Below are 56,174 nucleotides of genomic sequence, written 5' to 3'. Positions count from 1 at the left end.
CGCGTCTCGATCGAGCCACTGCTCGCGAATCTTGTGATCGAATTTGTGAGCCCGAGCCTCGCTCGTGCCCCGCATTTCGTGATCTTTCGACACTTCATCCCTCCAAGCTGCAGCTGCAACCTGCAATGGCGCTGCAGTCATCCGTGCCAAATTATCGCTCAGAAGAGCGGGCCAGCCAAGGTCAGCAAATTGTCGAACGCCATGCGCAATTTTGGCCGCTTGCGGACTCGGCCAAGCTCGACGGCAGTCGAGCGGGCAAGATAGGTCTCCTGCCGCTGGCGCACAGAGGCGGATATTTCGGGCGAATACAGCAGGATATTGTTCTCGAAATTCAGGTTGAGGCTCCTGTAGTCCATGTTGGCCGACCCGATCAGCGTGACCTCACGGTCGACGACGAGGGTCTTGGCATGCAACAGCCCGCCAGCAAACTCCCATACCGCGACACCAGCAGCCAAAAGCTCACCGTAGTGAGCCTGGCTGATCGCGGCGACGACAGCGGAGTCGTTTCGCGCGGGAAGGATCAAGGTGGTTCTGACACCACGCCGGGCGCAGGAGAGCACAGCCTCGAGCAGGGGCAGGTCCGGGACAAAATACGGCGTCGAAATCACCGCCTGCTGCTCGGCGGAATTGAGCAAGGCGACGAATGCGCTCGACATGGCCCCCTTGGGCGAGGTCGGACCGGTGCCGAAGGCAACTGCCGGAAACCCATCGCCAACAGCCGCTCGCAGAGGAGCGTCAATGAGGTCGGACAGATCCTCGCCGAACTCGACCATCCAGTCGCCGGCGAAGATGAGCTGGTTCTGCCGGACGATCGGCCCGTCCAGACGAAGCATGATATCGACCCAGGGCGCGAATTTGGGTTTGAGCCGAAATTGCGGGTCGGCGCAGTTCTGACTGCCGCAATAGGTGACCTCGTCGTCGATGACGACGATCTTTCGATGGTTGCGCAGATCCGGCCGGCTGATCGAGGCGATGGACCAGCCCAGCTTGGGCGCGAGCGAAACGCAAAGCTTCACACCCGCCGCGGCCATTGCCGTCCACTGTGCGGACTCGATCAGCCCGCGCGATCCGACGCCATCGACGACGACCCGGCAGGTGACGCCGCGCAGCGCCGCCCGGCATAGCGCGTCGACGACCTTGGTGCCGTTGTTGTCGGTCAGCCAGATATAGAACGAGATGTGGATCGTTCCACGTGCGCGGTCGAAATCCGAGACCATCGAGGCAATGGCGCTGTCGGAATCCGGTGCGAGCTCGGCGTGGTTGCCGGCCACGACGCTGGTTCCCCCGATGCGCCCGCAGGTTGCGAATACGGGCCGGTATCGGTCGGGGACGGAGTCGATGCCGTACGACCCGCCGAGGCCGGCCGGCAGGGTCAGGAGACCTCGGGTGTTCGCGACCCGCCGGCGGAACCGGCGGGCAAGCCATCGCTCGCCGAACAGCAGATAGAGCACCGCCCCGACCGCCGGAAGAAACAATGTGAGCACCAGCCAGGCAAGCCGCGCGTCGGCGCCCATGTCCGCATTGAGGAGCAGGCGGACGACGATCAGCAGTTGGATCGCCGCCAGCGCCAACGACAAAGCAAGCGCCACCGGATGCCCTCCTCGCGTGTCGCGACCACCCATCCGCACGCAGGGGCCGCAGTGATGCAAGGCGAATGACGGGGAAATCCCCGCGAATCCGCGAAAATGTCGAGGGCGCCGAGGTAGCCGGTCGACCTGGGTCGACGACGACGATAAAGAAAGATTACGCTGTTCGGACCCGCCATGGCGCGTCCGCGCAGGCTGGACGCGCAGCTTTCGGAGCGAGCCTTGAAGTCCCCATACGAAGTTCTCGGCGTGCCGCCAACGGCCTCGGTGTCGGCGATCCAGAGCGCCTACAGGACGCTCGCCAAGAAGCTCCATCCCGATCTCAACCCCGGCGACAAAACGGCCGAGGAGCGGTTCAAAGAAGTCGCCGCGGCCTACGATCTGCTCAGCGACGCAGAGAAAAGGAAGCGCTTCGACAACGGGGAGATCGATGCGTCCGGCGCCGAAAAGCCGCAGCAGCGCTACTATCGCGACTATGCATCCGCCGACCAGAACCATCCCTACGCCGACACCAGCGGGTTTGGAGATTTTGCAGAGGGCGACGATCCCTTCGCCGAGCTGTTCAGACGCAGTCAGCGGAGCCGCGCCAATCGGCGCGGGGACGATCTGCATTATCGCCTGGCGATAGATTTCAGCGACTCCATCGCCGGCGCCAGCAAGCGGCTGACGCTTCCCGACGGGGGCACGCTGGAGGTAAAAATACCGGCCGGCCTCGTCGACGGGCAGACCATCCGCCTGCGGGGCAAGGGGGCGCCGGGCATCGGCGAGGGCGGACCGGGCGATGCCCTGATCCAGATCGACGTCCTGCCCGATCCACGGTTCACCCGAGACGGCGACGACATCCTGCTCGAGCTGCCGGTGTCCCTGTCCGAAGCAGTGCTCGGCGGCAAGGTTCGGGTGCCCACGCCGACCGGGGATGTCACCATGTCGGTGCCCAAGGGGTCCAACACCGGAACGACGCTGCGACTGAAGGGCAAAGGCGCGCCACGCCGGGGCGGCGGGCACGGCGACGAGCTGGTGCGGCTGAAGATCGTCCTGCCGCGCGGCGAAGATCCCGAACTCACCGCCTTCGTGTCCGGCTGGCCGAAAGGCAAGCAGTTCAACCCCAGAGAGGAGAATGCCTCGTGAAGCTCACCAAACGCGAGTTCCTCCTGTCGTCCGGCATCGAAGGCGAGACGCTGGAGCTCTGGCTGGAGCACAGCTGGCTCATCCCGGAGCAGACGGCCGCGGGCCCGGCATTTTCCGAGCTGGATGCCGCCCGGGCGCGCCTCATCATCGAACTCAGGGACAACATCGGGGCGAACGAAGCCGGCATCGACGTCATCCTGCACCTGGTCGATCAGCTCAACGGCATGCGCTGGGCGCTCCGGCAGGTGGGCCAGACCATGGCCGGCCAGCCTGTCCGCGACGTCGACCAGCGCGACCTGCCGTAGGAGACCACGAGGCCGCGGCAGGCGGGCGGGCAATGTCGCTCACGATGTCGTTGCCGCGTCCCTCTCGTCGCGGAGGGCGATAGGGTCTAGGCTCACGCGAACTACAATCTCGCAGTGCCCGGTTATCCAAACGAAGGAGAACTTTCATGAGCGACGAGATCAAAAAGGACATGGACGTCATCGGCGCGGACGGCGTGCACGTCGGCACGGTCGACAGCGTCGACGCGAAGCGCATCCGGCTCAAGAAGAGCGACAGCTTCGGCGAGCATCGCGGGCATTCCCACTATGTCGAGCTCGGTTTCGTTGCCGGCGTCGAGGGCAACACGGTCCGCCTGTCGGCGAACGGCGACGTCGCCGTCACCCTCGAAGAGGAATATTCGGGCAAGCCGATTCCTCTCTGAGGCCGGCCGCGCGAGGTCCGGCGGCCGAATGCCGGCCGCCGGCCGCATGCCTCAAGGCGTGAGGTCGAGTGCCTCGACAACGCGGTAGTAGGGAAGCCTGGCCTCATTGTTGAGCCGGGTGACGTCGGCGACGTCGCTCGCGTCGAACAGGCACATGCAGCTTCCGTCGGCGGGCGTGAAGGTCGAGCGGATGTAGCGGATCGGCGTGCCCTCCGCCGTCATCTTCCGGCCCTGCGCGATCGCCGCCTGCTGCGCGGCGGCCAGCGCCTCCATCGAAATGCCCTTGAGATTGCGCTCTACCATGAATACGCCCATGACCTGATCTCCCTTCAGCGGCGAGTGATGTCGTGGCCGGCACCGCCGGCACTCAGTAGCTCAGGACCACGTCGGCCGCCGCGGCCAGTTCCACCAGCTTGTCCGGCGTTGCGAACTCGGCAGGCTTTCCCACCAGGTCGGCGTCGGTGATATTGCGCGTCTTGGCCGAGTTGCCGGAGATGTAGATGCGCGCGCCGCCCTTGCTCAGCGCATCGAAGCTGTCCCGCAGCTTGCCGGTGCCCTTGCCCACGACGCTCGACAGCGCGGCGTCGGTGATGAGTGACGCCCCGTCGCCGGCCAGGAACATGGTGACGGTGTTGCCGTCCTTCTGCGCGGTCATGGCGACCAGGAAGCCCAGGGCGGCCTCGGTGGGATTGTCCGGTCCGGTGTGAATGTGGACCAGGAAACTGGCCGCCGTGGCCGGGCCGGCCGCGAGCGAGAACAACGCGGCCGCCATGACGATGTATCGATGCTGCATTTCGAGCCCCTCGGTAATCGCGGTTCCTCGTACCGCTTCCGGCCGTAGAAGAAGCGCCAGCGTCACTCGAAGGGAAACAAGCGTTTGGTGATTGATTGAAAACCGCCAGTTATGGTCGGACGTGCTAGTGTCGTTGCCTTGGCGAACACGGGGGAATGTTCGATGGAAATGTTCCAGATCAGATATGTTCTGGCAGCGGTACGCGAGCTCAACTTCACGCGGGCGGCGGCCGCCTGCAATGTCTCGCAGCCGGCCCTGACCAAGGCGATCAAGGCGATCGAAAGCGAGCTGGGGGCGCCCATCTTCCATCGCGAAGGCAAACGCATCCTGCTCAGCGATTTCGGCCGCTCGCTGCTGCCGCACCTGCAGCACATCGCCCACGAAGCCGAGGCGACGCGGCTGATGGCCGACAATTTCAGGCTGCTCAACAACGTGCCCGTCCGGGTGGGCGTGATGTCGACGATCGGCCCGGTGCGGCTGTCGCGGTTCCTTGCGAGCTTTCAGGGAGAGTACGAAGGGATCGAGGTGGCCGTCACCGAAGCGAGCGCCGCCGAGCTCAAGCTCAAGCTGGAACGCGGCGAGCTCGACCTGGCGATCCTGAACGCGATGGACGGCTTCGGCGCCGCCTTCAATGTCCATGCCCTCTATCGGGAGCGCTATGTGGTGATCCTGCCGCCGGAGCATCGCCTCGCGGCGCGGGACGCCATCCGTCTCGGCGACCTGTCGGACGAGCCCTATGTCGACCGGCTGTCATGCGAGATGCGCGAGATGGTGATGGAGGTCTGCCGCGACCGCGGCATCAGCCTTTATGCGCGGTTCCGCTCGGAGCGCGAGGACTGGATCCAGGCGATGGTCCTGGCTCGCCTGGGGTTTGCCTTCATGCCCGAATGCGCAGTGACCTCGCTCGACCTGCTGCAGCGGCCGCTGGTCGAGCCGGAAGTCGCACGGACCATTTCGCTGGTCAGCGCCCCGGGCCGCCCCTTCAGCCCGGCAACCAAGGCGTTCGTCGGCGCGGTGAAGACGTTCCACTGGCCGGGGTGATCGGCCCGTCGGGCCGCGCAGTCGGCCCAGACTATCGATCGCCAGTCGGAAAGGTCACCGACACCACGGTCCCCTGACCGGCCGAGCCGTAGTCGAGGTGTCCGCCGATGGTCTGCACCATGGCCTTGACGATCCGGCTGCCGAGGCCTGTCCCCAAAGGCGGCCCGGACCCGTCGTAGCCGACCCCGTCGTCCTCCACCCGCAGCACCGCCTGGGCTCCGTCGCTCTGAAGCACAACGCGTATCTCGCCGGGCGGCCGGTCGCGGTAGGCATATTTGAGCGCGTTGGTGACGAGTTCGGTGAGGATGACGCCAAGCGAGACGGCGGTCTTGGTCGAGATCGATATCGGCGCTGCATGCACCACGATGCTTGCCGTCGCCCCGTCGGCGACGGCCGATCCGTTCATCTCGCCGAGCAGGCTCGAAACGTAGTCGTCCATCCGGACGGATTGGGCATCCCCGCGGGTGTAGAGGTGGCGGTGCACCCCGGCGATCGCCTGGATGCGGGCCTGGGTCTCGGCGAGGGCGGCCCGCGTCTCCTCGGTCTTCGACGCGCCCGCCTGCAGCCTCGCGAGGGAGGCCACCAGCGCAAGACTGTTGGCGACGCGATGGTTCATCTCGCCCAGCAGCGTTTCCGCGCGCTCTCGCGCGATACGCATCTCCTGCTCGGCGAGAGACTTCGCGCGGCTGAGCCGGATGATGCTCACCGCGTTCTCGACGGCCGAGCCCAGCAGCTCGAAGAAATCGTCGTCCACCGATTTCAGCAGATAGTCGGTGGCGCCCGCCTTGAGCGCGGCGACGGCGACGGCGGTGTCGGCCGTTGCCGTCAGGTAGACCACCGCCGGACGGTCCGCGATATCCTGCATGGCGTTCAGCACGTCGAGGCCGGTCTCGGCCGCAAGATGGTGATCGAGGATCAGGACATCCACACCGCCCGCGCGGATGCGCTCCAGCCCGTCTCGACCCGTCAGGCAGTGTTCGAACGCAAAGTCGTGGCGGCGGACCACTTTCCCGACGAGGCGCGCAATCCCGGGATCGTCGTCGATGTACAAAACGAGCGGAACGTGGTTCGGCATGACTCAGTCGGTCTCGGGAACCTGCATCACGGAGAAGAAGAGCCCAAGCTGGCGGATGGCATTGGCGAAGCCATCATAGTCCACCGGCTTGGTGATGTAGACGTTGGCGCCCAGGTCGTAGCAGCGCTGGATCTCCCGCTGGTCGTCGGTGGTGGTGAGGACCACCACCGGAGAGCGGCGCGTGTGCTCGTTGGCCTTCACCTTTTCGAGGATATCGACGCCCGTCATGTCCGGCAGGTTGAGATCGAGCAGAACGAGAAGCTGTCGTCCCTTGCTCGCCAATCCGGACCCGTCCGGGCCGAGCAGGTAGGTCAGCGCGTCGGCGCCATTGCTGAACGGAACGATCTCGTTGGCCACCCCGGCCCGGCGGATGTTCTTTTCGATCAGTCTGGCGTGTCCCTCGTCGTCTTCCACCATGATAATGGTGACCGGCTTTCCGTCGCTCATGTGCTTTTCGCCTCCAGATGCCGGCGCAGGTCGCGCGGCAGCGTGATTGTGAATGTCGATCCCTTGCCCAGTTCCGAGCGCAGCGTCACGTCACCGCCCAGACTGCGCGCGATGGTTCGGACATAGGCCAGTCCAATACCTTCCCCCGGCTGATTGAGCGACCCCGCCCGCCGAAAAAGCTCGAATACGCGTTCGTGATCCGCGGGGGAGATGCCCCTGCCATTGTCTTCCACGTCGATGGCGACGCGGTTGCCGGGAACTGCCGCGGCACGCAACGCGATCTGCAGCGGCCGGTTGGGGTCGCGGTATTTGATGGCGTTGTCGAGCAAATTCCCCAGCGCCTGTTCCAGGGACAGCCGATCCGAGACGACCGTGCGCACCGTGGCATCGATGACGGCGGCACCGCCGCCTTCGACGATCTGATGCTGGACGCTCGCGACGGCGGCCTCCGCGATCGCCTTTACGTCCAGCGTGTCCGGCTTCAACTGCCGCCTGCCCTCGCGCGAGATCCTGAGGATGGCGTTGATCAATCCATCCATCTTGCGCGTTGCGGCGCGGATGAATCCGATAGCTTCCGGCAGGTCCTCGGTCGCCGCCACGCGTGCCGCGCGCAGCTCGGGATCGTCGTCGTCGCTGCCTCTCGCGGCGATATATCGCTCGAGCTCGCCGACGCTGGTCTCGAGCTCGCTGGTGAAGCCCATGATGTTCACCAGCGGCGCGCGCAGGTCGTGCGTCACAATGTACGCAAAGCGCTGTATCTCGTCGTTTGCCCGGCCGAGATCGGCGGTACGTTCGCGGACGCGCTCCTCGAGACCGGCATTGGCCAGCACGACCTCCTGCCGCGCAGCGGAAAGTTCGCGCGTATAGGTCATCGCCATCCAGATGGCGCCGGCGGCGACGGCAACGATGACGAACGCTCCGACGATCGTGACCCAGCGCAGAGCATCGGCGGCGTTGGCCTGGTTGACCACGCCGTCGTCAATCCGCTGGTCGGCGACATCGATGAGCTGGTCGAAAAGCGCGCGGGCCTCGTCCATCGCCACCTTGCCCTCGTCGGTGAGGACGATCGCGACGGCCTCGTCCCGGTGTCCGTCGCGCACGAGCTCGATCGTGCGGGACAATTCCTCGAGCTTTCCGGCGACGGCGGTGCGCATCTTGGCGATGGCCCGCGCCTGCTCCGGAAACGGCGCAAAGACCGTCGCCAGGCGATCGATCAGGGCGGGAATCTGACCCACGCTGCGTTCGTAGGGTTCGAGATAGCGCTGCTCGCCGGTGAGGAGATAGCCGCGCTGGCCGGTCTCGGCATCCTGCAGGGCACTTCTGAGGGCGATGGCCGCCGAGCGGATTTCGCGGCTGTCGGTCGTCTGCTCGAACCAGGCCCGGTTCTGCTCGACGAGCCACAAGGTTGTTCCGACGATCCCAGCCAGCGCCAGAAAGCCCAGGACGAGCATGACGATTGTAGATCGAACGACGACCGAGACGGAAAGCGACATGAAACCTCCGGGCGACGTTCATGCCTTTAACGGAGGCGGTTCGCAACAAAATCGGCGCGGGTGCATCGCCGGCGTCGCCCGGCCTTGCCGGAATGTGGGCCCGGCCAAGCCTCAGGCGTCGTTCGCGGCGATGCAACCGGCTCTGAGCTCGAGCACCCGGCCGAACGCCGGAGGAAGCTCGGCGTGGGTGATCACGATCATCGTCCGGCCGGCAACTGCACTCGGCACATCCTCCAGAAACGCGCGCTCGGCGTCGACGTCCAATCCGGCGGTGGGCTCGTCGAGGACGATAATCGATGCCGGCGACAGCAGCGTGCGGGCAAGGCAGATGCGCCGGGCCTGCCCGGCCGACAGCGTACGCCCGCCTTCGCCGAGCACGGTGTCGAGCCCGGCCGCGAGATGCGACACAACGTCCTTCATCCCGACGAGATCGAGCACGACCCACAGGGCCTCGTCGGCGGCGTCGGGGCGTCCGATCAGCAGATTGTTCCGAACGGTGGCGTTGAAGACCGGTGCATCCTGCGTCATCAGCGCGACGCGCTGCCGCAGCGCGGCGCTGCCAACTTCGCGCACGTCACGGCCATTGATCATCACCCGGCCCGCCGCCGGATCGATCAGCCGCACCAGCAGCTGCGCGATGGTCGACTTGCCTACCCCGCTCGGCCCCTTGATGGCCACGCATTCACCCTCCGCGACATGAAAGCTCACGCCGTCGAGCACGGCCGCACCATCACGGTAGGAGAATCGGACATCCTCGAAACCGACGGTGCCGCCCGGAGGAAGCGCCTTCGGATCGGCCGGCTCGACGATCGAGGACGGCATCCCGGCAAGCGCCGACAGGCGATCGGCGGCGGCTGCCGCCGCCGCGATCCCGCGCGCGCTCCGCACCACCACGGCCGACGCCTCGAAACTCGCGACCACGGCGAGCACGAGTCCCACCATCAGAGGCCCATCGATCGCCCGGCCATTTACTGCACTCAGGCCACAGGCGAGCGTGGCGACCAGAACCATCCCCGAAAGGGCTTGAACCGCAGCCGATGCCCACGCCGTCATCCGACCCAATCGCGCCTTGGCTGCCGACAGCCGGCCGGCGCAGCGCTCGGCGCTCTCCCGCGCCCGGCCGACCGCATCGAACAGGACGAGGTCCTGGTGTCCCTCGATACCGTCGAGGATCGCGCTTCTGAGCGCGGCTGACGACGCGACGATCTCGGCTCCTGCGCGCCGCGACGCGACGACCAGCAGGACCGGCACGCCCACGGTCGCGACGGCAAACCCGACAGCGTAGACCGCAGCCGCGGCTGGCAGGGTGAACGCAAGCAGCACCGTCATTCCGGTTCCGGCCATGACCGCCGTCGCAAGCGGACCAAGTCCGACCAGGAAGATGCTGTCGAGCGCATCGAGATCGGCGACCAGCCGGCTGACCAGATCGCCGCGGCCGAACAGGCGGCTGACGGGAACGAGCCGGAACAGGCCGGCGAAGGTCGATCGCCTGAGGCTCGACAGCAGCCGCAGGGTCGCGTCGTGTCCCGTCACCTTTTCGCCGTAGCGCGACAGGATGCGCACAAAGGACAGGCCACGCACGCCCGCCGATGGCGCAAACAGATTGAAGGCCACCCCCGCCGTGGTGATGGCGGCAGCGGTCAGGAACCAGCCGGAGATGCCGAGCAGCGCCACGCCCGCCGCCAGGGTGACGAGGGACAGCCCCAGCGTCAGCAGCAACGGACCGCGCAGCCGTCCGACGAGCGGCAACACATAGGCGAGCGCCTTCATGCGGCACCTCGCTGCGCCGGCCATTCGGCCGCCGGCCGCGGCGTCGCCAGCAGGTGTCCCTGCGCGAGCCGGTAGCAGCGATCCATGCGCGCCGCCACGGCAAGCGAGTGGGTGAAGACGATCATCGTGCGGCCACGTGCGAAATCGCAGAGGCCATCGAGCACGCGCGCCTCGGTGAGAACGTCGAGATGCGACGTCGGCTCGTCGAGCAGCAGCAGACCGCGCTCGAGCAGGTAGATCCGCGCCAGGGCGACCCGCTGCAGTTCGCCTCCCGACAGTCCGATGCCACCGTCGCCCAGCAGCGTATCGAGACCTTGCGGCAACCCGCCGGCAAACTCCGTTACTCGCGCTCGATCGGCCGCCCTCAGCACCGAGGTCGGGCATGCCTGCGGTCGTCCCAGCCGGATATTCTCCGCCATCGAGGCCGCAAAGATCGTTGGCCGCTGGCCCAAGGCGCCGATACTGCGCCGCAGCACCTGCGGCTCGATTTCGCGCAGTTCACGTCCGTCGAGCCGGATCGATCCCTCGTAGGGCGCGAGCCCCGCGATCACCGAGAGCAAGGTGGACTTTCCCGAGCCGCTCGGCCCCAGGATGGCCACGTGCTCGCCCGGCTTCACGACCAGATCGAGATCCTCGATGACCGTCGCGCCGGTCGGCGACGCAACGCGCACCGCCGACAGGGTGACGGCAGCCGGGACGACCTCGAAATTCGGGTCGGGCGCTCGGTGCGGGGCAGTCTGCGATTGGAGGGCCGGCACCTCGCCGAACAGCTTCTGCAGCTCCGCCAGCGCCGCCTTCGCCGCAGCCTGGTCATGGTAGTGGGCAGCAAGGGTGCGCAACGGCGCGAACACCTCCGGCGCCATCAGCAGGCAGAACAACCCGGCCTCGAGCGACAGCGGCGCACTCCGCAAGTTGACGAGATGCAGGAACGTCAGGCCGACATAGAGCGCCACCCCCGCAACGCCCAGCGCGGCAAAAAACTCCAGCACGGCCGAGCTCAGGAAGGCAATGCGCATCACGCGCATGGTGCGGATTCGAAGCGCCTCGCTCGCACGTTCCACGCCGTCGGTCTCGGCCGCTTCGCGGCCAAAGAGCTTGAGCGTCGTGATGCCGCGCAGGCGGTCGGCGAAGTAGCCGCTGAGCCGGCTCAATGCGGTGGCCTGGCGCTCGCTCGCGGCCTGCGCGCCCCAGCCGGCCAGAGCCATGAACACCGGGATCAGCGGAGCCGCGACCAGCAGCAGCAGCGCCGCCATCCAGTCGATCGGCAGAATCACCACGGCAAAAGCCAGAGGCAACAGCGCCGCCTGCGCCATCGCCGGCAGATAGCGCGTCAGGTAGCCGTCCATCGCCTCGACGTGTTCGATGACGGCGGTCGCGAGGGCGCCGCTCGCGCGCTCTGCGGTCCAGCTCGGCGACCGGCCGAGCATATCGCCGATGAGCGTCTCGCGCAGTCGGGCCTTGCCCGCCTCGCCAGCCTTGATCCCCGCCACGTCGCCGACAAGCGCGAGCGCGATGCGAAGGGCCAGCAGCGATGCGATGACGGCAAGCGGCACGAACAGCAGCTGCGGCCCCTCCCCTGCCACGACCGCACGATCGATGACGTGGGCCAGCAGCCATGCCTGCGGCAACAGCAGCGCGCCGGCGAGCAGCGGCATGGTCATGGAGAGCGTCTGGCTGACCCCGCCGCTCCGGCCCAGTTGACCAAGCAATTTGCGGGGGCGCAGCGCATGGGCTGAGGCGGGGGGCGGGGTCATTCCGACACCCTACCGGCCCTCCCATCCGTCCCCTTTGACTCACATCAAGGTGGATCGGCCGCCGCGCGCCTATCGACGTCCTGGCCGGCCCGAGGCCGGTCCAAGCATAAGGATTCTTCGACATGGTCGATCCCCTCGTCGTCGAACTATCGCGGCTGCAGTTCGCCGCGACGGCGATGTATCACTTCATCTTCGTTCCCCTCACCCTCGGCCTCTCCTTCCTGATGGCCGTGATGGAGAGCGTCTATGTCATGACCGGCCGCCCGGTCTGGCGCAAGGCGACGTTGTTCTGGGGAACCCTGTTCGGCATCAATTTCGCCATGGGCGTCGCCACCGGCGTCGTAATGGAGTTCCAGTTCGGCATGAACTGGAGCTATTACAGCCACTATGTCGGCGACATCTTCGGCGCGCCGCTCGCCATCGAGGGCCTGATGGCCTTCTTCCTCGAGGCGACGTTCATCGGCCTCTTCTTCTTCGGCTGGGATCGGCTGAAGCCGGTGGGGCATCTGGCGGTGACATGGCTCGTCGCGATCGGCGCCAATTTCTCGGCGCTCTGGATTCTCATCGCCAATGGCTGGATGCAGAACCCCGTCGGCGCAAAATTCAATCCCGACACGATGCGCATGGAGGTCACGAACTTCATCGACGTGATCTTCAATCCGGTCGCGCAGGCCAAGTTCGTGCATACCGTCAGCGCCGGCTATGTCAGCGGCGCGGTGTTCGTGCTCGCCGTCAGTGCGCTGTTCCTGCTGCAGAAGCGTCACCGCGATGTCGCGATCCGCTCGATGGTGGTGGCGGCGAGCTTTGGCCTGGCCGCGGCGCTGTCGGTGGTCGTGCTCGGCGACGAGTCCGGCTACGAGACCACCGCGCACCAGAAGATGAAGCTGGCCGCGATGGAGGACATGTACGAGACGCAGCAGGCGCCCGCCTCCTTCACCTTGTTCGCCGTCCCGACCGGCGATGGCCAGCAGTTCGCGATCCGTATTCCGTGGGTGTTCGGCCTGATTGCCACCCGGTCTTTCGACCAGCCGGTCATCGGGATCGACGATCTGGTGAAGGCTGCCGAGGGCCGCATCACCAACGGCATCGTCGCTTACAAGGCGCTGCAGCAGATCCACGCCAACCCCACCGACCAGGCAGCGCGAGCCACCTTCCAGCAGACGCAGCAGGATCTGGGCTACGCGCTGCTGCTCAAGCAGTTCCCCAACGGCGTCGAGAACGCCACCAGCGAGGACATCGCCAAGGCCGCGCAGAGCACGGTGCCGGACGTCTGGGTGCTGTTCTGGACCTTCCGGCTCATGGTGGCCGTAGGCTTCTTCTTCATCGCGTTCTTCGCCTTCTGGTTCTGGAAGGCCTCGACCCATCGGCTCGAGACGAGCCGGGCCTGGCTCTGGGTCGCGGTGTGGGCCCTGCCGCTGCCCTGGCTCGCGATCGAAAGCGGCTGGCTCATCGCCGAGCTCGGCCGGCAGCCTTGGGTGGTGGAGGGCATCCTGCCCACCTTCTACGCCGCTTCGGGCCTCAGCGTGTGGGACCTCGCGATCTCGCTGAGCTTCTACGTGCTCGTCTACACCGTGCTGCTCGCCATCATGGTCTGGCTGATGGTTCGCGCCATCAAGCATGGCCCATCCGAGCAATCCGTCCTCGACCTCGATGAAGACATGCCGGCCCCGGCTACGGGTGCCGCCAAGCTGGAGCCCGCCAAATGAGCAGCATTCCACTCGACTACGAAACCCTTCGCCTGATCTGGTGGGCCCTGCTCGGCATATTGCTCATCGGCTTTGCCGTCATGGGCGGCATGGACCTCGGCATGGGAACCCTCCTTCCCTTCGTTGCCCGCACCGACGAGGAGCGCCGCGTGGTGCTCAATCTTTCGGGGCCCACCTGGGAAGGCAACCAGGTCTGGCTGGTGCTCGGCGGCGGCGCCATCTTCGCGGCCTGGCCGGCGATCTACGCGGCGAGCTTTTCGGGGTTCTACCTCGCGATGATCGCCATCCTGCTGGCGCTGATCCTGAGGCCGGTCGGCTTCAAGTTCCGCGGCAAGATCGCCGATCCGCGCTGGCGCACGGCGTGGGACTGGGCCCTGTTCGTGGGCGGCTTCGTGCCGTCGCTGATCTTCGGCGTCGCCGTCGGCAACCTGTTTCTCGGGGTCCCCTACCAGCTCGACGACACGCTCCGGGCCAGCTACCAGGGCAATTTCTTCGGCCTGCTCACGCCCTTTGCGCTGCTCACCGGCCTGTTGAGCCTGTCGATGCTCACCACGCAGGGCGCGACCGTCATCGCCGCCCGGACCAGCGGCGACATCGCCGAACGCGCCCGCACCTATGGCAGGTGGGCCGCCGCGGCGACGCTGGTGATCTTCCTGCTCGGGGGCATCGTGACGCTGTTCCTGCTCAACGGCTACCAGGTCACCAGCGTCCAGAACATGGCCGGACCATCGAACCCCCTCGGCAAGACCGTGACGATTGCGCAGGGCGCCTGGCGCAACAACTACGCCGCGATGCCGTGGACCATCGTCGCTCCGGTCCTCGCCGTCCTGGGCAGCGTCATCGCCTATCTGGCGCTGGAGCTTCGCGCCAGGATGCTGGGGCTGTTCGGCTCCAGCCTTGCCATCTTCGGCATCATCTCGACGGCGGGCCTGTCCCTCTTTCCGTTCCTGATGCCCTCGTCGGTCGATCCCACGGCGAGCTTCACGGTGTGGGACGCCTCGTCGAGCCAGATGACGCTCTTCATCATGCTCTGCGCCACCGTGGTCTTCCTGCCGATCATTTTGGCCTACACCGCCTGGGTCTACCGGGTGATGCGGGGCACGGTGACCACCGCCAGCCTCAACCGCAACCCCAACGCTTACTGAAGGAACCGAACGATGTGGTATTTCTCCTGGATTCTCGGCGTCAGCCTCGCCTGCAGCTTCGGCATCCTCAACGCCATGTGGTACGAGCTGCGCGACCCCGAGCCGGCGCCGGCAAAGGTGCGCAAGGACTGAGCCAAGAGGCCGGGCCGCGCCGGCGGCCCGGCTTCGCACCAAGTCCGGGTTCCGACTGGAGCTGCAGAGACCGTTGCCAGGCGCGAAGCAGAGGCTTCCGCAAGGAGATCACGCCGACCTTCGCATAGGCGCATTTGACCTCCGCCGAACAGATATTTGGCCGTTTACCGTCATCGAGATCGACATCCGGCCCGGTCCGGTCCGCGGGCCCGATATAGCCGTGGATGGCCCGTGGCACGCCGGCCATTGTTTTCGAACACCTAGCGCGGGTTGAAGCCAGCGGGGCATTGCGATGCACAATGCATACGAATGCAGAAACAGTTTGCATTCGTATGCAAAACCAGTCTAGGTTTTGATGGTGCAGGGCGAGGAAACTCCCGCGGGAGGGGTGTTTCGGGGATCGTCATCGGTCTCTTGCGCTGCGCAAAGCAACATTTGCGCGGACCGGGAACAGGGGATCCGCCATAGAGGAGAACGACATGAAACACCTTTTGGGGGCGAGCGTCTCTCTCGCTGTCCTGACCCTTCTGGGAGGCACTGCGCTGGCGGCCGATTGCGGCATCGCGTCGGGTTCGGTGCGCATCCTGTCCAACGATTTCGACGTGCTGAAGGTCGTGGCCGACGGCGCCAAGGAATGCGCCGGCGACAAGGTGACCGTCACCGCCAACCTCACCACGCAGCACAAGGATCTGCAGGTTCCGGCGCTGACCATCAATCCGGCGGAGTACACCGTCGCCATGGTCGCCAACAATTCGATCGCGCCGCTGCTGAACGGCGACCTCATCCGGCCGCTCGACGATCTGATCGCCAAATACGGTCAGGATCTGCAGCCCAACCAGTTGATCAAGGTCGACGGCAAGACCGTTGCCATCGCCTTCGACGCCAATTCGCAGCATCTGTTCTACCGCAAGGACATCCTCGACAAGGCCGGCGTACAGCCGCCGAAATCGTACGAGGACGTGCTCGCCGCCGCCAAGACGATCAAGGACAAAGGCATCCTCGACTATCCGTTGGCCGCAGCCGACAAGCCGGGCTGGGATCTCGGCGCCGAGTTCGTCAACCTCTATCTCGGCACCGGTGCCGACTTCTTCGAGCCAGGCTCGGCCAAGCTCGCGATCAACAACGAAAACGGCCTCAAGACGCTGCAGATGATGAAGGATCTGACGCAGTACATGCCGCCAGACTACCTCACCTACGACGCCAATGAGATGAAGGCGACCTATCTCGCAGGCAAGGTCGCGATGATGGATGGCTGGGGGTCGTATGCCGGGTCGGTAATCGGGCCGGACAGCCCGTCCAAGGACATCGCCGCCGAGACCGTGCTGGCCGCCGCGCCGACCTTCAACGGCGGCTCGATCGCTGCGGCCTCGCTGTGGTGGGACGGCTTCTCCATCGCCAAGAATATCTCCGACGAGGACGCCACGGCCTCCTTCCAGGCGATGATGCACGCCATCCGCCCGGAAGTCGCCACCCAGCATCCCGACGTCGCGCCCTGGCTCATCAAGGGCTTCAAGCCTGGCCCGGCCGCGGTCGGCGTGATCGCGACGGCGAACGGCAACGCCAAGCCGTATCCGATGCTGCCCTATATGGGCCTGCTGCACACCGCGCTCAGCAACGAGATCGGCGACTTCCTCAAGGGCTCCAAGGATGCCCAGAAGACGCTCGACGACATCGGCGCGGCCTATGCGGCGGCAGCCAAGGAAGGCGGCTTCCTGAACTAAGGTCTCGACATCGCAGGGGGCCGGCGGAAGCTGGCCCCTTTCGTTCGACTTCTCCCGAGGGCGTCGCATGAAGCACAGAACTTTCTTCTGGTTCATCCTGCCTTCGGCGCTGGCGATGCTGCTGTTCATCGCGCTGCCCATCGTGTCGGTCGCCATCCAGTCGCTCTATATCGAGCACGAGAAGGTGATGGTCACGGTCGAGAGCTGCGGACCGTTCGGGTGCAGCAAAGACACGCATGTCGATGCCGAAAAGACGCTGGCGCTGCAGCGAGCCGAGCCGCTAGGCCGCTTCAACGGCCTCGGCACCTATCTGAACCGCTCGCATCTGGCGGTCGGCGAGATCGGTGCGATCCTCGCCAGCAACAGCGGGCCGGCCGACATCGTCGCCCGCATCTATGCACTGCCGCTCTATCGGGCGCTGGCCTTCACGCTGGCCTATTGCATCCTGGTCACGCCGCTGGCGATGATCCTCGGCTTCTTCATCGCTTTGGGCATCAACGGGCTACCGCACCTGGTCAAAGGGCCGGCGATCTTCCTGTCGCTGCTGCCCATGATCATCACGCCGCTCGTCGGCGCGCTGATCATCTATTGGATGATCGATTCCAACGGCATCATCGGCGCCAATCTGCAGGCGCTGTTCCACGACCCCAACCTTTACCTCAAAGCCTCGCCGGTCCTGACCTGGGTGGTGCTGATCGTCTACGGGATCTGGACCAACGCCCCGTTCTCCTTCGTCGTGTTCTATGCCGGCCTGCAGATGGTGCCGCACGACACGCTCGAAAGCGCCATGGTCGACGGCGCATCGCGCTGGGAGCGCATCCACTTCGTCGTCATCCCCTCGCTCGCGCCGCTCGCGACCTTCGTCGCGCTGGTGCAGCTGATGGACAATTTCCGCGTGTTCGAGCCGATCGTCGGCTTCAATGCATCGGCCAACGCCTCCTCGCTCAGCTCGGCGATCTTCGACGATCTGCACGGCCAGAACGCACAGCTCTTCGGCTCGGCGGCCGCCACCTCGATGCTGACGATCATCGGCGTCGTCATCCTGCTGACGCCAGTGCTGATCCGCACCTGGCGCGAATTCTCGAGGAAGGGGGCGTGAGATGAGCGCTGCAATGCAGAAGCGGCCACTGCCACTGTCGATCCTCGCGAGCGTCTTCATCATCGTCTGGCTGATCGCGGCCGCCTTCCCGTTCCTATGGACGGTGTGGGGCTCGTTCAAGGTCGAGGCCGATTTCTTCTCGCGGCTGAGCTGGTGGAACGCCATCACCGGCCCCGCGACGCAGCAGCAGACCGGCGCCAGCTTCACCGGCGCCGGCTATTACGGCGCGTGGGTCACCAACAACTTCTGGCGCTCGGTCATCAATACCGTGCTGGTCACGGTGTTCGTCACCATCATCTCGCTGACCTTCGGCACGCTGGGCGGCTACGCCCTCGCCCGCTCCGGGCAGCGCTATTCGTTCTGGATCCTCATCATCGCGCTGATCTTCCGCGCCATGCCGCACATCACGCTGGTGTCGGGCTATCTGCTGCCGTTCTTCCAGCTCAACATCTGGGGCTATCTGCCGACGGCCATCATCGTGCTCGTCGCCATCAACCAGCCCTTCACGCTGTGGATGCTGCATTCGTTCTTCCTCAGCATCCCCAAGGACCTCGACGAGAGCGCCATGGTCGATGGCTGCACGCGCTTCGAAGCCTTCCGCCGGGTGGTCATCCCGGTCATGTGGCCGGGCGTGATCACCACCGGCCTGTTCAGCTTTCTGCTCGGCTACAACGATTTCGCCGTGACGGCGATGCTGCTCAGCCAGGACAACCAGACCATGATTCCGAAAATCCAGAGCTTCATGAGCTCGATCTATCAGTCCGGCAACGTCATGTACGCGGTGGCCGCAGTGGTTTCGGCCACGGTGCCGCTGTTCATCCTCGTGCTGTTCTTCCAGCGGCAGATCGTCAGCGGCCTCACCGCCGGCGCGGTAAAGGGATAGGCTCATGGCCCGCATTCAGCTCAAGAACGTGTCGCGCCGCTGGGGCAAGTTCGTCGCGGTCGACCAGATCAACCTCGACGTCGCCGACCAGGAATTCCTCGTGCTGCTCGGCCCCTCAGGCTGCGGCAAGACCACGACCATGCGCATGATCGCGGGCCTCGAGGAGGTGAGCGGCGGCGAGATCTGGCTGGGCGAGCGCATGGTCAACAAGCTCGAGCCCAAGGACCGCGACATCTCGATGGTGTTCCAGAGCTACGGACTCTATCCCAACCTCACGGTGTACGAGAACATCCGCTTCCCGCTGCGCGTGCGCAAGGTGCCCAAGGAGTTGCACCATGACAAGGTGATGAAGGCGGCGAACATGGTCGAGCTCAGCGACTTCCTGGAGCGACGCCCGGCGGCGCTGTCCGGCGGCCAGCGGCAGCGCGTGGCGCTGGCGCGCGCCATCGTGCGCGAGCCCAATGCCTTTCTGATGGACGAGCCACTTTCGAACCTCGACGCCAAATTGCGCGTGTCGACGCGGGCGCAGATCAAGAATCTGCACCATACGCTCAAGACCACCACCATCTATGTGACGCACGACCAGATCGAGGCGATGACGCTGGCCGACCGCGTGGTGGTGATGAACAAGGGCGTGGTGCAGCAGATTGGTGCGCCGAAGGAGATCTACGACAGGCCGGCCAACACGTTCGTGGCCGGCTTCATCGGCTCGCCGGCCATGAACCTGGTGCCGGGTGTGCTGCAGGGGGGCGTGTTCACCGGCGAGAACATCCGCATCGAGGGCGTCGGCGGCGGGACTGATGGTCCGGTGATCCTGGGCTTCCGTGCCGAGGACGCCGAGATCGTGCCGAGCGGCGGGCAACTCACCGCCCCGATCTATTCCCTGGAGCTGCTTGGCGAAGCCTCGATGGTATCGATGCGGGTCGGCGGCGAGCTGGTGTCGATCAAGACCAGCAAGGATTTTGCCGCCGAGATCGGTTCGCCCATTTCGGCGCAGGTGCCGGCGCGCGCCTGCCACGTCTTCGACCGGCAGTCGGGCCAGCGCCTCGGTGGCGCGGCAACGTGATGGCGACGCCAATTGCCGACACCAGAGCCGATGGCGACGGCCTCGACCGGGCGACGTTCGATACGGCGCTCGCGGCGCGCGGGATCAAGCTCAACAGGGACGAAGCCGACAGCGTCTTCGCTCTCGCGCGCTGGCTGAGCGAAGGTGTCGCGGCGCTGGACGATACCGCCGCAGTCGACGAAACGCGCGCGGCGGCTGACCTGCCGATCGGCGAAGCCGGCAAGCGCCTCCGCAGCGGCCAATTGACCTCGGTCGATCTGGTGCGTGCCGCGCTGGCTCGCATCGCCGAGCGTGACCGGGACTATCGGAGCTTTTATGTCGTCGACGCCGAGCGGGCGCTGGCGGCTGCGCTCCGCGCCGACGCCGAGCTCGCCGCCGGCCACGATCGCGGGCCACTGCACGGTATCCCGGTCGGCATAAAGGACATGATCGATGTCGAGAGCCTCGCGACCACTGCCGGATCACGTGGTCGCGCCGGCCGGGTCGCGGCGCAGGACGCCGCGGTCGTCACCCGCTTGATCGACGGCGGGGCGGTGATCCTGGGCAAGCTCGCGACCTATGAATGGGGCACGGTCGGACCGGCCTTCGACACGCTCTATCCGCCCGCCCGCAATCCGTGGAGCCTCGAGCACATCACCGGCGGCTCGTCGTCGGGCTGCGCGGCGGCAGTTGCCGGCGGCCTGCTGCGCACCAGCATCGGCACCGATACCGGCGGCTCGGTGCGCGGCCCGGCCGCCTATTGCGGCGTGGTCGGCCTCAAGCCAACCCATGGCCTGGTGCCGACCGCGGGCGTGCTGGCGATGTCCCCGTCGATGGATCATGTGGGGCCGATGAGCGCGACGACCGCCGAGGCGGCGCTGACGCTCGACGTCATCAGCGGGCGGAGCGGCGCCGAGGCGGCGTCGGCCCTGCTCGGCCAGCCGATTGCCGGGCTGCGCATCGCCTATGCTCGCGACTGGTTCGCGCGCGACCCGCAAGCGACCGCCGAGGTGGTCGCGGCGATGGACGCCGCCGTGTCGACGCTCTCGCAACTGGGCACCAGCATCGAGCAGGTGACGCTGCCCGAATACAGCGCGATCGAGGTCGCGGCAGCGGCGGTGCTGCACAAGGAAAGCTTCGACGCCCATGCCGGCGACCTCGCCGCGCGACCCGAGGGGTACGGCCGCAAGACCTATCAGAGCCTCGTCGCCGGCGCCGTTGTCACCGCGGCCGAATATGCCAAGGCGAAGCGCGTTGGCGAGGCGTTTCGCCGGCGGCTCGACACCGACATCTTCGCGCGTTTCGATGCCCTCGTGACGGTCGGCACACTGACGCCCGCTCTGCCCGTGGCGCTGTTCGGCAAGGGCTCGGTGTGGACGCCGATGCGCACAATCGGCTTCAACCTTTCCGGACATCCGGCGCTGGTGCTGCCGATGGGATTTGCCGACGGGCTGCCGCTCGGTATGCAACTCGTCGGCCGGCATTTCGGCGAGGCGCGCCTATGCCAGATCGGCGATGCATTCGAACGTGCCACCGACTTTGCCTTGCAGCGGCCGCCGCAGCCGCCGCGCTAAATTCGCGCAGTTGCAGGGAAACCACCGGGAGGTCTCTTGCAATCTTTGCATACGTATGCAAGATCGAGCCAAACGGAAGGCGGTCGGAATGGCGAAGTGGCTGAAGCGCAGCAAGGACGTGGCGGCGCGGGCGGAGGCGGACCGGCAGGTGCGCGTCACGGTCGAGGGCATCCTTGCCGATATCGAAAAGCGCGGCGACGAGGCCGTGCGCGAGCTGTCGCGCAAATTCGACAATTGGGACCGTGACGATTTCCGCCTGACGCCAGCCGAGATCGATGCCTGCATGGCGCAACTGTCCGAACAGGATCTCTCCGATATCGCCTTCGCGCAGCAGCAGGTACGCAATTTCGCCGAGCAGCAGAAGGCGACGCTGAGCGAGCTGTCGGTCGAGACGATGCCAGGGGTGACGCTCGGCCACCGCCTCGTGCCGATCGCCTCGGTCGGCTGCTACGTGCCCGGCGGCAAATATCCGCTGCTCGCCTCGGCGCATATGTCGGTGCTGACCGCCAAGGTCGCCGGCTGCGGCCGCGTCATTACCGCCGCCCCGCCCTTCCATGGCAAGCCGGCGCCGGCCATCGTCGCGGCCCAGCACATGGCGGGCGCCGACGAGATCCTCGTCCTCGGCGGCATCCAGGCGGTGGCCGCGATGGCGATCGGGACGCAGTCGATCACGCCGGTCGACATGCTGGTCGGCCCCGGCAACGCCTTCGTCGCCGAAGCCAAGCGCCAGCTCTATGGCCGGGTCGGCATCGACCTCTTCGCCGGTCCCACCGAAACGCTGCTGATCGCCGACGAGACGGTAGACGGCGAGCTCTGCGCCACGGACCTGCTCGGTCAAGCCGAGCACGGCCCGACCTCGCCCGCCATCCTTGTCACCAATTCCGAAAAGCTCGCTCGCGAGACGATGGCGCAGATCGAGCGCCTGCTCGACATATTGCCCACCGGCGAGACGGCCCGCCGGTCATGGACCGATTTCGGCGAGATCATAGTCTGCGACAGCTATGAGGAGATGCTGGCCGAAGCCGACCGCATCGCCAGCGAGCATGTGCAGGTGATGACCGATCGCGACCTGTGGTTCCGCGACCATCTCACCAATTTTGGCGCATTGTTCCTCGGGCCACGCACGAATGTGGCGTTCGGCGACAAGGTGATCGGCACCAACCACACACTGCCGACGCAGAAGGCGGCGCGCTACACCGGCGGCCTGTGGGTGGGGAAATTCATCAAGACCTGCACCTGGCAGATGGTCGAGACCGACGAAGCGTCGGCGATGGTGGGCGAATACTGCTCGCGGCTGTGCATGCTCGAAGGCTTCGTCGGACACGCCGAGCAGGCCAATATTCGCGTCCGCCGCTATGGCGGCCGCAACATCCCCTATGCCACCGCGGCTGGCCCGCGGGCAGCCGCCGAATGAACGATGGACCTGCCGCGCACACCTAGCCTCAGGGTCGACGGCAAGCGTGCCCTGGTCACGGGCGGCTCGCGCGGCATCGGCCTTGCGGCGGCGACCGCCCTGGCGGCGGCCGGCGCGGTCGTTACGATTGTCGCGCGCAGCAGCTCGGATGTGGGCGCGGTAGTTGCGGCACTCCGGGCGGCCGGCTACGCAGCAGACGGCGAGGCGCTCGATGTCACCGATTTCGACGCCGTGGGGGCACTGGTCGATCGCGGCGAGCCGTTCGACGTCCTGGTCAACAGCGCGGGCGCGGCGCGCCACGCTCCGATCCTCGCAGTGACACCTCGCGACTATCATGCGGTGATGGACGTCAATGTCGGCGCCACGCTGTTTGCGAGCCAAGCGGTCGCCACGCGGCTCGTGGCGCAGGGCCGGCCTGGCTCGATCATCAACATCTCGTCGCAGATGGGCCAGGTCGGCGGCCCCGACCGAGCGGTCTATTCGGCCAGCAAGTTTGCTGTTGAAGGCCTCACCAAAGCGATGGCGATCGACCTCGCGGTCCACAATATTCGTGTCAACAGTATCTGTCCCACGTTCATCGACACCGAACTCGCGAGCAGAAGCCTCGCGGACCCGGGGTTCAAATCGTGGGTGCTGTCGAAGATCAAGCTTGGGCGGATCGGCCGGCTCGAAGACATCATGGGGCCGGTGGTGTTCCTGGCGTCGGATGCGGCCAGCTTGATGACCGGCTCAGCTCTGGTGGTGGATGGCGGATGGACGGCGGAATAATCACCAAGAAGCCTTCCGTGACCTCGTCGCAGGTTGCCGAGCATGCTGGCGTGTCGCAGTCGGCGGTGTCGCGCACCTTCACGCCCGGCGCCTCTATTTCACCGAAGACGCGCGCCAAGGTGCTGGCTGCCGCCAAGGAGCTGGGCTACCGCCCCAATGCCATCGCTCGCTCGCTGATCACCTCGCGCTCGCGCATCATCGCGGTGGTGATGGCGTATCTCGAAAATCTGTTCTACCCGGACGTGCTGGAGGAACTCGGCCGCCGCCTCGCCGCCGAGAACTACCATGTGCTGCTGTTCACCGGCTTCATGGACCGCGATTCCGATCCGGTGTTCGACCAACTGATGCAGTACCGGGTCGATGGCATCATCCTTGCCTCGACCTCGCTGAGTTCGCAGCTGTCGGAAGAATGCACCGTCGCGGGCATTCCAGTGGTGCTGTTCAATCGCACAACAGAGAAGGCCGCGGCTTCGTCGGTCACGACACGCAACCGCGAAGGCGGGCGGCTGCTTGCCGAATTTCTCATCGCCGGCGGGCACAAGAGCTTCGGCTACATTTCGGGGCTGGAGAACTCGTCGACCAATCGCGATCGGCTCATCGGCTTCCGCGAGGGCCTGAAGGCCGGCGGCTTCAGCAAGATCGAGGTCAGGACCGGCAATTACAACCGCGCCGACGCCGAAGCGGCGGCTCGGGAGCTGCTGTCGCTGCCCAAACGCCCGCAGGCGATCTTCGTCGCCAACGACCATATGGCCGTCGCCGTGATGGACGTCGCCCGCTACGAATTCGGCCTCACGATTCCCAAGGACCTGTCGATCGTGGGCTATGACGATGTCGGCCCGGCCCGCTGGCCAAGCTACGGCATCACCTCGGTGACGCAGCCGATCATGCCGATGGCGGAAGCGACCGTCGACATCCTGATGGACCAGATCGCCTCCGGCGAGATCGAGCCGCAGCACCGGGTCATCCCGGGCGAGCTCATCGTGCGCACCTCCGCCCGCCTGCCCAAGACAGGCATCGTCGAGCGCGATGGAGTGAAATTCTACAAATCTGCCGCCACGCGCTGAGCCGATCGGCTTTGGGCAGCGCGCGCTGTGCATACGAATGCAAAGGCTGTGAAAGGAGTTTCGACATGAGCAAATGGACGCAGGAGGCGATGGAAAAGCGGCTGGTCCGCTACGCCGACCTCAAGGGGCTGCGCAACGCCTTCATCGATGCGCGCACGCCCGGGTCCGATCGCAAGGAGAATTTCACCATCATCGGGCCGGGCGTTTCCGAGAACCCGGCGCAGGTGGTGCATATTCCCGAGGCACACGGCTTCAATTTCGGTGCGGCGCGGCAACCCTTCGGCTGCACCAATTCGCAGCACTCGCATCTGACCGCCGAGACCTTCCTGGTGCACACCGGCAAGTGGCGCTTCGTCTTCGGCGCCAACAAGGACGAGGGTTATCTCGACGTCGAACCTGGCGACGTCGCGAGCGTGCCGACGCACATGTTCCGCGGCTTCGAAAAGCGCGACGAAGGCACGGGATTTCTCGCCGTCGTGCTTGGCCATGACGATCCAGGCAAGGTGGTCTGGGCGCCGTCGGTGTTCAAGATGGCCGAGGATTTCGGCCTGAAGCTGCTGAAGGGCGGCAAGCTGATCGACACGACGCTGGGCGAAACGGTGCCGGAGGGCGCCGAGATGGAGCAGCCGCCCGATGCCGCCAAGCTCAAGGAGCTGGCGACGCCCCCGATGAGCGAGCTCAGCAAATATGCCCTCAAGGCGGCGGCCATGACGGGCAACCCGAACTCGCCTCTCGCCGGGCCCGGCGTTGAGGAAGACGCGGTGATCGGCGACATCGACTCCCGGGACGGCTTCAAGGCCGGCCCGATCATCGGCCATTGGGACCACGGCTTTGCCCTGCGCCGCCTGAAGCTCGAGACCGGCGCCAGCATCCCGATGCATTCGCGCGCCGAGCAGGAAGTGATCTTCATGCAGTCGGGCACGCTCGAATTCTCGTGGGACGGCGGCCGGCTGGTGATGGGCGCCGGCGACACGCTGACGGTGCCGGTGGGACTGATGCACGCCTATCGCAACCCCGCCTCCGCCGACGCGATCGCCTTCGTGGTGCGCGGTGCGTCGGCGCCCGCCGCCCCGGCCTTCGCCGAACGCCGCGTGGCGGCCGAATAATGGCACGTATCCTGACAACGCATGTGGGGTCCCTGCCCCGCAGCAAACAGATCACCGACCTCGTGTTCGCGCGCGAGGCCGGTGTGCCCATCGATGAAGCCGGCTTCAACCGCATCGTCGGCGAGGCCGTCGCCGATATCGTGGCACGGCAAAAGGCGGCGGGCGTCGACCTGCCGTCCGACGGCGAGATGAGCAAGATCTCCTACGCCACCTACATCAAGGATCGCCTCACAGGCTTTGCCGGCGACAGCGCACGCCGGCCACCGCAGGACCTCGAACAGGTGCCCGGCTTTCTCGAGCGGCAGGCCAAGGGCGGCGGCACGCCGACCTACCGGCGCCCCAAATGCATCGGCGAAATCGCCGTCAAGACGCTACAGCCGCTGCGCGAGGACATCGACAATTTCCAGTCGGCGCTCAAAAGCAGCGGCTATGCCAAGGGCTTCATGAACTCGGCGACACCGGGGGTCATCGCGCTGTTTCAGCCCAACGAGTTCTACACGACGCAAGACGACTATCTCGAAGCCGTCGCCGAAGCCATGCGTGCCGAATATGAGGGCATCGTCGCCGCCGGATTGATCCTCCAGCTCGACAGTCCCGATCTTGGGCTCGGCCGGCACATGATGTACAAGGAGCTCGACGACGCCGGCTTCGTCCGCCGCGCCGAGCGCCACATCGAGGTGCTCAACCATGCGCTGCGCAACATCCCGGGCGACAAGGTGCGCATGCATGTCTGCTGGGGCAATTACGAAGGCCCGCACAATTGCGACATCGCGCTCAAGACGGTGCTGCCGGCCATCCTCAAGGCCAAACCGCGGGCGCTGCTGTTCGAGGCGATGAACCCGCGCCACGCGCATGAGTGGATCGACTGGAAATCGGTCGAGCTGCCGGATGACTACGTGCTGATCCCCGGCATGCTCGACTCGACCACCAATTTCGTGGAGCATCCGGAACTCATCGCCGAGCGACTGATGAACTTCGTCAACATCGTCGGCCCCGACCGTGTGATCGCCGGCACCGATTGCGGCTTTTCGACCTTTGCCGGCTTCGGCACGGTCGACCCCGACATCGTCTGGCTGAAGCTCAAATCGCTGCGCGACGGCACCAATCTCGTCAACGACCGCCTGAAGCTGAGCTGAGCATGTCCATCACCCCGGAAACACTGGCGATCCTGCGCCGGCACGATACGCCGACCATCTGCAACGCGCTCGAACATGTGATGGGCGGTCGCACCGCCGAGGGCTTCACCAAAGCCCCCGTGGTCTGCGCCGATCCAGCGCTGCCGCCCATCGTCGGCTTCGCCCGGACGGCCCGCATACGGGCCTCGTCGCCGGCGCAGCGGCCGGCAGCCGAGGTGCGGGCGCTGCGCATGGCCTATTACGAGCACGTGGCCGGCGGCGCGGGACCGAATGTCGCCGTGATCGAGGACACCGACTGGCCGCGCTGCATCGGCGGCTTCTGGGGCGAGATGCAGGTGGCGCAGCACAAGGGGCTGGGCGTCGCCGGCACGCTGACGAACGGCGTGCTGCGCGACCTCGGCATGCTGGATGCGGGCTATCAGGTGATCGCCGGCTCCATCGGGCCAAGCCATGCGTTCGTGCACGTCACCGAGCTCGACTGCACCGTCACGGTGTTCGGCATGACCGTGCGTCCCAACGAGCTGATCCATGCCGACCGACACGGGGCGGTGGTGATCCCGGCCGAGCATATTGAGACAATGCCCGCCGCCATCGACATCGTGCTGCGCAAGGAGCAGCCGATCCTCAAGGCGGCACGGGCGCCGGGGTTCAACATCGAGAAGCTGCGCGCGGCCTGGCGCGAAGCCGACCAGATCAAATAGCATGACGCCCGCGTGTCATCCCCACGGACGCGGCGATGACGGCTGGCCCGGGACGTCGTCACGCCTGCAGGCGGTCCAAGCGAAGCTGCGCCGCATGGCGATGCCCTTCCAGCGTCTCGCTGGCGCTCTGGCGCGCCGCCGGCGGCGCCACGGCGCGCACGCCTCGCTCGTCGATCCACTGATGGGTGGCGATCTTCACATAGGCGCCGACCCAGAGGCCGCCGGTGTAGCGGCCGGCGCCCATGGTCGGCAGCGTGTGATTGGTGCCGATGCATTTGTCCGAATAGACCACGCTCGCGAGCTGGCCGATGAATAGCGAGCCGTAATTGCGCAGCTTTTTGGCCATCGCCTGCGGGTCGGCGGTGTGGACCTGCAGGTGCTCCGCGGCGATGTAGTCGGAATAGGCGATCATTGTCGCCTCGTCCGGGCAGACGGCGATCTCGCCGTAGTCCTTCCATGCCACGCCGGCGACGCTGGCGGTCGAAAGCGTCGCGAGCTGCCGCTCGACTTCCTTGAGTGTCGCCTCGGCGAGCGCACGGTCGGTGGTGATGAGGCCGACACGCGTGCGCACATCGTGCTCGGCCTGCGCCAGCAGGTCCGTCGCGATCATCTCGGCATCGCCGGTGCGGTCGGCGACGACGAAAATCTCGGAGGGGCCGGCGAGTTGGTCGATGCCCACCGGGCCGAACACCTGGCGCTTGGCTTCGTTGACGAAGGCATTGCCCGGTCCCACGACCTTGTTGACCGCCGGCACGCTCTCGGTGCCGTAGGCGAGCGCTGCGATGGCCTGCGCGCCGCCGATCCGGAAGATGCGGTCGGCGCCGCTCAAATGGCAGCCGGCGATCATCGCCTTGTGGGCATTGGGCGGCAGGCAGGCGATCACCTCGTCGACGCCGGCGACCTTGGCCGGCACGATGGTCATGATCGGCGCCGACAGCAGCGGATAGCGGCCGCCGGGCACGTAGCACCCGACCCGCTCGATCGGGATGACGCGGTGGCCCAGATGGACGCCCGGCAGAGTCTCGATCTCCAGCGGCAGGATGGTGCCGAGCTGCGCCTCGGCAAATCTGCGCACATTGGCGATGGCAAATTCGGTGTCCTGCCGGGTCTGCGGCGCGAGCCCGCGCAGCGCCTCTTCCCGCTCAGCATCGGTCACTTCGAAAGCGTTCACCGTCGCGTTGTCGAACTTCTCGGAATATTCGCGCACCGCGGCGTCGCCGCGCTCGCGCACGTTCTTGAGGATTTCGGCGACCAGGGTCTCGACCGGCTTGTTGTCGCTGACCTGATCGCGCGACGGGGCTTTGACATAGCTCACGCCGTTCGGGGCGCGGGTAGAATCGGACATCGGGGAACCTCGAAATAGCTTTGCGGCCCGCTGCTGGAGCCACGGCACATTCCCTCTTGCATACGTATGCAGAATTTGCCAGAAGTTTCTGCGTGAAGATCGCCTTCGCCATGTGGCGCGGCGAGCCGAGCGTCGCTCACCATAGTTTCGATCGATGCCGCGGCTGCCGTCACGAGACGCTAAGATCAGGTCCATGCTCCATCGTCCGCAGCCTCCGCGAACATTTGTCGACGCCATGCCGGCGCCGCTGCTGATGCTGCCCGGCACGCTGTGTGACGGCCGGCTCTACGCCGGCGTTCTGGAGCGGCTACAGGTGCTGGCGCGGGTGCCTCTGCTCGCCGGTGCCGACAGCACGACGGCGATGGCGGAGCGCCTCCTCACGGAGGCGTCGTCGCGCATCTCACTCTGCGGCTTTTCGCTCGGCGCCATCGTGGCGCTCGAAATGATCGCGCTGGCGCCCGAAAGGATCGAGCGGCTGGCGCTGATAGCTTGCAACCCCGGCGTGCTGGACGACACAGCGCGCGCTTCCCGCGCGGCGCTGCGGCAAAGCGAGTTCGCCGATGCGACGGACGGACCGCTGGTGCAGGCGATGGCGCGCGAGACGGATGCCGGCGCCTATCGGCAGCAGACACGCATGACGCTGGAGCGCAGCGACAGCCGGCCACGCCTCGCCCGGATCGACGTTCCAACGCTGGTCCTGTGCGGCGCGTGTGATCGGACCTGTCCACCAGCGATGAGCCGCGCCATCGCCGACGCCGTCCCTGGGGCCTGCCTCGCCATCGTGCCGGGGGCCGGCCACTACCTTCCCCTCGAGCGACCCGGCAGGGTCGCCGACGAACTTGCGGCATGGCTCGCCATGCCGGTCCGGTCTTGCGCAAAGGAGCCATCATGAGCGACGCTGACAACGACAAAGGCGGCAAGGCCCGCATCGCCCGCATCGACACGCCGAAGGAGCAGGTGCTGCAGGTGGAGCGCCGCGACTACCCCGAACTCGCGCCCACCGACCGTCCACGCAGCCAGTCGCTCGACGGCTTCGACGATATCTACACCGATATCGTCGACTACATCGTGCGCTGCACGCACAAGATCTGGGACGAGCGCGACATCGGCCTGATCTACACCCACTACACGCACAATTGCGTGCTCTACGGCACCACCGGCACGATCTACAATCGCGAGGACGTGGTCCGCGACACCATCCAGCGCCTGGTGAGCTTTCCGGAACGGCGCGGCATGGCTACGCAGGTCATCTGGAACGGCAACGACAAGGATGGGTTCTACACCTCGCACCTCGTCACTGGATCCGGCCGGCACACGCAATTCGGCCATTTCGGCGCGCCGACCGGGCGGCCGTTCGTCTCGCGCACGATCGCCGACTGCATGGTACTGCGCAACAAGATTTACCGGGAGTGGGTGGTTGCCGACAACATGGCCATCGTCCGGCAGCTCGGACTCGATCCGCACGCCTTCGCGATGCGCACGGCGAAGTCGAAATTCGACGCCGGACTGACGTCGCTCGATATCGGGGAAAACCGCCGCCTCCTCGGCCAGAACCCGCCGGAATGGGAGGCCGACGTTTCGCTCGCCAACACCACACTCGAGGCCGACGTGCTGCGCTGGCTGCACGAGATTTTCAACAAACGCATGTTCGGCAAGATCAAGGACGTCTACGCGCCGACGGTGCAGTATCACGGGCCGCTGATGAAGGAGCTCTACGGCGTCGCCGCGGTGACGCACCAGCATCTGGGCCTCGTCGGATCGATCCCGGATGCGGGATATTTCGTGCAGCACGTCTGCTCGAACGACAGCGAGGAAGGCGGCACCAAGGTCGCCGTGCGCTGGATCATCGAGGGGCACCATCTGGGCTACGGCATCCTGGAATCGCTGGGCGAGCCCACCGGCAAGCGCCTGCAGGTGATGGGCATGACCCATTTCCACATCAAGGATGGCCAGATCGTCGACGAATGGAACGTCTACGACGAATTGAGCCTGCTGACCCAGATCAAGCTCGCTCAGCTGCAGGACCTGCCCGATACCGATCCGCATCGGCCATGATGGGCCATCGGTGTCGGTCATATCGACTGCAGTGTTCAGTGACCCATCTGGTTCTTCGGCCAGACCAGACTCGGGCGTTCGCTGACAGCGACTGATCGCCTCCACAAGGGGCGATCGTGACTAGACGTGCTCACGAGTTTCGCCGCCGCAACGTCATTGCGAAGACGCCGCCGGCCGGGCTCCACGTCTCAGGGCGTGCCTCAAGGATGGCCGCGCCGCTTCTTTCAAATCCGAGCGCAGAAAGCCAACAGCAGAAACTTGACATCCAAACTCCGCTAATGCTCAAATATGATATCAATACTCATATTTGTGGAGCTTAGGGTGGTCGTGCAGTGGATGAAGACGGCTTCGGTTCTGGCGAGCGTTGGCACAGCGCTGCTCGCGCTATCGGGTGGGGCCCTGGCGCAGCAGATCGACATCACCGATCATGAGGGACGGCCGGTCCACCTCGACGCCCCGGCGCAGCGCATCGTGACCATCCCGATGCCGATGGCCTCGGGCGTGATCGCCCTCGACGGCGGCACCAGCAAGCTCGTCGGCATGAACCCGCTGTCGCTCACCGCCATCCGCGAGGGCATCCTCGGGCGCATCTTCCCCGCCGCCGCGAACATCACCGACAGCGTGACCGGCACCGATTTCATGCCCAACGTCGAAGCGCTGGCGGCCGCCAACCCGGATCTGGTGATTCAATGGGGCGGGCGGGGCAATGATATCGTCGATCCCATCACCAATGCCGGTCTCAATGCGCTGCTGATCAAATACGGGACCGAAGAGCTGACGCGGCAATACATGACCATGGTGGCGACCGCCATCGGCAAGCCCGAACGCATTGGCCCGCTCGTCGAATGGCGCGACAAGGTGGAAAAGGAGATCGAGGCCAAGACGGCGGGATTGGCGGCGGCCGACCGGCCGAGCGTGCTCTATCTGGGCAACGCCCTGTCGTCGATCACGGCCTCGGGTGACAAGGGCAATTACAACGCCTTCTACATCAACATGGTCGGCGCCAGGAGCGCCTCCGCCGGGCTCAGCGGCTCGGCGGCCATCAACAAGGAGCAGATCGCCGAATGGAACCCGGACATCATCCTGCTCAACGCCTTCGAGCCGCAGCTCGACGTCAACTGGGTCTATGACGATCCGATCTTGTCGCTGACCAAGGCGGCGCAGAACCACCGCGTCTACAAGATGCCGCTGGGCGGCTATCGCTGGGATCCGCCGAACCAGGAGTCACCGCTGGGCTGGATGTGGCTGGCCGACCTCGTCCATCCCGAGCTCTTCAATTTCGATCTGCGCGGCGAAATGAAGACGGCCTACCAGACGCTCTACAACTACCAGCTCACCGATGCCGACATCGACGGCATCCTGTGGATGGACAAGCAGGGTACGGCCACCGGCTACGACCGCTTCAAGGCCAAATAGCATGGTCACGTATGCCGGGGAGGCGGTGGCCTCCCCCACGCCGCGCCGGCACGGCCGGCCGACGCTGATCTTCATCGGGCTGGTGGTGACGCTGCTGGCGAGCATCCTGGTCAGCCTCTGCGCCGGACGCTTCTCGGTGCCGGTGGACCGGGCCCTCGCCATTCTCTGGCAGGGCCTGCTGCATCCGGGCGCCACGCCCACCACTATCGACGAGCGCATCGTGCTGCTGGTGCGCGCGCCGCGCGTACTGCTCGCAGCCATGGCGGGAGCCGGGCTCGCAGTCGCCGGAACGGGGCTGCAAGGCGTGTTCCGCAATCCGCTGGTGTCGCCCGACATTCTCGGCATTTCGCAGGGCGCGGCATTCGGCGGCGCGCTCGCCATCATCCTCGGCATCTGGGGCCTGCCGCTGATCGGCATGGTGTTTCTGCTCGGCCTTGCGGCACTCGTCGGCGTCGGCTTCCTGTCGCGCATCAACGGCCGGACGGAGACCGTCACGGTGATCCTGGCTGGCCTGGTGGTCGGCTCCATGTTCACGGCGCTGGTGTCGCTGCTGCAATTCATCGCCGATCCCAACTCGTCGCTGCCGGCGATCGTCTTCTGGCTGATGGGCTCGTTCTCGACCGCCACCTGGGAGCGCGTACTGATTGCGACGCCGGGCCTGCTGCTGGGCACGGCATTGTTGTGGGGTCTGCGCTTCCGCCTCAACCTGCTCGCCCTCGAGGAAACCGAAGCCCGCAGCCTCGGAGTGAGGACCGAGCCGGAGCGCTGGCTGGTCTTCCTGGTCGTCGCCGTGATCGTTGGCAGCCAGGTCGCCGTGTCCGGTATCATCGGCTGGATCGGCATCGTCATCCCGCATGCGGCGCGCCTGCTGGTCGGCCACGATCACCGCACCCTGCTGCCGGCCGCCGTCGTGCTCGGCGCCGCCTTCATGGTGATCATCGACACGCTCGCCCGCAGCGCGACCTCGGCCGAGATCCCGCTCGGCGTCATCACCGCGCTGGTCGGCGCCCCCGTCTTCGCGCTGCTGCTCCGGCGCTATTATCGTGAAAGGAAAGAGCAGTGATCGGCCTCAATGGCGCCACGGTCCGGTTCGGCAGCCGTGTGGTACTCGAAACCCTCTCCTTCTCCGTACCGGTGGGCCGGTCGCTCGCCATCCTCGGCCCCAATGGCCGCGGCAAGACAACCGCTCTGTGCGCCATGCTGGGCTTCCAGCGTCTCGATGCCGGGAGCCGGCTTGCCCCGCCCATCGTCGGCTATGTGCCGCAGACCGGCAGCAGCAATCAGCGGCTCAAGGCGGTCGATGTCGCGGTCATGGGCTGTGCCGCGCGGCTGGGTCTTTTCGGCCAGCCCGGTCCCGCCGACATCGACGCCGCCCGGGCTGCCCTGCAGCGCGCGGGCGCGTTGCGCTTCGCCGACGCCTTCTTCGACCGACTGTCGGGTGGCGAACGCCAGCTCGTATTGCTGGCGCGGGCGCTGGCCACCGGCTCGCCGGCCTTGGTGCTCGACGAGCCCGGCGCCGCGCTCGACCTTGCCAACCAGCAGCGCCTGCTTGCCTTGCTCGACGAGCTGCGGCGGGCGCAGGACAAGGCCATCGTCTTCACCACGCACGATCCCAATCATGCCCTCGCCGCCGCCGACGACGCGCTGCTGCTGATGCCCGACGGCCCGGCGCTCTGCGGTCCGGTGACAGAGGTGGTCACACCGCCGCATCTGGAACGACTTTACAGCGTGCCGATGCGACTGGTCGAGCTGCAGGGCATGAGCGGCACCCCGCATCGTGCGGTGCTGCCGGCCTTCGCCGGAGCGCGCGCGGCATGAGCATCCTCTATATCCAGTCGCATTCGGGCGGGCCCGGCGCAGGCGTCGCCAGGGCGGCACAGGCCGGAGATGTCGCCATAGTGCGCGAGCGCGAGCTGACGCCGGATCAGATCGAGGCGGCGGATGGCCTGATCACCACCACGCATCTCGACCAGATCGGCTGGCTCGCTTACGCCGTGCCGGTGCAGCGCCTGCTCGCCCGCGGCGGCCGTTGGGTGTTCAACGGCCACATCCTCAGGCCATTCCTGCCCGGCCTTGCTGTCTACATGCCACTGCTCGCGCCCAAGCGCGAAGATCTGGCGCTGACGCGGCTGGGCGAGCATCCGATCTTTGCCGGCATCGACCAGCAGCTCCTGGCGAAGAACCGCGGCGTCGCCGGGTTCTACGGCCGCGGCCACAACCCGATGCCGCCGGGCGCCACCGCGATCAACGGCCTCGGCCCCGGCCATCTGCCGATCGACTGGCACTGGCGGCTGCCGACCGGCGGCGAGATGCTCGTCCACGCCGGCAACGAATTCTGGGGCTGCGGCGACGACGCGGAGCTCAAGGACCTGCTGGTTTATCGCACCATCGCCTGGACGGGAGGCAGGCTATGAGCGTTCTCGCTGTGCATCCTGGCGCCTACTACCACATCCAGAGCTTCGAGACGCCACGCTATGCCGGCTATTTCGACCGGCTGGCGCGGCCCGAGCAGCTCGCCGATGTCGTGCTGTCGGACTGCAACGTCGTTCTTATTCCGTGCCGGACGCCGGACGATCGCCTGGCGCCGCACCGGGACCTGCTGCGAGCCTATCTCGATCAGGGCGGCACGCTTGTCGTCACCGGCGAGAACGAGTTCAGCGCGTTCCTTCCCGGCATAAGCTTCACCCCGCAGCCGACCAATTGGTGGTGGTGGCTGGAGCCGGGCGCCGATCTCGGCGTGCGCATCGCGCGACCCGAACACCCGCTGTTCCGGCGTCTCGCGCAGCGCGACCTCACCTGGCACCTGCACGGCTGGTTCGATGTTCCCGATGGAGCCGAGGTGCTGGCCGTCAATGGCGAGGGCAAGCCGATCCTTTACGTCGACGAGGTGACGACAGAGGGCCGCATGGTGATCACCAGTCTCGATCCCTTCTTCCACCACGGCAGCCATTTCATGCCGGCGACCACGCGCTTCCTCGATGGCTTCCTGCCCTGGATGCGTGAAGAGCTCGATCGCAAGGAACACTCATGAGCGAAGCAACAATCGTCGTGGCCGAGGGCGGGCGGCCCATGTCGTTCACCTATGCGGATTTGATGCACTATCACGGCTTCGGCTTTCCGGGTGGCGTAGCACATGCCTTCCAGGTGATGCAGCTGGCGCTGCCGCTGCTGAGCCCCGACACCCCGCCGGAGCGCCGCGAGATCGACATCCGGACGGCCTTCCGGGGTCCCGGCGGACGCGATGCGTTCGAGATGGTGACCCGCGCCGTGACCGACGGTCGCTTCGTCGTCGATCCGGCGCTCGAGCGGCCCGAGCGGGGTGAGACCCTGGCACGCTATGTGTTCGTGCTGACCTACCGCGATCGCGTCGTGCGACTGCAGATTCGGGACGGGCATGTACGCGACGAGTTCATAGCGCTTGGCCGCAAGCCGGATCGCACGGCGAACGAAGAGGCTCGACTCACCGTCCTCAAGCAGGAGATGGCCGACCGCCTGCTTGCGCTGCCGGCAGGTGACGTCTACGAGCCGTGCGGCGATGACAACCAGCGGGGACCGATGATGGTCCGCTCGGCCATTGTGCCGTAGGCAGGGCGCTGCCTCCGAACGCAACCAACGTGTCATCTTCGGCCGCGAGCCTGTCGCGCCAGTTTCGACGCGGCGATCGCTTCGGTTGGCGAGACGGCCGATCGGGTCAAGAACCGAGCGGCGGCCTGCACGGTGTGCAGCAGTTTCCCGAGGCTCACGTTACGATTCCCCCCGGGCCGCCGCCGTGATAACAAGCGGATGGGGCGTGATCGGAGTGAATGACGATGGGACTTTTTGACGAACTGGCTGGCGTCGTTGAGAATGCGATCAAGTCGCATCCGGGCGGCCTTGGCGGGGTGATGAACGACGCCCTCACGCATCTGGGGGGCATCGACGGCGTGGTGAAGACGCTGAACGAGGCCGGACTCGGCGCCAAAGTCAATTCCTGGCTGGGCGAGGGCCCCAATACGCCCATCACCGCCGACGAAATCAAAAATGCCCTGGCGCCTGAACATCTGCAGCAGATCGCCAGCAAGCTCGGTGTGCCGCCCAATCTCGTCGCCGAGGTTCTGGCGCAGCACCTGCCCAGCGCGGTTTCCGGCAGCGCGAAACGATAGGACGCACGACATGGCCGACAAGAAGCCCACCGCACCCGCTCAGGACGTCACCAAGGACTGGCAGGCGTCGCAGTCGCAGAAATCCTCCGCCGGCAATTTTCGCCTCTTTGCCGCCATCGCCTGGATCATCGCCATCGCCGGCGAATGCTACGGCGTGTGGCTGATCTACCATCGCGCCTTCGACCAGGGCGGCCAGCCGCTGCTGCTGGGTCTGCTGATCGGCATTGCGGTGTTCGCCATCGCCGGCAACCTCTTCTGGAAGGCGGCCAACCGCCGCGATCCGGCCCGTGCCTCCGACACCGCGCGCTTCTTCTTCCAGAATCAGCTCGGCGCGATCATCAGCGTCATCGCCTTCCTGCCACTCCTCGTCCTGATCTTTACCGACAAGAACATGGATCCGCGCACCAAGCAGGTCGGCGGCAGCGTCGGCGCGGTGCTGCTGGTGCTCGCGACCGTGCTCGGCATCAACTTCCAGCCGCCATCGGTCGAGCAGTATACGCAGGACATGGACAAGTGCGCGGCGGAGATCAAGGCGAACCAGCCGACGACGGACTGCTCGCCCGAGGTTGCCGCGCAGGCGCAGGCGATCGCCAACGACACCAGCACCATTGCCGATGCGACCAAGGACGCCGACCACCCCAATGGCCAGGACGTCGTCTACTGGATCGCGCCTGCGGCCGGACAGACCAAGTCCGATATCGAGCACGTCTTCCACCTCTGTGCCGAAGTCAGTCCGCTCAAGGACAAGACCGTCCACAGCGGCTCGGTGACACAGGCCTATGCCGAGAACGCCACGCGCATCACCCAGCAGATCGCGATGGAACAGAAGCAGTGCGGCTTCACCACTTCGCAAGCAACGCCGTCCGCCAGCTCGATGGCATCCAGCGGCTAGGTCGTCGAAGGGACATCGTAAATTTCACGCCGCGGGACCGATTCCAGCGTGATTGGAACGGCTTCCCAGACAGGAATGCTTTGAGTTGCTCTTCATGAGGCCTCGTGTCGCGGCCCTTCGAGGCCAGATAGATGTCGTCATAGCGAGGCTCGTGATGTCCGCAGCGATGGCGGCACGGTACCGGAAGACCTGACGGGTCAGGCGGGGGTGTCCGAGCATGTTTCCATAGCTCCATAATAGCAGTTTGCGGAACAGCCATGAAGCAAAGACGCCTGACTTGCTGGAGTTCCTAGGGACACAAGCCTGAGGAAGGAATGGCGATGCCTATAGTCTGCTGCGAACCTGTCTCAGTTGTCGCCGTCGAGAGGGAGCGCGCTGCAGCAGCCGCCCCGGTGTCTTGGCCAACAGTCCACTCGTAGGGTGTTTGTGACGTCGCCGTGCCCTTCTCATCATTCTCGGACCAGAGTCGAAGGCTCTGGAAGCGCGAATAGTACCGAATCTTGCCCCGCACCTCGGGACCCTCGGGCTAGATGCGTGCATTCGGCGATGATCTGAAAATCGCTGACGCCATTTCGATACTCGGTCTTGTTCATCCCGAGTAGAGAAGGCCAGCTGGTTCCGATGCCCCTGAGGACGGGATGGTGGGGCTTGAGGACCAACGGCACGAGGCCGGCTGGCGCTTCGAGGCCATCCGAGTTTGGGCGGCACCCGACCGGAAGACAGTCGTCTATCGGCGTCTCGAAATAGCGGGCCAATCCTTCCATGCCCTGGAAGCTCATATAGCCGCCGGCCATGACAAGGCCGCCGCCGGTCGCCACCCAGTCGCTCAACATCTGCAGGCGATCGGTGCCTAGGTGTCCCCCTCGCGCACTCGGCGTCAGGAGCAGGGAGAGCGCCCCGACGTCGGAAAGAACGAGAGCGTCATAGCGGACCATCTCTGCTATGCTGAGCGGGAAGTGCTCGCCACGCTCGTCCACCGAGAGTTGCGTCACCGCGTACCCGCCCTCGTTCAAGGCGGCGATGAATTGCTCAGCGCCGTTGACCTTGGTGCCATTTCGCCAGCGGGTAGGACAGCCTTGTTCCTCGACACAACGCCGCCTTTCGAAATATTGCATCCGGATGCAGAACATGTTGCATCCGGATGCAAGGTGGCTAAAGATGCAGCGTAGGCAATCGCCATTTCTGGCTATCTCGCCTCTTCTGCCAAACTTTGGATTAATCATGAAGCCCTTGACGCCCCAGGCCGACGATCGACACCGGGACCCGGATCCCTACCAGCGTTTGGCCGCGCTTGGGCTGGAACTGCCCCCTCCCCCGACGCCGATCGCAAACTTCCGCACCGCCGTCCAGGATGGCGACATCGTCTTCCTGTCGGGCCAGGGGCCGACACGCGAGGATGGCACGTTGCATATCGGCAAGGTTGGCGATGCGGTAAGCGCGCAGGAGGCGTATCGCCACGCGCGCCTGACCGGGCTGAACCTCCTGTCGGTGATGCACGATGTGCTCGGCGATCTCAGGCGGGTGCGTCGTGTCGTCAAGATTTTCGGCATGGTCAACGCCACAGCCGATTTCGCCGACCATTCGGCGGTGATCGACGGCTGTTCCGACCTCTTCTGCGAGGTGTTCGGCGAAGCCGGCCAGCATTCGCGCACCGCCATGGGCGTCGGTTCCCTGCCGCGTCTGATCACTGTCGAAATCGAAGCCGTCATCGCGGTACGCTAGCCATCATGTCCTCGACCTCGCTCACTGCAAGACTGCCCCGCGCCGAGCTCGGCAACTTCCCGACGCCGCTCGAAGCCGCGCCGAACCTGAGCAAGGCGCTGGGCGGGCCAAATATCTACATCAAGCGCGACGACCTCTCGGGCCTGTCGGTGGGCGGCAGCAAGACGCGCATCTTCGAATTCGTGCTGGGCCAGGCCAAGGCCGAAGGCGCAACAGCGGTCGTTGCCATGGCGGGCGAACAATCCAACAAACTGCGTGAGCTCGCGGCCGGCGCCAACAAGCTCGGCATGAAGCCGATCCTGCTGCTGCATGCAGTGACCACGCCGACGGCGATGGTTGGCAACCGCTTCCTGTTCGAACTGCTCGGCGCCGAAGTGCATACCACGCCGATCCCCGAACGGCTCGATCCCGCGATCAAAGACGTCTTACAGCGGCTCTGCGACGACGCGGCGCGCCGCGGCTACAAGCCATTCATGATCTATCACCCGGAACGCACTGGCACGATCGGAACGGCGTCCTACGTCGCTGGCGCCGAGGAACTGCTCTGCCAGTTCGAGGCCATGCAGCTCAAGCCCAAGCACGTGTTCATCGCCACCGGAGCCGGCCCAACCACCGCCGGCCTGGTGCTCGGCTGCCGCGCACACGGCGCGAGCTTCGGGATCACCGGCGTCTCGGTGGGCTCGTCCCGCGACGACGTGTTGCGGCACGTGCTCGACTACGCCAACAAATGCGCCGCGATGCTCGGCGTCGACCGCCGCATCTCGGACACGGATTTCGGCATCGATGCGAGCTACCACGCGACGACCTCGCCGATCGCCGCCCCGGTCAAGGAAGCGATAGAGCTCTTCGCCCGCACAGAAGGCATCCTGCTCGAGCCGACCTACACCGGCAAAGGCGCGGCCGGGATGATCGCGGCGATCCGTCGGGGCGATTTCCAACAGCACGACAGCGTCGTGTTCGTGCACACCGGCGGGCTACCGGGGCTGTTCGCCCGCAGCGGCGAGTTCGGCTACCAGCCCTACCTCTAGATCGACGGCGGACAGGCGTTGCGCCGCACATGCTCCATCGCCGCATCGGCGTGACGGCGGCCATCGCGCAGCGAGAACGGCCCGTGCCCCGGCAGGAAGATCTCGTAGTCGAAGCCAGCGAGCCGTCGCACCGAACGGCAGATCTCGGGCACGCTGCAATCGTAGACGTTCTGCACTCCTACCCGACCGCCGTGGAACAGCGCGTCGCCCGCGACCAGCACCCTGCGGCCAGGCTGCTCGATGAGGAACGCCAGGTGATCGTGGCTGTGGCCGGGCGTGGCGATAGCGGTGACCCTGGTGTCGCCGATGCGCTGCGTGTCGCCATCCGCAATGATCTGGCCAACAGGGCACGCGCGATACGCATAGTCGGCCGGATACCCACCGGCCTCGCGCGCCGCGGTGAGGCTGATCGCATCCTCGTCGCCGCTCGCCACCATTGCCGCCGTGGCCGCTCCGGCGATGACCTTGAGCCCGAGCCGCTCGCGCATCCGGGCCGCGCCCGCCGAATGATCGGCGTGGCCGTGAGTGAGGAACAGGGTGGTGATGCTGGCCGGATCGATGCCCTCCGCGGGCATTGCCTCTAGTGCCGCGTCGACGCTGCGGCCGGCGCCGGCGTCGAACAGAAGCCAACCCGTGCTGGCGCCGACCAGATAGACGTTGCAATCGAGCGGATCGGTCAGATCCATGCCGAGGCCGCCGCTCATCACCAGATGCAGGCGCTCGGCGATCCGCATCAGGCGACCACGTCCGTGCCGATGTGGAACAGGCAGTCGCCGCGCCGTATCCGCGCCGGCGCGCGCTTGCAGAGCACCATGCCAGAGAGCGCGAAGCTGAGCGTCAGCGGCTCGACCCAGGGCTTCTCGGGCACGTGCACGCGCGCCGCCGGCTGGCCGGCGACCACCTCGTCGCCGAGCTCGGCCAGTGGCTCGTAGACGCCATCGTCATCGGCGTAGACGTAGTATTCGGGGCCGCGAAGATCGAGGATGCGGGTGTCGAAGCCGGCGCCCTTGCCCTGCTGCTTGCCGGTGAAGTGACCGAGGTGGGTCAGCAGTCCACGCAGGCCGTCGCGCGCGATCCGGATGGTCTCGCGGCTGAGCGCGCCTGAGCCGCCAAGCTCGGTGCCGATGAACAGTTTGCCCTTGCGCCCCGCGGCGCCCAACAGCGTGTTGTTGGTGTCGTCGGGCTGATCGAGCACGTAGGCAGCGGGGGTACCGAAGGCGCGCACCATCGCCAGGGACTTCTTGTACTTATCCACGTCGGCCCAGCGAGCGATCACCGTTGATGGTACGTAGTGCAGCGAGCTACCGCCCGAATGCATGTCGCAAACGGCATCGCATAATGGAATGATGTTCTCTTCAACGTAGTAGGCAATCTGCTGCGTCACGTTGCCGGCAGCGTCGCCGGGGAATGAACGGTTGAGATTGCCGCCGTCGATCGGCGAGGTGCGTCGCGCCCTAACTGCCGCCGGCTGGTTTAGCGTCGGCATGATGATCAGCCGGCCGGTGAGCTCGGCCGGATCGAGCGATCGCGCCAGCTCCGCCAACGCCACCTCGCCCTCGTACTCGTCGCCGTGGTTGCCGGCGGTGAGCACCGTCGTCGGCCCAGGTGCTCCCGAGATCACCACCACCGGCACCGGCACAAAGCCATATGCCGATTCATGCGACGACAGCGGCACGCGCACATAGCCGTGGCGCTTGCCGGGGCCATCGAGGCTGATCTCGGTGACGAGCCGGCTCGGCGGACGCGATTGCACTGTGAACTCTCCTAGATGTCCCAGATCGATTCTTCCTGCCGCGACCGCCACTCAGCAAACGGCGTGGACTTAGTCCGTCCGGCGCGGGCGGCGTCGAGCTCGCCAACAATGCGCTCGCTCACGATCCTTGCCTCCTCGAGATCGAGGTTGCAGGGATCGAGCTCGAAGTAGCCATGCTCGAGGTCCTCGGCCCGCACGGCTATCGACGGCGTTCCGGCGGCAAGCGCCGAACTCATGTCCCAGGCGCTCGTCCCCGCACGTGCCGGATCGACGGCGACCCGCACCCGGTCGACCGGGTTGTTCGTTGGATCCGGCACGACGGTGATCGTCACGCCGTCAAGGTTGGCGAGTGCGATGGTCCAGTGGTCGAGCAGCGACCTCTCATGTGCGCGGGTCGCGGCGTGGTCGGTGCGCTCCCACGCGTCGAGCGCCGCGATGGCCCCGGCAATGCTCTCCTTGCCGACCTTGAAGCCGCGGCCGATGCCGGCGTTCTGGAGATAGATCGCGCGCACCAGATCGCGGCGCCCGGCGATGATGCCGGCCGTCGGCCCTCGCATGAACTTGTGTGCCGAATAAAGCGCGAGGTCGGCCCCCTGCGCGAGGAACCCGCGAAGGTTATACTCGGCAGCTCCATCGACAATAACCGGCACGCCGTGCGCGTGCGCGATGGCGGCAAAACGTGACAGCGGGATCATGCCATATGACGCCGCGTGATGCGATACGACGTACAGCGCTGCGGTGGTGTTTGGGCCGAACGCCGCCTCGAGCTCGAACTCCGTGGATGACGTTGCCTGCCCTATCGCCTTGAGGCGGGCGCCCGAGAGTCGGATGGCCTGGTCGATCGGAGCACCGTAGTTGAGAAGATGCCCCTGCAGAATCACCACTTCGTTGCGCAAACCACTCGTGTCGGGCAGCCGCGCGATCTTCGCACGATCGAGGCCGGTCATGGTCGCGGCAATTGACAGCGTGATCGCCGCACTGGTCGAGGCGGTGACGAGACCCGCCTCTGCGCCAAGCGCCCCCGCGATGGTTTTGCTGGCGACGCGCTGCAGCTCGTCGATCCACACGAAGCGCGGCAGGATGTCGGCAACGGCGGCCATCGCTTCGGGATGCGCGCTCGAGGCACCGATCACCGTCATGGTGCCGGCGACGTTGATCACCTGTCTCAGGCCGCGGTCTTTTTCATCGAACTTGGGCATGTGACCTCTCTATACCAAACCCATCAAACCTAACATTGCATCCGGATGCAATATGCATTCGAGATTGCTAGGATAGCCTCCATAAGATGCTTGGCGGCTTGTCTGCCGCTAGGCTAATGCTGATGCTGCATCGGGATGCATAAGGGGCGGAGTATGAGCATCGGCGACGACGACAGCGACCTCCTATCGGGTTCAGATCGCCTCACCGGCCGGCAGCTCGCCAAGGAACTCGGCATCTCGCAATCGACCATTTCGCGCGCCTTCAGCGACGGCGCGACGATCTCGCCAAAGATGCGCGCCAAGGTGCTCGAGGCGGCGCGCAAATTCGGCTACCAGCCGAATGTCATCGCTCGTTCGCTGTCGACACACCGGAGCGGTATTGTTGGCATCGTCGTCGCGAATATGACCAATCCGTTCTACGCCTCGATCTTGCAGCCGCTGGCGCGCCGCCTGCAGCAGCTGGGCCTGCAGACGCTCCTGACCAGCATCCCGTCAGGCCAGCAGATCGACGCGCAGCTGCACTTGCTGCTGCAATACAACGTCGACGCCATCGTCATCATGACCGGCACCGTATCGCAGGAAATGGCACGACGCTGGACCGACACCGGCCGGGCTGCCCTGCTGTTCAGCTACTCCATCCCCGGCATCGATCTGATTAGCGTCGTCTGTGACAACGAGGCGGGCGGTCGCGACGTCGCGCGCCTGTTGCTGCAGAATGGGCACAAGCGCCCGGCGTTTGTTGGCCGCAGTCCCGATGCCGCAACGACCCATGCTCGCGCCGAGGGCTTTGAGGCCGAGCTCGCCGAAGCCGGTGTGCCGCTGTTTGGGCGCGTCGACGGCGAATACACTTATGAGGGTGGCTATGCAGCGGCGCTGGAGCTCGGGCGCTCGCGGCCAGATTCGATCTTCTTTGCGCACGACATCATGGCGCTCGGCGGCATGGACGCGCTGCGGTACGGTCTCGGACTGCGCGTGCCGGAGGACATCTCTGTCGTCGGCTTCGACAACATCCCGCAGGGTGCCTGGCCGACTTACCAGCTGACGACCTTCGCCCAGCCGGTCGACCAGATGGTAGAGGCTGCGGTGCGCCTGCTCAATCGCCGCAATCCCGATGAGCCTGCGCCCGCCTCGAGCGTCTTGCCCGGCGCATTGGTGCAGCGCAACTCTGTGCAGAACCGCACCGTCCGCTAGTCGCCGCGATCGAACGGCGGGATTTGCGCCATTAGGCCGCCGTCGACTAAGAGCGTCGTGCCGGTCACCATTTTCGACCCCGGCTCGGCTAGATAGACCGCCGCATTGGCGACGTCGGCCGGATCGGCCGCATGCCCCATCGGCACGATCTGCTTAAAGCCGCGTTGGAACCCGGGGCTGCGGAACAGCGAAGCATTGCGAGGCACCTCGACGGGCCCCGGCGCCAGCATGTTGGCGCGGATGCCGTGCGGCGCGAGATCGACCGCCATCGCGCGGGTGAGGATCGCGATGCCGCCTTTCGAGGAGGCATAGGGCAGCGCCTGCGGCTCGGCCGCCAAGGAGTTCACCGAGCCAACGGTGATGATGCTGCCGCCACGACCCTGCGCGATCATCGCGCGCGCCACGGCTCGGCAGACGCGGAAGGTGCCGGTGAGGTTGACCGCCAGATAGGCATCCCACTCATCGTCGGTGACATCGGGGAACAGCGCGCGGCCGCCGGTGAGCGCCGCCGCCGTCACCACGATGTCGATACCGGTGTTGCGCTCGGCCGCGACGGCTACGGCGCGTTCCACCGCCTGGGCATCGCGGACGTCGCAGCTCAGCAGGGGAAACCCCACTCCTTCCCCGCCGAGATCGAGGCCGATCACAGTGGCGCCTTCGGCCACGAACCGCTGCGCGACGGCACCGCCGATACCGCCGCCCGCACCAGTCACCAGTGCGCTGAGCCCTGCCAGCCGATTTGATGCCACGGTCGCCTCCGTCGTCAGTTCGCGTCGATCAGCGCCGGCGTCACCAGTGCAGCACCGGTTGCCGGATCGAACACATACAACGTCCGCGGGTTGATGCGTGCAAAGACAGTATCGCCCGCCTTGGCTGGCTCGGCCGCATTCGACTGTGCGATCAGCCGCCCACCTGGCAACGACAGGTGAAGGATCGTCATGGCGCCGAGATGCTCGACGAAATCGACGCGCACCGACACGTCGCCACTGACGCCGACGCTGACATCCTCGGGCCGGAGACCGACATCGTAGGTCGCGTCGGCGCGGAGCCGCGGCTTCACCTGATCCGGCACCGGCACGCTCGCACCGAGAAACTTGAGGTTTCCACTGTCTTCGAACGTACCGGGAAACACCGACATCGGCGGGCTGCCAACGAATGTCGCGACGAACCGGTTGGCCGGGTTGCGATAGATATCGAGCGGAGCCGCGAACTGCTGCAGCTCGCCGCGGCTGAACACCGCGATGCGATCGCTCATCGTCATCGCCTCGGCTTGGTCGTGCGTGACGTAGATCGCGGTGGTGTCGAGCTCAGAGAACAGCCGCTTGAGCTCGACGCGCGTCTGCACCCGCAGCACCGCATCGAGATTGCTCAGCGGCTCGTCGAGCAGGAAGACGTGGGGATCGCGCACGAAAGCTCGCCCGAGCGCCACGCGCTGCCGTTGTCCGCCGGAAAGCTGGCGCGGGTAGCGCTCGAGCATGTCCTTGAGCTCGAGCCGCTCGGCCGCGTCGGCGACGCGCCGATCGATCTCGGCCTTCTCAATGTTGCGCACTTTGAGCGCGAAGCCGATGTTGTCGGCGACCGTCATGTGCGGGTAGAGCGCGTAGCCTTGGAACACCATCGCGAGGTTGCGCGAGCGCGGCGGTACCTTCGTCAGGTCTTGGCCGTCCATCAGGATCTCGCCGCTGGTAACACTCTCGAGCCCGGCAATCATGTTGAGCGTGGTCGTCTTGCCGCAACCCGAGGGGCCCAGGAACGAGACGAATTCGCGGTCACGAATCTCGAGGTTGAGCTCGCGCACGGCTGTCACCGCACCAAACTTCTTCCAGACGTTTCTAAGGATCAGACCAGCCATGTCACCCCTTCACGGCGCCGGCGGTGAGACCGCGGACGAGATAGCGTTGCGCGATGACGGCCAGCACGACGACCGGCAGCACGATGATGGTCCCCATCGCCGACATCGGTCCCCAAGAGGTCCCCTTGTCGGTGATGAAGGCCGAGATGGCGACCGGCAGCGTCTTGGCGTTGAGCGGCCCGACTGCCGATGCGAACAGAAACTCGTTCCATGAGAAGAACGCGGTCAGCAGCCCCGCCGTGACGATCGCCGGCAAGGTAAGCGGCAGCACTATCGAGAAGAACCGTCGCAGCACGCCGCAGCCGTCCAGCATCGCGGACTGCTCGAGTTGGCGAGGGAATTCCTCGAAGAACGACAACATCAGCCACACCACTACTGGCAGTGTCATGCTGACATGCGCGATGACCACTGCTGCGTAGGTGTCGCGCAGGCCGAGGTCGCGCATCAGCACGAAGTATGGAATGGCAATGGTGATCTTGGGGTAGAACCGGACGACGAGAAAGGTGAGCCCGATGATGGTCGACAGGCGGAACGGCAACTTCAGTCGCGCGAGACCGTAGGCGACAAGGCAGCCGGTGCTCACCGAAACGATAGTGGTAAGTGTGGTGACGATGATCGAGTTGAACAGGATCTTTAGCGTCGCACTGTTGGCGCCGAACACACTCGCATAATACTCGAAGGTCAGATGGCTCGGCCACAACGTGGCGTTCTCGCTGAGGAATTCGTCCGCCGGCCTAAGGCTGTTGCCGAACAGGATGAAGAACGGCGCCAGCGTGACGAAGAGGCCGATCAGCACGATTGCAACGACGGGGATGCGGCGGAGCAGAGTGTCAGTGGAGTGATCCATCGCGCTCATCTCACGCCTGCTGCCAGCGCGAGATACGGGCGCGCCAGACCAGCAGTCCAATGACGAGGATGAGACAACCGAGCATCGTCGCCCAGGAAATCGCCGCCGCGTAGCTGATGTTGAAGTAGCGCAGGCCCTGTTGATAGATCCAGAAGCTTAGCGTGTGCGTGGCAAAGCCCGGTCCACCAAAGGTTGTGGTGAACACGATGTCGAGTGTCAGCAGCGCATCCAGCAGACGGAACATCACCACCAGCAGCCCGACCGGCGCCAACATCGGCAGCACGATGCGGAACAGGATCTGCAGCGGCGTCGCGCCATCCACCTCGGCGGCGCGCAGCACCTCGGAGGGCAGTGACGAGATCGCCGCGGCAAAGATCACGAAAACGAAGGGCGTCCATTCCCAGACGTCGATGATGATGATCGACAGCACGGCGAGACGCGGATCGCCGAGCCAGTCGGGCGCCGGCACGCCAATGCCGCGCAGCATGTCATTGATCGGCCCGACGCGGGCGCTCAGCATCATGCGCCAGATGGTGCCGACCGCCACCGGTGCGATCACCATCGGCAGGATCAGGATGGTGCGGGCAATGCGCACCGCCGGTCGCTCGCCGACGGTGAAGTAGGCGAGGATGAAGCCAATGATGACGCTCGCCGCGGTGCTGCTGATGGCGAAGACGAACGTGCGCCCGATGGTCTGCAGCAGCACGCTGTCCGTGGCCATCTTGCTATAGTTGGCGACACCCACGAATGGACCCGGTTCGATGGACTTGGTCAGCGTCCAGTCGACGAACGAAATCCAGAGCGAATAGATGAGCGGGTAGAACTGCGCGATAACGATGATGGCGATCGCCGGCAGCATGAAGGCTAGCAGGATTCCGCGCTCGCCGATCTTTCGTTCGAGCCAGTCGGCAATCGCCCATGTTGTTCGCGAGAGCTGCATGCCTTCACTGACCCGACGTTGTTAACGCACGCGGAGGAGTCGAGGCCCCTCCGCGCGATAGCCGGGGAGGAACCAGCTTACTTTTCGACGGCGCCGACCTTGACGGCCACGTCCGCGAGCGTTTGCGGCACCGTGAAGTTGGCCCAGGCCGCGTTGATAGCTGCCACGCCATCTTCCGGCGAGGTGCGACCGTTGGCGATGTCCTGCAAGGTATTGTTAAGGAAGTCCAACGCTTCGCCCGTCAGCACCAGGTTCTGCGCGCGCGGCAGGTCGGCCAGCTTGGCCGGCCAGTCGTGCTGGTGTTTGGCCTTGAGGTCCGCATCGTCGTAGAGCGCCTGCCACGGCGAGCCAATGCCGAACTTCTCGTAGTTGGCCTTGGCAGCCTGCGGACCGGCGAAAGTCTTCATCCAGTCCCAGGCGAGATCCTTGTCCGGCGCCGAGTCGACCATGAACAGCTGCCATTGGCTCAGCTGCGGAAAGCCCGGTCCCGGGAACGACACCTGGTGCCAGTGACCCTTGATCGGGCTGCCATCAGCGTCAAGGAAGGCGTTGGCGAAGGACGGCCACGTCACCAGCATCGCCGCCTTTCCGTCGCGGAACGCAGCGTTGGCTTCGTCGAATGACATGGCGTTGCCCTGCTTGGGCAAGTGCTTCCAGAGCTCGGCGATCAGCTTGCCGGTGGCCACAGCCTTGTCGACGTTGAGGGCATAGTGGCCATTCTTGTCGATGTAGGTCCCGTCATAGTCGCCGGTGAAGAATGCACTGATCTGCTCTGGGCTGCCGGTCGGGTGTGAGAAGCAGGCGACGCCAGCGTCCTTGCTCTCGATAGTGCTGCAGGCCGCGAGGAAATCGTCCCACGTCTTGAAGTTTGCATCGACGCCGGCCTGCTTCAGCAGGTCGTCATTGACCATCACGCCATAGACGTCGGTTCCGTAGGGGAAGCCGATCTGCTTGCCGTTGAAGTACTCGGACCGGCCCGGGTCCATGAGGCCCTGGACCAGCCCATTCGTCATGTTGTCCTTCTTGATGTAGTCATCAAGCGGCACGAAATGCTGGTAGATATCGGCGAGGTAGAAGCCGCCGCTCATCACCTGGTACTGGTTGGTGCCGGTGACGACATCTGTAATGTTGTTCTGTCGCAAGATCGCCCAAGGGAACGCAGCGACAGTGACCTTGGCACCGGTCTTGGCCTGGAAGTCGGCTGCAAGCGCCTCGGCGGCCTTGTCGTAGGTTCCCGACGCCATCACCGAGAAGGTCAGGCTCTTGTCCTGCGCGATGGCCGGCGCGGCAGCGGCGCCGATGGCGAGCATCGCCACCGACAGGCCCAAAGATACTCGATGCACGTCAAACCAGGTGGTCTTCATTGTCGTCTCTCCCTGTTCAACTCGGCGGCCGGTTCGGCCGATGAGAATTTTCCTCGCGCCGCTCAGGCGGCGGCTCCGTCGCGGTTAGCGTCCGGCGTCAGCGTCGAGCGGTAGATTTGGGCCTTGGGCGCATAGGTCACGCCGAGATCAAGCGGGAACATCGGTCGAGCCGCGACGGTGTGCCCGAGCGTCGGCAGGTTGGCCGACGTGGACCCTGCAACATCGACGACATAGTTCTTCTCGACCCACGCGTCGTACATGTGGTGTTCGGCATGCGGCGACTTCAGCACAATGACGTCATATTCGACCGGGTCGATGCCGTTCGAGTAGTACATCGCGCGGTCGAACAGGCTGACGGACTGGCTGAACACCACGACCGTGAAGTTCTCGAAGGTCAGCACCGCGGTCGGCCCGGCGTCGAGGCTGATCTTCATGGTCTCGAGCCGCGACTTGCCGTCCGACAGGAGCTTGACCCGCGCGCTGACGCGCATCGGCGTGAACCGCTTCCTGTCGAGCGCACCGCCGAGATCGACTTCGATCGTCGCGCCGACGCCCGCCCTGTGGGCCGCTGCCGCGGCGGCCGGATCGACGATCTGCGCCAGCACGCTCTTAGTGAAGCCAGCGTCGCGCAGCCCCTTGATGAGAAGATTGGAGTCGCCGCTCGAGCCCGAGGACGGCGCGTCGGCGGCATCGCTGAACAACACCGAGCCTGTGGCCGCGTTGGCGCCCGCAATCGCATCTTCCAGCGAGGTCATGTGCGCCTGCATGATGTCGCGATTGGCCCAGAACTTTGCGGCCAGCTTTTCGGCGAACGCGGTCGCAGCCGCCGGATCTCGGTCGGTGACGACCACTACCTGGCTGCAGAGCTCGGGCACATCGGTGAACGGATTGCCGATCATCAGCCCGGCGGCGAGCGCCTCACCGCTGTCTTCCAGCGCTTTGCACTCATCCAGGAACCTGCCGTAGATGCCTGTCTCGGTGATCAGCTCATGACCACGCACAAGCGCCGGGATCGTGACGCGCACCACATTGGTGGCAGTGCGCTCGCGCAGCAGCTTGAGCAGCAGCCGCGCGGCCCGCGCGCCCGTATCGGCAAAGTCATGGTGCGGATATGTGTAGTAGATGGCAAAGCCATTGGTGGCCTCGATCATCCTGGCGGTGAGAATGCCGTGCAGGTCGAGCGACATGACCATCGGCTTGTCTGGACCGATGCGCTTGCGAATTTCGGCGGCTAGGTAGCCTTCTGGGTCGAGCTCGTTCTCGGCGCCCATCGCGCCGTGTACCGAGAGATACACGCCGTCGATTTCAGCCGCGTTTTGGTCGACCACTTTTAAGATATCCGAGGAGAGCCGCGCCCAGCTGTCCGCGGCCAGCGGTCCGGCACTGTCGGAACGAGCGCCGAAGCCTGGAACCACGACGACATCGCTAGCGGCCTCGAGCACCTGGAGCGCGCCACCCACCGCGGTGTTCAGCCCGCGCTGCTGCAGCATCGAATTGCCGCGGTCGATCCGGAACTTATCGTAGGAGGAAAGCACGGGGTTGAAGGAGGAAATCTCCTGCATGCATTCGATAAAGAGAATCCTAAACACCGAATGCACCCCTGTTTCCTTCGACGAAGGCATCACCTGCGCCGTCTTCGAGAGCGAGATAAGCAAGGATTGCATCCGGATGCAACAGAATTCTGCATCCGGATGCAGCAATGGATTGCCGTCTCTACCAATGAAGAAAACGCTGCATGATCCGTTCCCTCAAAACCGCCGCCCCGTCCGTCGATACGACCGAGCGCGACCGCGACGTTCGCGCCATCGTGACGGCCATCCTCGAGGACGTCGGCAAGCGCGGCGACGCCGCCGTGCACGAGCTATCGCGGCGCTTCGACAACTACGACCGTAAGGACTTCCGGCTCAGCACGGTCGAGATCGAGGCAAGTCTTGCGCTTGTCGGTAACGACCCGCTCGACGACATCCGCTTTGCGCAGGCGCAGGTGCGACGCTTCGCCGAGGTGCAGCGGAGTACGATCACCGACGTCGAGACCGAGACGCTGCCAGGCGTCGTGCTCGGCCATAAGAACATCCCGGTGAACGCAGTGGGCTGCTACGTGCTCGGCGGCAAAGTATGCGCTCCTCGCCTCGGCCCACATGTCGGTGATCACCGCACGCGTCGCCAAGATTCCTCGCGTCATCACCGTCGCCCCGCCCTTCCACGGGCAGCCGGCGCCCGCCATCGTCGCCGCGCAGCACCTTGCCGGGGCCGACGCGATCTATTGCCTCGGCGGCGTGCTGTGCGCCACGGACCTGCTGGGCCAGGTTGAGCACGGCCTAACTCGCCGGCGAGCCTGCTGACCAGTTCGGAGAAACTGGCGCGCGAGACGATGGTGCAGATCGACCGCCTGCTGCAGATTCTTCCAACCGCCGCCATTGCCGCCAAGGCATGGGCCGACTACGGCCAGATCATCGTCTGCGATACGAACGAGGAGATGCTGCGGACCGCCAACGAGATCGCCTCCGAGCACGTGCAGGTGATGACCGCGGACCCGGACTACTTCCTCGCCAACATGACCAATTACGGCGCGTTGTTTCTTGGGCCGCGCACCAACGTGGCCTACGGCGACAAGGTCATCGGCACCAACCACACGCTGCCCACCCGCAAGGCGCCGGGCTTTACGGGCGGGCTGTGGGTCGGCAAGTTCCTCAAGACCGTGACCTACCAGCGCGTCGTCATCGACGAGGCGTCGGCGATGGTCGGCGAATACCGCTCGCGCCTCTGCCTACTCGAAGGGTTTGTCGGTCACGCCGAACAGGCCAATGTGCGCGTGCGGCGCTACGGGCAGCGCAACGTGCCTTACGGGGAGGCCGCCCTGCGTCGCGAGTGAGCTTCGGTCGATGCCGTCGCCGCGGCGCTTCAGACGGCGGCGATGGCGGTGATCTCGATGCGCAGATCAGCCACCGCGAGGCGCGCCTCGACGCAGGCGCGCACCGGCGGATTCTGCGGATCGATCCACCGGTCGTAGACCGAGTTCATCGCATCGAAGTCGACGATTGCCGGCAGAAACACGTTGACCGACAGCAGCTTCGACTTATCGGTTCCCGCCGCTTGCAGCAAAGCATCGACCTTGGCCAGCACGTCGCGGGTCTGCCCCTCGATGCCCACCTTCGGATCGTTCGCGACCTGGCCCGCAATATAGACGAGCCCGCTGTGAACGACGGCCTGGCTCATCCGCGAACCCGCCTGGATGCGTTGAATCATCTTTGCCTACTCTCTTGGTTGGAAATCAGTTGGTCTCGTGCACCAGGTGCCCCGGGGAGACTTCCCGGTAGCGCCGTTGCGGCGGAGCGTAGTCGAGCGGCCGCACCGTGCTGAGCAGCTCGTCGGCGCTCAATGGCCGGATGTCGCGGCGGCGTCCCGGCTCGGGCACCGGCACCGCTGCGAGGAGCCGGCGCGTGTAAGGATGCTGGGGGTTTTCGAAGATTGCCGCACGCGGCCCCATCTCGACAATTTCACCAGCATACATCACCGCCACCCGGTGGCTGATTCGTTCTACCACCGCCATGTCGTGCGAGATGAAGAGATAGGCGATCCCGAGGCTCTCCTGCAGGTCGAGCATCAGATTGATCACCTGTGCCTTGATCGATACATCGAGCGCCGAAACCGCCTCGTCGGCGACGATGATGCTGGGCGATGGGGCCAGCGCGCGGGCGATGCAGATGCGCTGTTTCTGGCCACCGGAAAATTCGTGCGGATAGCGTCGGGCCAGATCGGGACTGAGGCCCACCCGCCTCAGCAAGTCCGCGACCCGATCGGTAGCTTCGCGCGGCGAGGCAAGCCCATGCACGACCAACGGCTCGGCGATCGATTTGCCGACGCTGATCCGCGGGTTGAGACTCGCGAAGGGGTCCTGAAAGATCATCTGCACATTGCGACGGACCTGCCGCAGCTCCGTACCGCCCAATCCGACGACCTCGCAGCCGTTGACCTTGACGCTGCCGCCGCGCGGCCGCACGAGCTGCAGGATCGACCGGCCCATGGTCGACTTGCCGCAGCCGGACTCGCCGACCACGCCGAGAATTTCCCCCGCCATCAGATCGAACGAGACGTTCTCGACCGCCCGCACCGCTGCGACGGGCCGCCCGAGCACGCCGCCTCGCACGTCGAACTGCGTCGTGAGGTTGCGCACCTCGAGCACCGGCGGCTTGCCGGAGGCAGGTGGCAACCCCGGCCGCGGCGCGCTGGCGGTGCCGGTCGCGAGATCGACCAGCGGAAAGCGCATCGGCAGCGCACTCTCGGCCATCGAGCCGAGCCGTGGCACCGCCATCAGCAGGGCCTTGGTGTAGGGATGCTGCGGCCGGGCGAAGATGTCGACCGTCGTTCCCGCCTCGACGATTTCGCCCTGGCGCATGACGATGGTGCGGTCGGCAATCTCGGCCACCACGCCCATGTCGTGCGTAATGAACAGCATCGACATCTGTTCTTCGGCCTGGAGCGTCCGCAGGAGATCGAGTATCTGCGCCTGGATGGTGACGTCGAGCGCCGTCGTCGGCTCGTCTGCGATCAGCAGCTTCGGCTTGCAAGCCAGCGCCATCGCGATCATCACGCGCTGCCGCATGCCGCCTGAGAAGCGATGGGGATAGTCGCCCAGGCGCTCGCGCGCGGCCGGAATGCGGACCTTGTCGAGCAGTCGCAGCGCCTCGGTCTCCGCCTCGCCCTGCGACATGCTGCGATGCCAGGTGAGAGCCTCGGTCAGTTGGTCGCCGATGGTGAGCACCGGGTTTAGGCTGGTCATCGGCTCCTGAAAGATCATCGAGAGCGCATTGCCTCGGATTTTCTGCATCGCCTGAGGGAGGAGGCCCAGCAGGTCTTGGCCGGCGAACATCACGCGGCCGGAGGTACGCGCCAGCGAGCGCTCGAGGAGCCGCATGATCGACAGCGCCGTGACGCTCTTGCCCGAGCCGGATTCGCCGACCAGCGCCACGGTCTCGTGAGCGCCGACGTCGAAGCTCACCCCGCGGACGATCGGCAGCCAGTCGCCGTACTCGTCGCGAAACGAAGTCTCGAGATCCTGGACCGAGAGCAGCGGTGCGCTGTGGGGCTCAGTGCTCACGCGGCCACACCTGCCTGCCCGAGGACGACCTCGCCCTGCCGCATCACATAGAGCGGGGATTTGAGCGCGCTCACCGCCTGTAGCGGGTCGCCCGCGAGGGCGATGATGTCGGCCGAATAGCCAGGTTCGATGCGGCCGACGCTTTCGTCGATCAAGAGGGCCTTGGCTGAGCCGATGGTGGCGGAGCGCAGCGCCTCGACCGGTGACTGCCCGCCGCGGATCATCCAGTCGACTTCCATCCAGGTCGAATCGAACGGCGTGTCGTTGACGCCGGCATCGTTGCCGCAGACCATCGGAATGCCGAGCTTCAGCATCTTGCCGAAATTCTCGACCATCGTTTCGAACTGCCTGACCTGATGTTTTTCGAGCGGCGTGCGGTCGCTCTCAGCCTTGGCGTAGATCGCATCGAATCCCGGCATCGCGGTCGAGAGGTTCGCCATCATCGCCGAGCCGTTGTCGCGTGCGGTCTGGGCCACATCGGCGTTGTAGTTCCGGTACAGGCGTCCATCCTCGTGCCGGTCGAAATAGGCGCAGTGCTCGAGGCTGTCGAAGCGGGCGATGGCGCCGCGGCGCACGCTCTCGGTAGAGAGGACGTGCGCCACACTCGGCAGCCCGAGCCGGCGCGACTCGCCGGTGATAAGGTTGAGGTCGTCTTGGCCGAACACCGTATCCTCCGGCTTCGAGCCCGGCGTCATCTGGCCGCCACTGATCATCACCTTGACGCTGCGGCCCCCGTCCTTCCGGATGCGCGCGATGTGGGCGTAGATGTCGCGGTCGTTGCGGACAATGCCATGCATGAAATGCAGGTGGCCGTAGGGCACGGTGATCGGCGGCCCCGACATGAGCAGCCGCGGCAGCGGTACCGGGCTCAGGTCCGGCCGACGCGCGAGCGCCAGGGTCTGCCATTGCGAGCCGCAGTCGCGCGCGGTGGTCACGCCGCTCAGGAGCAGCGTGTTGGCGTTCTTGGCCGCGCGCAACAGCCGCTCGGACGGATCCTCGGCCTCGAAGTCGCGCAGGGGCGTCTTGCTGGCGCTGAAGTCGAGATGCACGTGCGTGTTGAACAGGCCCGGCATCACCCAGCGGTCGCCGAAGTCGCGCAGCGTCGCGCCGGCGGGCACGGCGTCTGGCCGCTCAACGGCGGCGATTCGGTCGCCCTCGACGGCGACCGCCGCCGGCTCGAACCTGCCGAGCGCTTCGCGCCAAACGTGCTGCGATTTGATCCAGTGCCTAGAGCTACTCACAACGATCTCCGAATGAAGTCACCGCCCGCTGACCGAGGGGTTCAGCATCGCGTAGAGGATGTCGACCAGAAGGTTAACGACGAGAATGAACGACGAGGCGATCAGTAGTAGTCCCTGGATCACCGGATAGTCCCGCCTCAGGACCGACGACACGCCGAGGTTCCCTACTCCCGGCAGCTGGAACAGCGCTTCGGTAATGAACGCGCCGCTGAGCAGCAGCGCCACAGAGAGCCCGATCACCGTCACTATGGTGATGATCGCATTGCGGAAGGCGTGCTTGCCGATCACTACCCGCTCCGGCAGACCCTTGGCCCGCGCTGTACGGATGTAGTCGGCACGCAGCACCTGCAGTAGCGCGACGCGCGTCATGCGTGCAATCAGCGCCGACTGCGACAGGCCGAGAGCAAGCGCCGGCAGGAGCAGATGGTAGAACCATGGCAGGAAGCCCGCTGACAGCGGCTCGTAGCGACCGATCGGCAGCCACCGGAGCTCGACCCCGAACACGTAGATCAGGATCATTCCGACCACGAATTCGGGCACAGAGAGGAAGGTCAAGGACACGCCGATGCTGACCGTGTCCTTCCAGGAATTGGGCGCCAGCGCCGCTGCCGTGCCGAGCGGAATGCCCACGATCACGGCGATCAGGAGCGACAGGAACCCGAGGCTGAAGGTTACCGGCAAGCGCTCGACGATCGCCTGCCACACGCTGCGGCCGAGGAAGAACGAGTCGCCGAGATTGCCGGTCAGCGTGCCCCCCAGCCAGTTCAGCAATTGCTGCCAATACGGGAGGTCGAGGCCTAGC

55 protein-coding genes and 1 pseudogene (2 of these 56 running past the window's edge) are annotated in these 56,174 nt (G+C 65.6%); 32 read left to right on the top strand and 24 right to left on the bottom strand.

Annotated features, from left to right (window positions below; genetic code table 11):
- Together BGO82_RS19600 and cls are read right to left on the bottom strand one after the other, a co-directional pair.
- Positions 1–93, bottom strand: the 5' portion of a protein-coding gene (locus tag BGO82_RS19600) for a hypothetical protein (RefSeq protein ID WP_291307310.1). Its footprint begins 114 nt before the window's first position; only the first 93 of its 207 coding nucleotides appear in the window; it begins with the start codon at positions 91–93; its stop codon lies off the left edge, out of view.
- Between the two features lie 65 nt (positions 94–158).
- Positions 159–1,589, bottom strand: a complete 1,431-nt coding sequence (gene cls, locus BGO82_RS19595; RefSeq protein WP_291307309.1) for a cardiolipin synthase — start codon at positions 1,587–1,589, stop codon at positions 159–161.
- Positions 1,590–1,808: 219 nt separating this feature from the next.
- Between cls and BGO82_RS19590 the strand changes: the two genes are divergently transcribed.
- The 3 genes from BGO82_RS19590 to BGO82_RS19580 all read left to right on the top strand — a co-directional run bounded on the left by BGO82_RS19590 (position 1,809) and on the right by BGO82_RS19580 (position 3,420).
- Positions 1,809–2,714, top strand: a complete 906-nt coding sequence (locus tag BGO82_RS19590; RefSeq protein ID WP_291307308.1) for a J domain-containing protein — start codon at positions 1,809–1,811, stop codon at positions 2,712–2,714.
- Positions 2,711–3,019, top strand: a complete 309-nt coding sequence (locus BGO82_RS19585; RefSeq protein ID WP_291307307.1) for a chaperone modulator CbpM — start codon at positions 2,711–2,713, stop codon at positions 3,017–3,019. Before BGO82_RS19590 ends, BGO82_RS19585 begins: the two co-directional genes overlap by 4 nt.
- Before the next feature lie 146 nt (positions 3,020–3,165).
- Complete coding sequence (locus BGO82_RS19580; RefSeq protein ID WP_291307306.1) at positions 3,166–3,420, top strand: DUF2171 domain-containing protein; 255 nt, start codon at positions 3,166–3,168, stop codon at positions 3,418–3,420.
- Positions 3,421–3,471: 51 nt separating this feature from the next.
- Here the strand turns inward: BGO82_RS19580 and BGO82_RS19575 are convergent, their stop codons facing one another.
- Positions 3,472–3,735 carry a nickel-binding protein gene (locus BGO82_RS19575; protein ID WP_291307305.1) on the bottom strand — a complete coding sequence of 88 codons (264 nt, stop codon included), beginning with the start codon at positions 3,733–3,735 and terminating at the stop codon, positions 3,472–3,474.
- A 52-nt stretch (positions 3,736–3,787) separates the two neighbouring features.
- The gene (locus BGO82_RS19570) at positions 3,788–4,279 is read right to left on the bottom strand and encodes a DsrE family protein (protein WP_291307304.1); all 492 of its coding nucleotides are present in this window, start codon (positions 4,277–4,279) and stop codon (positions 3,788–3,790) included.
- Between the two features lie 102 nt (positions 4,280–4,381).
- Here BGO82_RS19570 and BGO82_RS19565 point away from each other — a divergent pair, with 102 nt between their 5' ends.
- Positions 4,382–5,254, top strand: coding sequence for a LysR family transcriptional regulator (locus BGO82_RS19565; protein WP_291307303.1), 873 nt, complete (start codon positions 4,382–4,384; stop codon positions 5,252–5,254).
- Positions 5,255–5,285: 31 nt separating this feature from the next.
- Here BGO82_RS19565 and BGO82_RS19560 read toward each other — a convergent pair whose 3' ends face one another.
- The 5 genes from BGO82_RS19560 to cydD form a co-directional block, all read right to left on the bottom strand.
- Positions 5,286–6,329, bottom strand: a complete 1,044-nt coding sequence (locus BGO82_RS19560; RefSeq protein WP_291307302.1) for a histidine kinase dimerization/phosphoacceptor domain -containing protein — start codon at positions 6,327–6,329, stop codon at positions 5,286–5,288.
- A gap of 3 nt (positions 6,330–6,332) precedes the next feature.
- Complete coding sequence (locus BGO82_RS19555) at positions 6,333–6,776, bottom strand: response regulator (RefSeq protein WP_291307301.1); 444 nt, start codon at positions 6,774–6,776, stop codon at positions 6,333–6,335.
- The gene (locus BGO82_RS19550; RefSeq protein ID WP_291307300.1) at positions 6,773–8,269 is read right to left on the bottom strand and encodes a CHASE3 domain-containing protein; all 1,497 of its coding nucleotides are present in this window, start codon (positions 8,267–8,269) and stop codon (positions 6,773–6,775) included. The genes BGO82_RS19555 and BGO82_RS19550 overlap by 4 nt, the downstream gene beginning before the upstream one ends.
- Positions 8,270–8,380: 111 nt before the next feature.
- A complete protein-coding gene (gene cydC / locus BGO82_RS19545; protein WP_291307299.1) occupies positions 8,381–10,039 on the bottom strand; it encodes a thiol reductant ABC exporter subunit CydC in 1,659 nt (552 codons plus the stop codon).
- Positions 10,036–11,700, bottom strand: a complete 1,665-nt coding sequence (gene cydD / locus BGO82_RS19540) for a thiol reductant ABC exporter subunit CydD (RefSeq protein WP_291307298.1) — start codon at positions 11,698–11,700, stop codon at positions 10,036–10,038. Before cydD ends, cydC begins: the two co-directional genes overlap by 4 nt.
- A 215-nt stretch (positions 11,701–11,915) precedes the next feature.
- Between cydD and BGO82_RS19535 the strand changes: the two genes are divergently transcribed.
- The 14 genes from BGO82_RS19535 to BGO82_RS19470 all read left to right on the top strand — a co-directional run bounded on the left by BGO82_RS19535 (position 11,916) and on the right by BGO82_RS19470 (position 27,287).
- Positions 11,916–13,499 carry a cytochrome ubiquinol oxidase subunit I gene (locus BGO82_RS19535; RefSeq protein ID WP_291307297.1) on the top strand — a complete coding sequence of 528 codons (1,584 nt, stop codon included), beginning with the start codon at positions 11,916–11,918 and terminating at the stop codon, positions 13,497–13,499.
- Positions 13,496–14,644, top strand: coding sequence for a cytochrome d ubiquinol oxidase subunit II (cydB, locus tag BGO82_RS19530; protein WP_291307296.1), 1,149 nt, complete (start codon positions 13,496–13,498; stop codon positions 14,642–14,644). The genes BGO82_RS19535 and cydB overlap by 4 nt, the downstream gene beginning before the upstream one ends.
- 12 nt (positions 14,645–14,656) lie before the next feature.
- Positions 14,657–14,776 carry a cytochrome bd-I oxidase subunit CydX gene (gene cydX / locus BGO82_RS19525; protein WP_291307295.1) on the top strand — a complete coding sequence of 40 codons (120 nt, stop codon included), beginning with the start codon at positions 14,657–14,659 and terminating at the stop codon, positions 14,774–14,776.
- 479 nt (positions 14,777–15,255) lie between these two features.
- Positions 15,256–16,497, top strand: coding sequence for an extracellular solute-binding protein (locus BGO82_RS19520; protein WP_291307294.1), 1,242 nt, complete (start codon positions 15,256–15,258; stop codon positions 16,495–16,497).
- Positions 16,498–16,564: 67 nt separating this feature from the next.
- Positions 16,565–17,596 (top strand): sugar ABC transporter permease, encoded by a 1,032-nt coding sequence (locus BGO82_RS19515; protein WP_291307293.1) that lies wholly within the window; start codon positions 16,565–16,567, stop codon positions 17,594–17,596.
- A 1-nt stretch (position 17,597) separates the two neighbouring features.
- Complete coding sequence (locus tag BGO82_RS19510; RefSeq protein WP_291307292.1) at positions 17,598–18,479, top strand: carbohydrate ABC transporter permease; 882 nt, start codon at positions 17,598–17,600, stop codon at positions 18,477–18,479.
- 4 nt (positions 18,480–18,483) lie between these two features.
- A complete protein-coding gene (gene ugpC / locus BGO82_RS19505; RefSeq protein ID WP_291307291.1) occupies positions 18,484–19,545 on the top strand; it encodes a sn-glycerol-3-phosphate ABC transporter ATP-binding protein UgpC in 1,062 nt (353 codons plus the stop codon).
- Positions 19,545–21,098, top strand: a complete 1,554-nt coding sequence (locus BGO82_RS19500; protein ID WP_291307290.1) for an amidase — start codon at positions 19,545–19,547, stop codon at positions 21,096–21,098. Before ugpC ends, BGO82_RS19500 begins: the two co-directional genes overlap by 1 nt.
- 88 nt (positions 21,099–21,186) lie before the next feature.
- Positions 21,187–22,512 (top strand): histidinol dehydrogenase, encoded by a 1,326-nt coding sequence (gene hisD / locus BGO82_RS19495; RefSeq protein WP_291307289.1) that lies wholly within the window; start codon positions 21,187–21,189, stop codon positions 22,510–22,512.
- Between the two features lie 3 nt (positions 22,513–22,515).
- Positions 22,516–23,280 (top strand): SDR family oxidoreductase, encoded by a 765-nt coding sequence (locus tag BGO82_RS19490; RefSeq protein ID WP_291307288.1) that lies wholly within the window; start codon positions 22,516–22,518, stop codon positions 23,278–23,280.
- A 17-nt stretch (positions 23,281–23,297) separates the two neighbouring features.
- Positions 23,298–24,344: a LacI family DNA-binding transcriptional regulator gene (locus tag BGO82_RS19485; protein WP_291307287.1), complete on the top strand. Its 1,047-nt coding sequence runs from the start codon at positions 23,298–23,300 to the stop codon at positions 24,342–24,344.
- A 65-nt stretch (positions 24,345–24,409) separates the two neighbouring features.
- Entirely contained in the window at positions 24,410–25,450 is a 1,041-nt protein-coding gene (locus BGO82_RS19480) for a cupin domain-containing protein (RefSeq protein WP_291307286.1), read from the top strand.
- Complete coding sequence (locus BGO82_RS19475; RefSeq protein ID WP_291307285.1) at positions 25,450–26,586, top strand: cobalamin-independent methionine synthase II family protein; 1,137 nt, start codon at positions 25,450–25,452, stop codon at positions 26,584–26,586. The genes BGO82_RS19480 and BGO82_RS19475 overlap by 1 nt, the downstream gene beginning before the upstream one ends.
- 2 nt (positions 26,587–26,588) lie before the next feature.
- Positions 26,589–27,287 carry an RraA family protein gene (locus BGO82_RS19470; protein ID WP_291307284.1) on the top strand — a complete coding sequence of 233 codons (699 nt, stop codon included), beginning with the start codon at positions 26,589–26,591 and terminating at the stop codon, positions 27,285–27,287.
- Positions 27,288–27,345: 58 nt separating this feature from the next.
- Here BGO82_RS19470 and hisD (BGO82_RS19465) read toward each other — a convergent pair whose 3' ends face one another.
- Positions 27,346–28,632: a histidinol dehydrogenase gene (hisD, locus tag BGO82_RS19465; protein ID WP_291307283.1), complete on the bottom strand. Its 1,287-nt coding sequence runs from the start codon at positions 28,630–28,632 to the stop codon at positions 27,346–27,348.
- A gap of 193 nt (positions 28,633–28,825) precedes the next feature.
- Here hisD (BGO82_RS19465) and BGO82_RS19460 point away from each other — a divergent pair, with 193 nt between their 5' ends.
- From BGO82_RS19460 to BGO82_RS19415, 10 genes are all read left to right on the top strand, one after another.
- Positions 28,826–29,524, top strand: coding sequence for an alpha/beta fold hydrolase (locus tag BGO82_RS19460; protein WP_291307282.1), 699 nt, complete (start codon positions 28,826–28,828; stop codon positions 29,522–29,524).
- Positions 29,521–30,687, top strand: coding sequence for an ester cyclase (locus tag BGO82_RS19455; RefSeq protein ID WP_291307281.1), 1,167 nt, complete (start codon positions 29,521–29,523; stop codon positions 30,685–30,687). Before BGO82_RS19460 ends, BGO82_RS19455 begins: the two co-directional genes overlap by 4 nt.
- Positions 30,688–31,023: 336 nt before the next feature.
- Entirely contained in the window at positions 31,024–32,103 is a 1,080-nt protein-coding gene (locus BGO82_RS19450) for an ABC transporter substrate-binding protein (RefSeq protein ID WP_366246986.1), read from the top strand.
- A 1-nt stretch (position 32,104) separates the two neighbouring features.
- On the top strand, positions 32,105–33,166 hold the full coding sequence (locus BGO82_RS19445) for an iron ABC transporter permease (protein WP_291307279.1): 1,062 nt from the start codon (positions 32,105–32,107) through the stop codon (positions 33,164–33,166).
- A complete protein-coding gene (locus BGO82_RS19440) occupies positions 33,163–33,921 on the top strand; it encodes an ABC transporter ATP-binding protein (RefSeq protein ID WP_291307278.1) in 759 nt (252 codons plus the stop codon). The genes BGO82_RS19445 and BGO82_RS19440 overlap by 4 nt, the downstream gene beginning before the upstream one ends.
- The gene (locus BGO82_RS19435) at positions 33,918–34,517 is read left to right on the top strand and encodes a hypothetical protein (RefSeq protein WP_291307277.1); all 600 of its coding nucleotides are present in this window, start codon (positions 33,918–33,920) and stop codon (positions 34,515–34,517) included. The genes BGO82_RS19440 and BGO82_RS19435 overlap by 4 nt, the downstream gene beginning before the upstream one ends.
- Positions 34,514–35,134: a hypothetical protein gene (locus tag BGO82_RS19430; protein ID WP_291307276.1), complete on the top strand. Its 621-nt coding sequence runs from the start codon at positions 34,514–34,516 to the stop codon at positions 35,132–35,134. Before BGO82_RS19435 ends, BGO82_RS19430 begins: the two co-directional genes overlap by 4 nt.
- Positions 35,131–35,688 carry a hypothetical protein gene (locus BGO82_RS19425; RefSeq protein WP_291307275.1) on the top strand — a complete coding sequence of 186 codons (558 nt, stop codon included), beginning with the start codon at positions 35,131–35,133 and terminating at the stop codon, positions 35,686–35,688. Before BGO82_RS19430 ends, BGO82_RS19425 begins: the two co-directional genes overlap by 4 nt.
- 224 nt (positions 35,689–35,912) lie before the next feature.
- The gene (locus BGO82_RS19420) at positions 35,913–36,245 is read left to right on the top strand and encodes a YidB family protein (protein ID WP_291307274.1); all 333 of its coding nucleotides are present in this window, start codon (positions 35,913–35,915) and stop codon (positions 36,243–36,245) included.
- Positions 36,246–36,255: 10 nt separating this feature from the next.
- Positions 36,256–37,137, top strand: a complete 882-nt coding sequence (locus BGO82_RS19415; protein WP_291307273.1) for a hypothetical protein — start codon at positions 36,256–36,258, stop codon at positions 37,135–37,137.
- Positions 37,138–37,586: 449 nt separating this feature from the next.
- Here BGO82_RS19415 and BGO82_RS19410 read toward each other — a convergent pair whose 3' ends face one another.
- On the bottom strand, positions 37,587–38,267 hold the full coding sequence (locus tag BGO82_RS19410; RefSeq protein ID WP_291307272.1) for a glutamine amidotransferase: 681 nt from the start codon (positions 38,265–38,267) through the stop codon (positions 37,587–37,589).
- Positions 38,268–38,358: 91 nt separating this feature from the next.
- Between BGO82_RS19410 and BGO82_RS19405 the strand changes: the two genes are divergently transcribed.
- Positions 38,359–38,859 carry a RidA family protein gene (locus BGO82_RS19405; protein ID WP_291307271.1) on the top strand — a complete coding sequence of 167 codons (501 nt, stop codon included), beginning with the start codon at positions 38,359–38,361 and terminating at the stop codon, positions 38,857–38,859.
- A 5-nt stretch (positions 38,860–38,864) separates the two neighbouring features.
- Positions 38,865–39,887 carry a pyridoxal-phosphate dependent enzyme gene (locus BGO82_RS19400; protein ID WP_291307270.1) on the top strand — a complete coding sequence of 341 codons (1,023 nt, stop codon included), beginning with the start codon at positions 38,865–38,867 and terminating at the stop codon, positions 39,885–39,887.
- Here the strand turns inward: BGO82_RS19400 and BGO82_RS19395 are convergent.
- Genes BGO82_RS19395 through BGO82_RS19385 form a run of 3 tightly spaced genes read right to left on the bottom strand, consistent with a single transcriptional unit; the run spans position 39,884 to position 42,839 of the window.
- The gene (locus BGO82_RS19395; RefSeq protein ID WP_291307269.1) at positions 39,884–40,621 is read right to left on the bottom strand and encodes an MBL fold metallo-hydrolase; all 738 of its coding nucleotides are present in this window, start codon (positions 40,619–40,621) and stop codon (positions 39,884–39,886) included. The two genes, BGO82_RS19400 and BGO82_RS19395, sit on opposite strands and share 4 nt — an antisense overlap.
- A complete protein-coding gene (locus BGO82_RS19390) occupies positions 40,621–41,640 on the bottom strand; it encodes a succinylglutamate desuccinylase/aspartoacylase family protein (RefSeq protein ID WP_291307268.1) in 1,020 nt (339 codons plus the stop codon). The genes BGO82_RS19395 and BGO82_RS19390 overlap by 1 nt, the downstream gene beginning before the upstream one ends.
- A gap of 11 nt (positions 41,641–41,651) precedes the next feature.
- A complete protein-coding gene (locus BGO82_RS19385; protein ID WP_291307267.1) occupies positions 41,652–42,839 on the bottom strand; it encodes an aminotransferase class V-fold PLP-dependent enzyme in 1,188 nt (395 codons plus the stop codon).
- Positions 42,840–42,992: 153 nt separating this feature from the next.
- Here BGO82_RS19385 and BGO82_RS19380 point away from each other — a divergent pair, with 153 nt between their 5' ends.
- On the top strand, positions 42,993–44,030 hold the full coding sequence (locus BGO82_RS19380) for a substrate-binding domain-containing protein (protein ID WP_291307266.1): 1,038 nt from the start codon (positions 42,993–42,995) through the stop codon (positions 44,028–44,030).
- On the opposite strand, the gene BGO82_RS19375 is transcribed toward BGO82_RS19380, so the two are convergent.
- From BGO82_RS19375 to BGO82_RS19350, 6 genes are all read right to left on the bottom strand, one after another.
- Positions 44,027–44,779 (bottom strand): SDR family oxidoreductase, encoded by a 753-nt coding sequence (locus tag BGO82_RS19375; protein WP_291307265.1) that lies wholly within the window; start codon positions 44,777–44,779, stop codon positions 44,027–44,029. The two genes, BGO82_RS19380 and BGO82_RS19375, sit on opposite strands and share 4 nt — an antisense overlap.
- 14 nt (positions 44,780–44,793) lie before the next feature.
- A complete protein-coding gene (locus BGO82_RS19370; RefSeq protein ID WP_291307264.1) occupies positions 44,794–45,882 on the bottom strand; it encodes an ABC transporter ATP-binding protein in 1,089 nt (362 codons plus the stop codon).
- 1 nt (position 45,883) lies between these two features.
- Positions 45,884–46,738: a carbohydrate ABC transporter permease gene (locus BGO82_RS19365; protein ID WP_291307263.1), complete on the bottom strand. Its 855-nt coding sequence runs from the start codon at positions 46,736–46,738 to the stop codon at positions 45,884–45,886.
- A 1-nt stretch (position 46,739) separates the two neighbouring features.
- Positions 46,740–47,669, bottom strand: coding sequence for a sugar ABC transporter permease (locus tag BGO82_RS19360; RefSeq protein ID WP_291307262.1), 930 nt, complete (start codon positions 47,667–47,669; stop codon positions 46,740–46,742).
- A 77-nt stretch (positions 47,670–47,746) separates the two neighbouring features.
- The gene (locus BGO82_RS19355; RefSeq protein ID WP_291307261.1) at positions 47,747–49,033 is read right to left on the bottom strand and encodes an extracellular solute-binding protein; all 1,287 of its coding nucleotides are present in this window, start codon (positions 49,031–49,033) and stop codon (positions 47,747–47,749) included.
- A gap of 62 nt (positions 49,034–49,095) precedes the next feature.
- Positions 49,096–50,688 (bottom strand): M81 family metallopeptidase, encoded by a 1,593-nt coding sequence (locus tag BGO82_RS19350; protein WP_291307260.1) that lies wholly within the window; start codon positions 50,686–50,688, stop codon positions 49,096–49,098.
- 80 nt (positions 50,689–50,768) lie between these two features.
- On the opposite strand from BGO82_RS19350, the pseudogene BGO82_RS19345 reads away from it, so the two are divergent.
- A pseudogene (locus BGO82_RS19345) lies at positions 50,769–51,905 on the top strand (histidinol dehydrogenase family protein).
- 29 nt (positions 51,906–51,934) lie between these two features.
- Here BGO82_RS19345 and BGO82_RS19340 read toward each other — a convergent pair.
- The 4 genes in view from BGO82_RS19340 to BGO82_RS19325 are tightly spaced (at most 25 nt apart) and all read right to left on the bottom strand, a layout consistent with a single transcriptional unit that may run on beyond the window.
- The gene (locus BGO82_RS19340; protein WP_291307259.1) at positions 51,935–52,279 is read right to left on the bottom strand and encodes a RidA family protein; all 345 of its coding nucleotides are present in this window, start codon (positions 52,277–52,279) and stop codon (positions 51,935–51,937) included.
- 25 nt (positions 52,280–52,304) lie between these two features.
- The gene (locus tag BGO82_RS19335; protein WP_291307258.1) at positions 52,305–54,131 is read right to left on the bottom strand and encodes an ABC transporter ATP-binding protein; all 1,827 of its coding nucleotides are present in this window, start codon (positions 54,129–54,131) and stop codon (positions 52,305–52,307) included.
- Positions 54,128–55,372 carry an amidohydrolase family protein gene (locus BGO82_RS19330; RefSeq protein ID WP_291307257.1) on the bottom strand — a complete coding sequence of 415 codons (1,245 nt, stop codon included), beginning with the start codon at positions 55,370–55,372 and terminating at the stop codon, positions 54,128–54,130. The genes BGO82_RS19335 and BGO82_RS19330 overlap by 4 nt, the downstream gene beginning before the upstream one ends.
- A gap of 18 nt (positions 55,373–55,390) precedes the next feature.
- Positions 55,391–56,174: the 3' portion of an ABC transporter permease gene (locus tag BGO82_RS19325; RefSeq protein WP_291307256.1), read on the bottom strand. Its footprint extends 161 nt past the window's final position; 784 of the gene's 945 nt are visible here — the last part of the coding sequence; its start codon lies beyond the right edge, outside the window; the stop codon is at positions 55,391–55,393.

This window comes from Devosia sp. 67-54 (assembly GCF_001899075.1).
Classification (GTDB): domain Bacteria; phylum Pseudomonadota; class Alphaproteobacteria; order Rhizobiales; family Devosiaceae; genus Devosia_A.
The sequence above is the reverse complement of the archived record's forward strand: the minus strand, read 5'-3'. Positions and strand labels throughout refer to the sequence as shown.

What these genes read in the sequence shown, in the direction of transcription:
- BGO82_RS19445 (WP_291307279.1), top strand. Translation starts at nt 32,105, where the DNA reads ATGGTCACGTATGCCGGGGAGGCGGTGGCCTCCCCCACGCCGCGCCGG.
- BGO82_RS19365 (WP_291307263.1), bottom strand. Translation starts at nt 46,738, where the DNA reads ATGAGCGCGATGGATCACTCCACTGACACTCTGCTCCGCCGCATCCCC.
- BGO82_RS19405 (WP_291307271.1), top strand. Translation starts at nt 38,359, where the DNA reads ATGAAGCCCTTGACGCCCCAGGCCGACGATCGACACCGGGACCCGGAT.
- BGO82_RS19455 (WP_291307281.1), top strand. Translation starts at nt 29,521, where the DNA reads ATGAGCGACGCTGACAACGACAAAGGCGGCAAGGCCCGCATCGCCCGC.
- hisD (WP_291307289.1), top strand. Translation starts at nt 21,187, where the DNA reads ATGGCGAAGTGGCTGAAGCGCAGCAAGGACGTGGCGGCGCGGGCGGAG.
- BGO82_RS19535 (WP_291307297.1), top strand. Translation starts at nt 11,916, where the DNA reads ATGGTCGATCCCCTCGTCGTCGAACTATCGCGGCTGCAGTTCGCCGCG.
- BGO82_RS19575 (WP_291307305.1), bottom strand. Translation starts at nt 3,735, where the DNA reads ATGGGCGTATTCATGGTAGAGCGCAATCTCAAGGGCATTTCGATGGAG.
- BGO82_RS19435 (WP_291307277.1), top strand. Translation starts at nt 33,918, where the DNA reads ATGAGCATCCTCTATATCCAGTCGCATTCGGGCGGGCCCGGCGCAGGC.
- cydB (WP_291307296.1), top strand. Translation starts at nt 13,496, where the DNA reads ATGAGCAGCATTCCACTCGACTACGAAACCCTTCGCCTGATCTGGTGG.
- BGO82_RS19515 (WP_291307293.1), top strand. Translation starts at nt 16,565, where the DNA reads ATGAAGCACAGAACTTTCTTCTGGTTCATCCTGCCTTCGGCGCTGGCG.
- BGO82_RS19355 (WP_291307261.1), bottom strand. Translation starts at nt 49,033, where the DNA reads ATGAAGACCACCTGGTTTGACGTGCATCGAGTATCTTTGGGCCTGTCG.
- BGO82_RS19430 (WP_291307276.1), top strand. Translation starts at nt 34,514, where the DNA reads ATGAGCGTTCTCGCTGTGCATCCTGGCGCCTACTACCACATCCAGAGC.
- BGO82_RS19470 (WP_291307284.1), top strand. Translation starts at nt 26,589, where the DNA reads ATGTCCATCACCCCGGAAACACTGGCGATCCTGCGCCGGCACGATACG.
- BGO82_RS19550 (WP_291307300.1), bottom strand. Translation starts at nt 8,269, where the DNA reads ATGTCGCTTTCCGTCTCGGTCGTCGTTCGATCTACAATCGTCATGCTC.
- BGO82_RS19480 (WP_291307286.1), top strand. Translation starts at nt 24,410, where the DNA reads ATGAGCAAATGGACGCAGGAGGCGATGGAAAAGCGGCTGGTCCGCTAC.
- BGO82_RS19395 (WP_291307269.1), bottom strand. Translation starts at nt 40,621, where the DNA reads ATGCGGATCGCCGAGCGCCTGCATCTGGTGATGAGCGGCGGCCTCGGC.
- cydC (WP_291307299.1), bottom strand. Translation starts at nt 10,039, where the DNA reads ATGAAGGCGCTCGCCTATGTGTTGCCGCTCGTCGGACGGCTGCGCGGT.
- BGO82_RS19370 (WP_291307264.1), bottom strand. Translation starts at nt 45,882, where the DNA reads ATGGCTGGTCTGATCCTTAGAAACGTCTGGAAGAAGTTTGGTGCGGTG.
- BGO82_RS19560 (WP_291307302.1), bottom strand. Translation starts at nt 6,329, where the DNA reads ATGCCGAACCACGTTCCGCTCGTTTTGTACATCGACGACGATCCCGGG.
- BGO82_RS19410 (WP_291307272.1), bottom strand. Translation starts at nt 38,267, where the DNA reads ATGTTCTGCATCCGGATGCAATATTTCGAAAGGCGGCGTTGTGTCGAG.
- BGO82_RS19400 (WP_291307270.1), top strand. Translation starts at nt 38,865, where the DNA reads ATGTCCTCGACCTCGCTCACTGCAAGACTGCCCCGCGCCGAGCTCGGC.
- BGO82_RS19500 (WP_291307290.1), top strand. Translation starts at nt 19,545, where the DNA reads ATGGCGACGCCAATTGCCGACACCAGAGCCGATGGCGACGGCCTCGAC.
- BGO82_RS19415 (WP_291307273.1), top strand. Translation starts at nt 36,256, where the DNA reads ATGGCCGACAAGAAGCCCACCGCACCCGCTCAGGACGTCACCAAGGAC.
- BGO82_RS19360 (WP_291307262.1), bottom strand. Translation starts at nt 47,669, where the DNA reads ATGCAGCTCTCGCGAACAACATGGGCGATTGCCGACTGGCTCGAACGA.
- hisD (WP_291307283.1), bottom strand. Translation starts at nt 28,632, where the DNA reads ATGTCCGATTCTACCCGCGCCCCGAACGGCGTGAGCTATGTCAAAGCC.
- cydX (WP_291307295.1), top strand. Translation starts at nt 14,657, where the DNA reads ATGTGGTATTTCTCCTGGATTCTCGGCGTCAGCCTCGCCTGCAGCTTC.
- BGO82_RS19340 (WP_291307259.1), bottom strand. Translation starts at nt 52,279, where the DNA reads ATGATTCAACGCATCCAGGCGGGTTCGCGGATGAGCCAGGCCGTCGTT.
- BGO82_RS19510 (WP_291307292.1), top strand. Translation starts at nt 17,598, where the DNA reads ATGAGCGCTGCAATGCAGAAGCGGCCACTGCCACTGTCGATCCTCGCG.
- BGO82_RS19565 (WP_291307303.1), top strand. Translation starts at nt 4,382, where the DNA reads ATGTTCCAGATCAGATATGTTCTGGCAGCGGTACGCGAGCTCAACTTC.
- BGO82_RS19450 (WP_366246986.1), top strand. Translation starts at nt 31,024, where the DNA reads ATGAAGACGGCTTCGGTTCTGGCGAGCGTTGGCACAGCGCTGCTCGCG.
- BGO82_RS19425 (WP_291307275.1), top strand. Translation starts at nt 35,131, where the DNA reads ATGAGCGAAGCAACAATCGTCGTGGCCGAGGGCGGGCGGCCCATGTCG.
- ugpC (WP_291307291.1), top strand. Translation starts at nt 18,484, where the DNA reads ATGGCCCGCATTCAGCTCAAGAACGTGTCGCGCCGCTGGGGCAAGTTC.
- BGO82_RS19520 (WP_291307294.1), top strand. Translation starts at nt 15,256, where the DNA reads ATGAAACACCTTTTGGGGGCGAGCGTCTCTCTCGCTGTCCTGACCCTT.
- BGO82_RS19555 (WP_291307301.1), bottom strand. Translation starts at nt 6,776, where the DNA reads ATGAGCGACGGAAAGCCGGTCACCATTATCATGGTGGAAGACGACGAG.
- BGO82_RS19490 (WP_291307288.1), top strand. Translation starts at nt 22,516, where the DNA reads ATGGACCTGCCGCGCACACCTAGCCTCAGGGTCGACGGCAAGCGTGCC.
- BGO82_RS19385 (WP_291307267.1), bottom strand. Translation starts at nt 42,839, where the DNA reads ATGCCCAAGTTCGATGAAAAAGACCGCGGCCTGAGACAGGTGATCAAC.
- cydD (WP_291307298.1), bottom strand. Translation starts at nt 11,700, where the DNA reads ATGACCATGCCGCTGCTCGCCGGCGCGCTGCTGTTGCCGCAGGCATGG.
- BGO82_RS19460 (WP_291307282.1), top strand. Translation starts at nt 28,826, where the DNA reads ATGCTCCATCGTCCGCAGCCTCCGCGAACATTTGTCGACGCCATGCCG.
- BGO82_RS19420 (WP_291307274.1), top strand. Translation starts at nt 35,913, where the DNA reads ATGGGACTTTTTGACGAACTGGCTGGCGTCGTTGAGAATGCGATCAAG.
- BGO82_RS19475 (WP_291307285.1), top strand. Translation starts at nt 25,450, where the DNA reads ATGGCACGTATCCTGACAACGCATGTGGGGTCCCTGCCCCGCAGCAAA.
- BGO82_RS19380 (WP_291307266.1), top strand. Translation starts at nt 42,993, where the DNA reads ATGAGCATCGGCGACGACGACAGCGACCTCCTATCGGGTTCAGATCGC.
- BGO82_RS19580 (WP_291307306.1), top strand. Translation starts at nt 3,166, where the DNA reads ATGAGCGACGAGATCAAAAAGGACATGGACGTCATCGGCGCGGACGGC.